Origin of the sequence: Corynebacterium sp. HMSC072G08 (assembly GCF_001809185.1) — a bacterium.
Taxonomy (GTDB): Bacteria; Actinomycetota; Actinomycetes; order Mycobacteriales; family Mycobacteriaceae; genus Corynebacterium; species Corynebacterium phoceense.
In genome coordinates, this window is sequence record NZ_KV796445.1 from 1 (window position 1) to 57671 (window position 57671).

Consider the following 57671-nt stretch of genomic DNA (forward strand, 5'->3'; position numbering starts at 1 on the left):
CGTTTTCTTCCTTGAGCCGAGAGACGAAAGTGGTCATGGCTTTGAAGCTATAAAAACCTGTCAAGGCCTGCAACGATGAGCGTGCAAATCTGTGGATAACTCGGCTTTTGCACAACCCAGTGGGCAACCATGAGCGCCTAGCCTGTGGATTACTCGGCAGAGGCGCGCCGGAAGGCGGCGACGAGGAGCACCGCGAGCGGCAGGAGCAGCCACGCGACGGTGAGAACCCACGGCGCGCGTGGGGCGGGGGCGTTCGTGGCGGCGACGACGCGGCCGTCCTCGACGATGGCGCCGATGCCGAGCCGCTCGAGCTCGGCCGTATCGCGGGCCTCCCACGCGGCGCGAGCGGCGACCCAACGAGGCGAGGGCGCATCGACGACCTGTCCGTCGACGACGAGCTCGCCGGAGGCGACCTGCGCGACCGCCTTGGAATACGGGTCCACGGCAGGTGCACGCGTGCCGTCCTGGGCGGTGACCTCGACGAGGCTGGGACGATCCGCGAAGAAGGTCGCGCGGCCGGAGAGCTCGCCCACGAGGCGGGCGTCGATGGAGGACTCGCGCGGGGCGAGGACGCTCACCGAGGTCGCGGCGTCGGGCATCTGGAGCACGAGACACACGAGCGCCGCGACGATGCCGCGCCGGTCGAGCGCGCCCAGCGCCGCGACGTAGGCCGGAAGCGCGAGGGCCACGAGCTTGCCGGAGTCGCGGAGGATGCCGGCGCCGGGGAAGGCGTCGATGACGCTCGCGAGTACGTCCGGCAGCAGCCAACACGCAATCGCCCCGCCCAGGCCCGCCGCGCCGAGCGCGAGCAGCGGCCACGATACGCGGCGCAGGCCCACGAGGACGCAGGCAAGCACTCCAAACCCGAAGACTGCGAAGCCCGCCTGGCGCGAAGCCGGGAGCGCGTCCGCGTTCCATAGACCGCCGAGCTGCAGCAGGGAGCCCAACGTCCCGGTGCCAGCCTCGGCGCGGGGGGCGAAGGCGGCGACGGAGGAGGGGGCATCGGAAAGCGGGGCGGGGTGGAGGGAGTCGATGAGCCCGGGCACGAGCCACGGGATGCAGACCGCGAGGCCCAGGCCCGCGGTGGCCAGGCGGCGGCCCTTGACCGTGGCGACGCCCGTGGCGAGACCGAGGAGCGCGCCGGTGGGCGTGAGAGAGGCGCCGAAGAGCGCGGCCCACGCGAGATAGGGGCGGCCGCGCAGTCCTGCGGCGGTGAGGAGTACGAGCAGCCACGCGGCGACGGCCAACGACCATTGGCCCTGGAGGAGGCGCTCGACGGTGAAGGGATTGATGACGGCGAGGAACATCGCGGGTGCCGGTGAACTCCGCGCTAGCAGCCATGCGCCCCAGGCGGCGGCCGCGGCGGCGGAGATGACGAGCGCGCGCAGCAGGAATGGTGCAGGCAGGAGCGTGGAGAAGAGGGCGAAGACGCCGTCCTGGGGAGCGGCGCGCGCGGCGAGGTCGCCAGCGCCGAAGTTGGCTGGGGTGAGCCCGAAGGTCTCGGGCACGGCCATGTCGCGCCAGAGGAACTCGGAGCCGGGCAGGAGGAACGGCCAGGTCACCGCGAGCACGAGCGCGGTGCCCCAGAGGACGGGCCAGGCGCGCCTAAACATGGTCGCGGCGGCGCAGGTACGTGAGCCCCGCGGCGGCGAGGAGCACGACAGCGAGCCCCTTGCCCACCCAGCTCACCAAGCCCATGGCCTTGTGGAGGCGAACCGTGGGGCGCGCGAGCTCAAGCGCGGAGTCCTGCGTGGCCTGGTCCCAGTGCAGATCGCCCACGAAGACGGCGCGGCGCTCGGGCGGGATCGAGGTATCGCGCGCCTGCTTGGCGTCCGTGGCCCAGACGAAGGAAAAATTTTCGTCTACGTCGAGGATGGTGCCCGTGGCCGGGTCGACGGTGACGGTGCGATCGACCGAATAGAACGAGTCGAGGACCACGGCGGTGTCCTTCTTCAGACCGAAGTGGGCGAGTTCCTCGTCCGTGTAGAAGTCCTCGGCGCGGCCGCGGCGACGCAGATCGTCCGGGGTGAACGTGGGATCATTTTCGGTCGCGTACTCGGCCGTGCGCGCGAGGATGTCTTGGGCCGGTAGGGCGTCGATGTGCTGGTGGAACTCGTAGACGTCGATTCCGCCGCGCTTGGACTTCCCCGTGTAGTCGATGGGTACGGCCTCTTGCGCGATGAAGTCGAAGTACGGGTAGGAACGCTGCTCCGTGTCGGCGGGGAAGAACGCGGTGAGCCCCTCCATGTCGCCGTTGTCGATGGACGCGTCGAGGTTGAGCTGCCGCACCGCGAAGGACTGGTGGCTCGCGAGACCCGCCTCCGGATAGGCGGATTCGCGGTTGAGCGTGAGCGAGGCGGACAGATGCGCGGATCGGTCTTCCGGCTGGCCCTCGGGCATGCGGTAGAAATCCTTGGTGGCGTCGAGCTGGACCAGCGCATCATCCTCCTCGTTCGGCGAGGTGATGTAGGTGTTGTCCATGCGCACCGTGGTCGCACCGGTTTCCACGAGGACCGCGGCTGGTTCAGTGACGGCGTGGAATTCCACGTCGTCGGCGAGCCGGATGGAGCGTCCCACCACGAGCGAGGGCACGAGCACGCCCGCGAGCAGCGCGAGGATCGCGGCGATAACGAGCCACGGCAAGGGCGAGCGGGCCATAAAGGGACATCCTTTGGTGCTAAGTTGGGCAGACGATGGCCAATACCTTACCGCAGCACGTACCCGCGTTAGACGGCCTGCGCGCGGTCGCGGCGCTGGGCGTGCTCGTCACGCACGTGAGCTTCCAGACCGCCACGGGCTGGGCCTGGGCCGAGCGGCTCGACTACTTCGTGGCGGTCTTCTTCGCGCTGTCTGCCTTCGTGCTGTGGCGCCGCCGCGACGCGCACTCGCCGGCGGGCTATTACCTCGCGCGCTTTCGCCGCGTTATGCCTGCGTATTGGGCTTGCGTAGCCGTGGTGTTCCTCGCGTTGCCCGGCGCGTCCTTCTCCGTGGTGCAGGTCCTGTCCACGCTCACCGCGACCCAGATTTACGTTCCGGACGGTCTGGCCTCCGGCGTGACTCAGCTGTGGTCGCTGTGCGTGGAGTTCGCGTTCTATCTCGTGCTGCCGTGGCTGCCTTCTTTCCGGTCGTTGCGCGCACGCCTGATCGCCCTCGGCTCCGTCGCAGCACTCAGCCTCGGCTGGGCGTGGGTTGCAGCCCCCATTGAGGACTTCACCGGCGTCAACGCGCAGATTTGGCCGCCCGCGTACGCCGCGTGGTTCGCCGTGGGCATGACCGCCGCGGAGCTCGAAGGCCGCGTTCGCGCCCCGCGCCGCGCGTGGCCGTTCTGGGTACTCGCCGCGGGGTGCGTGTGGCTCGGTTCCCGGGAGTGGTTCGGGCCGCAGGGACTGACGCACCCCACGCCCGGCGAGTTCGCGCGCCGCGTCGCAGTGGGCGCCGTCTTCGCCGCGGCCATCGTCGTGCCTTACGCGCTGGGCACGCGCTCACCCGTCCTGGAATCCCCTCTCATGCGTCGGCTCGGCCTGTGGTCGTACGCCATCTTCCTGTGGCACGTCGCCGTGCTGTGGGTCGTCTTTCCGCTCACCGGCTTGCCACTCTTTTCGGGCTATTTCTTCCTCGTGCTTATCGCGACGGCCGCGCTCACCATCCCTATCGCGGCGGCGAGCTACTACTGGGTCGAGGTCCCCGCGTCCGCGTGGCTGGCGGCCAGCGCGCCGAGGCTCGCGCCCGCGAAGGCCGCGAGCAGCCAGAAATCGCCCGCGTAGTGTCCTGAGCCCCAGGGCCCGCGCGCGAGGATGAGGCCCGCGGTGGCCATGAGTCCGGCGCACAGCCAGCTCGGGCGCAGAGTTGTCCACCGCGCCGCCGCGAAGCCGCCGATGCCCCCAGCAAGCCCCGCCGGGCCCGCCGCTGCCAGCGCCACGAGCGCCAGGAGCGGAACGGGAACCCGTGCCGCGTGTGCGAAGTGACCGCGGCGCGGGCGAGCGAGGAGGAGCAGGCAACCCGCCACCGTGAGCAGTGCGAGGCAGCCGCCGCCCAGCAGTGCGAGACGGTAAGCGCGCTCCCCGGCGAACTCCAGCCGGAACTCGCCCGCCGCGCCTGCCGGGATGACGAAGGCCTGGGACGCGGCGTCGACCTCGCGGGGCTCGAGTTCCGTGTCGCCGAGGTAGCCGCGCAGGCCCTGATTGAAGGCGCGCGTGGTGACGAGCAGGCGGTCCGAGTCTGCGGCGGTGATGTCGCGGCCGGTCGCGGCGTACGCGCCTGCGTCCGCCTCGCCGAGGCGGACGACCTTCGCCCGGGTGCGCAGCTCGTGCGTGCCCGCGGCCAGGGGGACGGTCGCGCCGGGCTCGTAGGTCTCGCCGTCGATGTCCACGGGGCGGTCTGCGTCGAGCTTCAGCGACATGTCCCGCGGGGCGGTGAACTCGCGAATGAGGACGCCGGTGTCCACGATGGCGCGCTGGAAGAGGAAGGCGCGCGCCTTCGGCGAGCTATCCGGCACAACGACGGTCCGGGTGATCTCATGCCCCTCGACCTGCGCGTTGGCGAGACCCACACGCTCGTGGAGCTCGACCCGCACCGCGCTCGCGGCCCCGCCGGGAATGCGGACCTCGGTGGGTTCTTCGCCGAGATCGACGTTCACGGAGGCGTCGCCGTTGCGGACCGTTACGGTCGTCTCCGCCGTCGCGGTGAGCGTGAGCGTCGAGCGCGCCGGGAACTCGCCTTCGAGTTCCAGCCAGCCCGTATCTCCAGGTGCGGGCCACCAGGCGGTGGAATCCTCCCCGTCTACCGCCGCGGTCACCGAGTGCGCCGGACGCGCTCCGCCCAGGGCATTCGCGTCCGCGGCAGAGCTCGACGCGCGCACGTGGCCGCCACGTTCCTCTACCGCCACAATCGGGCCCGCCGAGGGATAGTCGCGCTCCACGTTGTGCGAGCGCGTCGGCTCGTCTGCGGGCAGCGGCGCGGAGACCGGCCCGTCGAGCGTGCCGAAGTTTCGGTCCACGAGCAACGGCGTATCTGTGACGACGTCCGCGTCTGCGTCCACCAAGGAGTACGGCCCGCCAGGTAGGAAGGCGAGGGACTCGCCGCCGCCGGCCACGCGTACCGGGTCGGTGGAGCCGAGCAGCATGTCCGGCCGTTCGTTGAGGAGGATGACGTCCACGTCGCCGAAGGAGTGGACCTCGCCCGGGACGTCCTTGAGCGCGCCGTGCTTCTCCACGCCATTGCGGACGACGAGCGCGCCGATGCCCAGGCGCGTGAGCCCCGAGGCGTCGCCCGCCTGGAGCGCGGCCATGACGCCGTCGAGCCCGCGGATGGCCTCGGGCGGCACGAGCGGAATCGCGTCGCGCACGGCCCACGGCACGTCGAGCAGCGGCTGGAGCGGTTCGTCGCGCGTCCAACCCCAGTCCTCGCGCGCGAAAGAACGCTCGGGGAAAAAGAGGGTGCGCGTGCCCTGTGCATGGGCATTGAGGAAGTCCGCCGCGTCCTGCCAGTACTGCGGCACCGCCTCGTACGCCCCGCGCGGCAAGAGCCGGCCCGTGAACGCCGGGCTTGCCGATGCCCCCACCACCAGCGCCACGGCCACCAGCGCCGTCGCGCGTTGCCCAGAGTTGCGCTGGCGGCTTAGCGCCGCCCAGGCAAAGCCGATGCCGAGCGCGAGCGGCAGGCGCACGAGCGGATCGAATTTGTGGACGTTGCGCAGCGCCGCGCCGGAGCCGTCGAGGAAATCGAGGTAGCCCGCGTAGTGGCAGCCGAGGACCGCGACGCCCACAAGGAGCATCGCGGTCCACACACGCGGGGCCTTGGTGAGTCCCGCCAGGCCCACCGCGGCGACGAGCGCCGTGACGAGAACGAAGAAAGGCTCGGTGGCCAGCAACGTGCCGGCGAGGCGTTCATTGTCGACGAAGGGCGACCAGCTCGTGGTGCCCCGCAGGATCTCCGCGAGGTTGAGCCAGCGCGTCGTGACGAACGAAGACTCGATGTAGTCCGTAAACGGCGGCGCGTAGCGGCCCAGGATGAGAAGCGGACCGATCCACCACACGCTCACCAGCGCGCAGCCGGCGAGCCACGGCAGCAGCGCCCGGCGGTGATAGACAAGCGCCACAAGGGCGGCCGGGACGCAGGCCGCGAGCGTCGCCGTCGCGTTGACCGCGCCCATGCAGGCAACCGGCAGCGTCGCCGCGGCCGCCGTGCGCCAGGCGCTCGACCGCGTCCCGTCGGCCCGCGGAAGGAAGGGGAGCACGACCCACGGCGCGAGCATGACCGGCCACGTCTCCGAGGAAATCGCCGTGAGCGTGGTGAGCGTGCGCGGCGAGAGCGCAAACGCCGCGGCTGCGAGGCAGGCCGGCGCCGTGGCGAGGCCTACGCGCCGGGCGAGTGCGAGCGTTCCTGAAAAGCCCACGCCGAGCACGAGGGTCCACCAGGCGCGCTGCGCGACCCAGTCGGGGAGGGCATCGGAAAGCGCGAAGAACGCGCCTTGGGGAAAGAGGTAGCCGTAGGCCTGGTTTTGGAGCTGGCCCAGGGTGAAGGAGTCCGTCCACGCGTGCGCGGCGCCGGCGAGGAAGCCGGCGGGATCGACGGCGAGATCGTGCTTCGTATCGGCCGCGACGCGGCCCCACGGCTGCGTGAAGGCGAGGAGGGCGGCGAAAAGCCACCCGGCCGCATGCGCCGCCCAGGGGCGCGCGAAAAGCTGGGCCAAGCTAGTTGCGGGAGCCGTATTCCGGGCCGCCGAGCAAAGCATCATCCGCAGAGACCGCCGCCGAGGACGGGACGGTGTCTTGTCCGCTGAACTGGGCAATGCCCACGATGGCGACGACGCCGAGCGCGATGCCGACCACCGCGGAGCCCACGGCCGGGCCGAGGGTGCGCTTTGTCATGGAGTCGGATTCAAGTGCCATAAGGCCACATCCTAGCAGCCTGCTCACGCAGGTCCGCCGATTATTCGGCGGTGTCGGTGTAGTTCGCGTCGTTCGGGTCGTCCGGCTCCGGCGGGACAACGAGGACGGGACGGCCCGCGGTGCGCACGAGCTGGTCCGCGGTCGACGCGTTCCACCACGCCTTAAAGCCGGTGAGCGCGCGGGTGCCGGTGACGATGACGTCGACGTCGAGCTCCTCGGCGGCATCGGCAAGCGCCTCCGCGGTGGTGGTGACGACCTCGACGAGGTGCGCGCGGCCCGCCAGGCCGAGCTTCTCCGCGACGGCGACGCCCTTGCGGCACACGGCCATGGCCTCCTCGTAGGCTGGGTCTTCTTCCTGCGCCGCGTCATCGAGCGCATACGTGGACTGGTGCAAGCCCGTGCGGCCCAGGGCGCGGGCTGCCTGGCGCGCGGCGGGCTCCCACGCGGTGAGGATCTCCACGATGCCCGGGCGCAGCAGCTGTGCCGCATACTCGATGGCGCGGTCCGCCCGCTCGGAGCCGTCGTACGCAATCAACATGGTTTGACCTTTCATGGTCCCCCAGCCTAGCGCCCCACGCGCGCCAAGAAGGACCTTATGCATGCGAGATTTTCACTCATACGCCATACTGAGAAAACAATGAAGAAAATTCTCGCGCTCGCCGTCGTCGCGTCCGCGGCGGCGCTCGCAGCCTGCGACCCGCCAGGCGAAAAGCCCTCGCCCGCCTCCCTCGAGTCCGTGAGTGCGGGAGTTCTGGCGAGCCCGTCACCGGCGCCGACGTCCGCGCCTTCTTCTGCCGCCCCGTCCGACCCGGCGCCAGCGGCTCCGGACGTTCCCGCTGCGAACCCGCTCGTCCCACCGGAGCAGCGCCGCGCGGCGGCGGCCTCACTGCTCATGCCTGCCGTGGTCAACTACGACGACGCGCTGGCTAAGCTGCAGGCCGGTGTGGGCGGCATCTTTATCGTGAGCTGGGCTGACCCGGGGCTGCTCACGCAGCCAGGCCGTGACCTGCACGCGCTGCGGGAGGCTGTGGGCCGTGACTTTGAGATCTCCATCGACTTCGAGGGCGGCCGCGTCCAGCGCTTCTCGGAGGTTCTCGGGTCCTACCCGTCGGCGCAGCAGATGGCGCAAGGCACACCCGAACAGGTCGAGGGCACCGCGTTCCAGATTGGCCAGACGCTCGCTGCGTACGGCATCACGCTGGACTTCGCTCCCGTGCTCGACGTGGGCGGCGCGGATCTCGACGTGGTAGGTGACCGTGCGTATTCCACGCACCCCGTGCGCGCCGGCGAGTACGGCGCCGCGTTCGCGCGCGGCCTAGAAAACGCAGGCGTCGATGCCGTGTTTAAGCATTTTCCGGGCCACGGCCGCGCCTCCGGAGACACGCACCTGGGAGCTGCGGTGACGCCGCCGCTGCCGGAGATGGAGGCCTTTGACATCGTGCCGTGGGACGGCGCGCTGCCCGGCGAACCGCGCGCGGATGCGATGGTCGGACACATGGTCGTGCCGGGGCTGGGCAATGGCGTCACGCCGTCGAGTCTCAACCCCGCGGCGTATGAACTGCTGCGCACCCGCGAGCACTTTGGCGGCCGGATTTTCACCGATGACCTCACTGGTATGGCGGCGATTACCAGCCGGTATACCCCAGAGCAGGCCATCGTCACGGCGCTCGCCTCGGGCGCGGATGTGGCACTGTGGTCGACGGCCACGGATATCAACTTCATCATCGACCAGGTGGTCGGTGCGGTGGAGGTCGGTATCATTCCTGAGCAGCGCTTCGCGGATGCCGTCGCACATTCTGCGGCTGGACTCGCCCCGCGCTAACGTTTTCGCGCTTCAAACGATAACCTTAAGTGTTGTGAAGAAAGCAGTAGGAAAGCGCAAGTCTCAAGGGCTCATCATCACCCTCGCGGTGGTGCTGGGGTTTTTGGTGCTCGCCGGGGTCGCATACGCCCTCGATATCGCCCAGAACCAGGGTAAAGTTCCGCGCGCGACGAGCGTGGGCGGCGTCGACATCTCGTCCATGGAGCGCACTGCCGCGGTGGACAAGCTCCAGAAGGAGCTCGGCGGCATCGAGAATCAGGTCGTTACCGTGCGCGCGGGGGAGAAGCACAGCGAACTGCTGCCGTCTGCCTCCGGCCTCGCTATGAACTTCCAGAAAGCCGTGGACGGCATTCCTGACGCCTCGCTCAATCCGTTGACGCGCGTCGCGTCCTTCTTTATGGACCCGCGCGAGCAGCCCGTCGCCGTGGACGTCGATGACGCCGCGCTGAACAAGGAGCTCGAGCGTGTCAAGGGCGAGCTGTCCATCGCTCCCGTCGACGGCGCCTTGGCCATCGAGAACGCAGACTTCAAGGTCACAGACCCCAAGCTCGGCCAGACGGTCGACCCCGCTCAGCTTTCCGATGCCGTCCAAGCCGACTGGCTCGACCCCGCCGGCGTCGAGGTGGAACCGCAGGTCGTCGAACCCGCCATCAATGACCAGGTCATCGAGGACATGCAAAAGGGCGAGGCGAAGACCGCGCTCGATAAGAACCTCGTGGTCAAGGGTGACAAGGACGTCACGGCGACGCTCGACCGTGGCGCCATCGCGCAGTTCGTCTCGATTTCCTCAAAGGACGGAAAGCTCGTTCTCAATATCGACGACGCGAAGGCGCAGGAGCTGCTTGCTGCGCAGCTTGCGGATTCCGAGGTCCCCGGCGAGAACGCCAAAGTGAGCTTCGCCGGCGGCGGCAAGTCCGTCACGCCGTCCCAGGACGGCAACGTCGTCAACTGGGAAGAGACCATGAAAGACTTCGACTCCCGCGTGCGCAGCGACGACAAACGTGAGTGGGAGGCGGCGTACAAGCCGGAGCCGGCCACGTTCACCACGGAAGAAGCCGAGGCCTCGACCTTCGACCAGGTCGTGAGCGAGTTCTCCACCGGCGGCTTCTCTGGCCCCTCGGGCGAGAACATCCGACTCGTCGCGCAGACCGTCAACGGCGCCGTGGTCAACCCGGACGAGACCTTCTCGCTCAACGGCTACACCGGTCCGCGCGGCACGGCGCAGGGGTACGTCGAGTCCGGCATCATCATCAACGGCCACTCAGGCACGGCCGTGGGCGGCGGCATCTCGCAGTTCGCGACGACGCTCTACAACGCGTCCTACTTCGCGGGCATGGAAGACGTCGCGCACACCCCGCACTCCTACTACATCTCGCGCTACCCGGCCGGCCGTGAGGCCACCGTCTACGAGGGCGCCATTGACCTGCAGTTCAAGAACACCTCGGACCACCCGGTGCGCATCGACACCTCCTTCGGTGGCGGCCAGATCACCGTCCGCTTCATGGGTGTGAAGACCGTCAACGTCGAGTCCGTGAACAACGGCCGCTGGGCCACGACTCAGCCCACTAGGATGACCGTCACCGATGACTGCTCGCCGTCCTCCGGCGCGCCGGGCTTTACCACCTCGGATACGCGCGTGATCAAGGACCTCTCCGGCAAGGAAATCTCCCGGGAGACCACCACCACGGTCTATGACCCGCAGCCTATCGTTACCTGCGGTTAAGCCACGACCCGGCCGATGCACACCGCGGTGAAGGACCCCGCGGACGTCGATCAGCTGGCCCAGCACCCAGTGAAGTTTGGTCGCGTCGCCGGCATCTTCGCAGCCCACCGCGGCACGCTGCTTGTGGTGGTAGCGCTCATCATTGCGACTTCTGGGCTGACCGTGGTGCAGCCTTTCTTGGTGCGCCGCACCGTGGACGAGGCCATTCCTGAGCACGACACCACGCTGCTTCTGTGGCTGGTGGGCGGCATGCTGGCCATCACCGTGGTCTCTCAGGCCATCGGCGTTATCCAGTCCTTTTTATCCGCGCGGGTGGGGCACACCATCATGCACGAGCTGCGCACGCAGGTCTTTGCTAACCTGCAGCGCCAGTCGCTGCAGTTCTTTACCAATAACCGCGGCGGCGAAATCCAGTCCCGCTTGACTAACGACATCGCGGCCATGCGCGGCATGGTGACCACCACGGCGACCTCTGTGGCCAGCAATCTCACCATGACGGTGGCCACGCTGGTGGCGATGGTCGCGCTCTCACCCACGCTCTCACTGTTGTCCCCTGGTGGTGCTGCCGCCCGCCGTGTGGCTCACCCGCCGCGCCGCCGTTCTGCGTTGCAGCCTCATGGAGAAAAACAGCCGCGCGCAGGCGACGTTGCAGCAGACCATTTCGGAAAACCTATCCGTGTCCGGCATGCGCCTGGCGGCAACGCTGGGCGCGCAGGAACGCGTCTATGACGGGTTTGAGAAGACCTCGCGCTCCCTGATCCGCCTGGAGCTCGAATCGCAGCTGGCCGGGCTCTGGCGCATGGCGCTGACCCAAATCATCTTCGGCGTGATGCCGGCGCTGATTTACCTGGTGGCTGGCCTGCGCCCGGGGATTACGATTGGCACGCTCATCGCCTTTTCCACCCTGCAGACTCAGATATTCCGCCCCATCACTGACCTGCTCAACGTGGGCGCGCAGTGGGTGGCGTCGATGGCGCTGTTCAGCCGCATCTTCGAGTACCTGGACCTGGAGCCCGAACTCACGGAAGCCACCGAGCCCGCGCAGCTTGCCGACGCCTCCCTCACCCTCCAGCACGTTTCCTACCGCTACCCAGGCACCGACACCGACGCGCTTTCCGACGTCTCCCTCACCATCCCCGCCCACACCACCACCGCCCTGGTTGGGCATACCGGTTCCGGCAAGTCCACGGTGGCCGCGCTTCTGGCGCGCTTGGCCGATCCGACTGAAGGCTCCGTCACCTTGGGCGGTGTCGACCTGCGTGATGTACCGGCGGAGCAGCGCGCTGAGGTCATCGGCGTGGTTTCCCAGGAAACCTACCTGATTCACGGCACGGTGCGGGAGAACCTCCTCTTTGCGCAGCCGGGTGCTAGCGAGGGAGAGATGTGGGCGGCGCTGCATGCCGCGCGCGTGGACGAGGTCATCGCCGCGCTTCCAGAAGGCTTGGACACAGTGGTGGGCTCGCGCGGCTACCGTTTCTCCGGCGGTGAGCAACAGCGCCTCTCGCTGGCCCGCACACTGCTGCGCCGCCCGCGGGTGCTCATCCTGGATGAGGCCACCTCGGCCCTTGACAACGAAACCGAACGCGCCATCCAGGAAACAGTCATTGGCGCGGACGCTACCCGCCTGGTCATTGCGCACCGCCTGTCCACCATCCGCGATGCCGACCAGGTCGTTGTCCTTGACGCCGGCCGCGTGGTCGAGCGCGGCACCCACGCCGAGCTGCTCGCTCGTGGTGGTGCCTACGCGGCGCTGCTTCGTGCTGCGTCCGCGGCTGACGCTTCGTAGAGGGCTGCTCCAGAGAATCTTAACGCTATTAACTTTCAGTCATGTGGCTTGTTGAAAGCTGAGTATCTGAATGGTTTTGGAATACCCCTGGGCCTTCTTGGTGATACTTCCTTTTGTCGGGCTGCTGAAGGCTCTGGATTATCTGCTGATATTGGCAGTATTAATGGTTGTTTTACTGCCGCAGGAGGGTACTCTCCGGAAAACCATTCCTCTGTGTGATGGTCGCTTGCTATGTGACGGGTGTAAAATCGAATAGGTTTACCCCCTCCAAGGGGTAATGAGTTCAATTTCACACAAAACTATATGACTTTTCAAAAACGGTTGTTGACCTGCGAAAAAGGTTTTCATGCTAGCGTGGATGAAGCGGAGCCTTGAGCGATCTGGCTGAATCTCCGGGGGGGAGCTTTGGTCGGGGGCTTTGCCTCAGGTGCTGGGTGTAGGATCTAGTTATGTAATCCACAGGCCATCGTTAGTTAAGGCTAGGGCCTGCGCAGGCGTTTCCACCTGAAAACTGCTCTCGGCAGGCGAAAGAATCTTAGCAACGGGTCAGGTCATGGTGCGTGAACCGTGGGGAATGGATTGCACACAGCTAATGAGACGTGGTATCTCATTTCAGAACTCGTGTAAAGGACCAGTTTCCGTGAACAAGATCTCTCGTACCGCTCGTTCAGTTGCCTTCGCTGCTATCGCCGGACTCGCTTTGGGCGTTTCCGCTCCGGGTGCACTGGCCCAGGAGAACCCTGGCGCTGAGCAGGGGGCCGTGAACAAGGCAAACATCGATTTCACTAAGAAGGGCTCGATCACCCTCTACAAGAAGAAGGGCGCCGAAACCGCTAATCGGGCCACTGGTAAGGAAATGGCGGGCGTCCCGGGTGAGGCACTGTCTGGTGTGACCTACAAGATCACCAAGCTTAATTACGACCTGCAGAACGGTGATTGGGCGACGTTCCCGAAGACCGCTGCCGATGCCAAGGGCCACGAGACCGACACGACTGTTGAGGGGATCACTGGTGACGACGGCAAGGTGGCCTTCGAAAACTTGGACTTGGGTATCTACTTGGTAGAAGAGACGAAGGCTCCGGCCGGCATCGTTGCTGGCGCTCCGTTCATCGTGTCGGTGCCGATGGTCAATGAGGCTTCCGATGCGTGGAACTACGATGTCGTGGCCTACCCAAAGAACACCGAGACCAAGACCGAGAAGACCGTCAAGGACGCCGACAAGCACATCCAGGACGCATACACCTACACCATTAACGCCGACGCTCCGACTTTCGGCACAGATAAGACTCTGAAGAAGTTTGTCTTCTCTGACCAACTGGATGCTCGCTTGGAGTTCGACAAGGTTACTGAAGTTAAGGCCGGCGATGTCGTTCTGACAGAGGGCGACTACACCATCGACGCACCTGCTGCTGGCAACACCAACACTCTTACTGTGACCCTGACTGATCAGGGCTTGGCTAAGGTGGCCTCGGGTGCCAAGATGTCGCTAACCTTCGCCGTCAAGCGCAAGGAGGTCGGCGACACCACTGAATTGAAGAACCAGGGTACGGTCATCTTCAACAACCCGAACACCGACAAGGATGTCGAGAATAAGACTAATGAGGTCGTGACCTACCACGGCAAGCTGAAGGTGGTGAAGAAGGATGGCAAGGAAGCCGGCAAGGTCCTGCAGGGTGCGGAGTTCGAGCTCTACCGATGTGCCTCCGCGCAGGATAAGCTCGAGAACCCGCTGACGGTAAACGGTGTGGACAAGTGGACCACTGGTGAAGACGGCACTATTACCATCGACGGCCTGCATGTCACGGACTTCGCGGACAACGCACAGGTCACTGACGTGAAGAAGTTCTGTCTGAAGGAGACCAAGGCTCCGGCCGGCTATGCGCTGCCGGAGAAAAACATTACTGAGATTGACTTCACTCGCGACAACATCGCGAAGACTGGTGAGCTCAAAGGCGATGACAAAGTCACCCTCGTCTCTGAAATCGAAAATATCAAGCGCGACACCCCGAACCTGCCGATGACCGGTGGTGCCGGTGTGGGCATCCTGGCTGCTATTGGCGCAGCAATTGTTGCTGCTGGTGCTTGGTTCGCTCGTCGTACCGCGCGCAACTAATAGCCGGGCGTAGTTCCGGTGGCGCAGACTGTCCATGATGGTCTGCGCTGCGGGTCGGGTAATCAAAATATGGTGCTCGACCCAGTGAGGGGACTGGGCTAGGTATAGACTTCAGTCCCCTTCATTCTCTTTCGTTGTAATCCCGGTCGCGCTGCGCTAGCGCGTGGGGCATTGTTTTGGGTGGTGCGGGTCGTTGACTACGGTGGTAGGCCAAAATGCAGGTCGACGGCACAGGCGCCGTGGAGGCCTAGTCCTTCCGGCGGTAATCGTTGTCGTTGGGTTGTTAGTGATGCTGTACCCAGTGGTCTCGACCGCATGGAACAATTGGAACGCCTCAAGAGTGGCGCAGGAATATGCGCGACTGGATAAAGAGACACCGGTGCAGGTGCAGGATTCGGTTTGGGATGCTGCACATGCATACAACGAGGAGCATACGTCGGGCCCAATCTTGGATCCGTGGCTGAACCGTATCGGGGTAGACAATCCCGACTATGAGGCTTATTTGAAGCAGTTGGGCGAGAACGAAGCGATGGCTCGCCTCGTGTTTCCAGCAGTAGACGTTGATCTTCCGGTATTTCATGGCACCGCAGATAAGACACTGCAGCGTGGTCTGGGGCATTTGTATGGTTCTGACCTGCCGGTCGGTGGACCAGGAACCCATTCCGTCATTACGGGGCATACGGGTCTGGCAAATTCGACGATGTTTGATCACCTCGACTCTGCCACCGAGGGAGATGTGTTCTATATCCAGGTTGCTGGCCACAAATTGAAGTACGTCGTCGACAGCATTCAAGTGGTTCTGCCGAGTGAAGTTGATGGCCTACGGCCAGTCGCCGATCAGGATTACGTCACGCTGATTACGTGTACCCCATACGGGATCAACACTCATCGCTTGCTGGTGCGTGGCCATCAGGTTCCTATGGAGCCTGGGGAGGAGTCGGTGTTTGAAAACTCCCATGGTCCGGGCTGGCAATGGTGGATGTACGCGCTTTTGGCTGCAGTGATTGTCATTGGTTGCTGGCTGGTGTGGTGGCTGCGACGGCACCAGGCGGCTGTCGGAGCACAAGAAGTTATTAATGAAGAAAGTAGCGTGCGGGAGTAAGGCGATGCAGAGGTTGACAAGTACATGGTCGGCCCAAATGGCTGCCGTCGGAGTGGCGTGTGCAATTGCATTTGCTGGGCCGGGCATGGTTGCTGCGGGAGCGGTACAGGTTGCCGGGCAGCAGACTACTGGTGCGGAGCGCACCGTGGACTCGGATACGGTGACTGTTCGGCTCACGCAGGGCAATCCCGACGACGATGGGCAGGCACCCTCGGGGCAAGTCCAGGGAGTCACGATTCATCTAGCCCGGCTTGCCGGCCTAGATCCAAACAACGCTGACGATGCAGCACGCGTGCAAGACGCGAATCTGGACGAGATTCGTGAATGGCGTAGCGACGTGCACGTGGATCAGGTCACCGATGCCAATGGAGAGGTGACGTTCGATGGTCTAGCGGATGGCTTCTATGTGGTGACATCTTCGGCCCCGGATGATTCCTATCGGGAGATCAACCCGTTTGTGGTGGCGGTTCCGTTCCACACCGTGGTGGATAACCCGAATCCGGTACCAGGAGTAATCGTGGCTAAGACCCACAAACCGGGTGAAACGCCGACGCCAACCACGTCGTCATCTACTCCGAGCGCTCCGCCGTCACGCCCGAATACCCCGCAAACACCTCCGAACTATCCACCGACTAAACCAGGGAAGCCGCCTCACCAACCCGAGACAACGCCGTCGGCTACTCCAAGTGCCGGTAAGACCTCAACCCCAGCAGTGTCGTCGGGCAATGGTGGCTCATTGGCGATGACCGGTGCACAGGTACTCGGTGTCGTTGCCGCAGCGTTGGCGTTGATCGCCACTGGTTTCGTGATGATTGCCTTTAGCCGTAGGAAGAATTCAGAAAGCGAGGGACGCTAATGTCCTGGACAGATTCTCATCTGGTCGAGCCGGTAGCGTATCGCTGGCGCGTCGTAGGGGCGTTTGCTGCGGCGCTGGCCCTAGTTTTTAGCGTCGCTGCACCGGCTGCTCTTCCAGGTTTCGTTGGCGCTGTCGCCGAGGCACAAACCACAGCGTTGCGTGCCGAGCTTGATTCCTCAGACCAGCTGAGCATTCCCGCTGGCGACAGCGCTACATTTGAAGGCCATTTTGTCGATGGCGGAACGGTGGAAGAGCTGGAGTTCACTACCAAGGTTTCGCAGCTTGAATTCGAAGGCGCGGCATTCACGCTGACAATCGCCGGTGAGGAGATCCCCGTTCGCGAAGGCGACAATCTCGTTGTAGATACGACGAGCAATGCAGTGACTTTCCACGTCACCGGACTCAATGCCGATGTACCCGCAGGAGCAGCTTTTTCATTGAACACCCCGGCGGTCGCAGAGGAATCCGAGCTGAGCGGGATATCCGTCGATGCGTCTGGTTTAGTCGAGGAAAACGCTAGTACTTCTGTAAATGAAGACAGCGAAGCTTCGGAAGCGCCCGCGGAGGACGGCGAGTCGTTGGAGGTTTCTGACGTCGACGCGGCCCCAGCACGCCTGATGGCAGCACCGAACATTACTCCGTACGCTGCCGGTGACCACACCATCACAATCCAGAACGATGGATATGTGCTCAAGGGAAACCGCTATATTCCGAACTTCAAAATCCCAGCTACAGAGCTTCCGACAGGCAGAATGACCATCCCGGATGGCACGGTGGTTACTTTAAAGTCCAACGTCAATAGCTACCTTTCGACAGACCCTAACGATCTTACTGTCTATTACACCGGTGCTAATGGCGGCTGGTACGAGGCCAAGGCAACCTATAAGAAGATCAGTGCTAAGGAATACCACGTCACCCTCCCACAGATCGCTATTGGCGGTAACGCCCAGATTCAGTTCAAGGGTGTTCATCGTGGACCGGCTAATACGGTGTTTACGGCCTCTTTTACCGTGCCAGATCCGAAACAGTGTAAAGACGACACAACAGTCGAACGTAGACAACCAAAGCGTGAGCTGACTGCCGAGGAGTATACCGACGGTAGCCCAGTCTATGTCGTAACCAGTGAACCAAAGGATCTTCGCCGAGATACGTCTATCCTGAGCCGGCAAGTAAATCAAGGCCGAGACTTCCGGTCAGTGGGGGAAAAGTCGCCTTGGGTTTACAATGCGCTGGCATTCAATACAAATGATAATTGGCTCTATGCCGTGAGCCAGAAACGTGGCCTGAACGGTGATCCGTGCTACCCTGCCGGAAACCTTCTTCAGATCAATCCCGCCACGGGTGAGGTGCATAATCTTGGTCCGATTCTCGCGCCAGGAAGCAGTGGCACGCCATTTGAGAGCGAAGGCGACCGAGACTTCCTTAACGCAGGCGTGTATACCAGCGAGGGGTTCTTCGTGGGTAACGCTTCGACGTCTGGTACGCGCCATCTCTACAAGATTGATCCTGACAAGCTAACTGCTGACCGCACATTGGGCAACGCGACGTCCTACGCCGAAGACTGGGCCGTGCTCCCCCAAGCCCAGAAATACATGTGGGGTTTCCAGAGTAAGGCAAAAGCGGGCGATAGGCTTATTCTTGAGCGCATCGATACACAGACCGGCGCAATCAAGACTTGGGATCTCACAGGGATCAAAACCCTGGATGGCCGTACGATCTCTAATCCATCGGCCTCTTGGGGCAAGGCGTGGACCTATTCCAACGGTAACCTCGGCTTTGGCTCAGGCAGCAAAGATGCAAACCAGCTGGGCTTCGAGCTAAAGATCACCAACCCCGATTCCGATAAGCCGACATTTGAGCTGGTTAACATTATGGATAACCTGCCGGCTTCTTTCAACACGGACGCCGCCTCCGACCTAGTGCCGCCACCGCCAGAGCTGCAATCAAATATTGCGGTGAAGAAGCAACGCTCGGAGACCAAGGTGGTAAACGGCGAGGTGCGTACTTTCTGGACCATCTCCGTGGAAAACACCACGGATAACACCAGTTCGGGCGGCACATTCTGGGAGTACCTACCAACGGATACTCACTATGGTGTGAACGCTTCCGGTCCCACTGCGAAATTCGAGGGATTTGGAGCAGGATCTACCCAGGTCAACGGTCGTGGGCCAGGACCTGACCAGATTGCGCCGGGAACTGGTATTTATGCAGGCATGATTGTCCCGTCCGGAGCGGACGGTGAGTCTCGATACATGATGGGCTATGTTGGTACTCTTCCAGGGCGCGCGAAGGTAGAGTATGTCGTCTCTGCGCCGGTGCGAACAGACGAATACGGGAACCTTAAGACGGTGTGTAGTCCGAACAAGGTTGCTTTTCAGGCTACAGACGGGGAGTCGAGCCCGGCTGAAGATGACAACGTCGCTACAGAAGCCTGCTTCAGCAAGGTTGCCGTCGACAGCACACCGCAACCTGTTCCTGGTGCAGCGAATGAATACACTGCGAAGTACAACGTCGTAGTTGAGACACCCGACGCGCCTGGGTTCGACACCAACGAAGTGATCTACGGCAAGCTCACGGACACCCCGAAGTTCGTTGGTGCTGCTACAGTTATTGGCGCCTCCGTCGTATTCAAGGACGAGTTCAACAAGACCAGCCAGCCGCGTGCGTACCAAGGTGCCGGCCCCTTTGAGCTCAACAAGAATGGCACTCCGAAGATCATTAAACCCAAGGGTGTTGACGGAAGCACTGGGCAGCACGTCTACGAGGTAACGGTGCGCTTCAAGCTGGATCGTTCGAAACTGGACAGCACCTCCGTCCCAGCCGGTTACCCGAGTCAACCTTCAGGAAACACCCGCTGCTACACCAAGGATGGCCTACATGAGCCAAAGTTTGGTCTCATGAACGAGGCAGAAATGGGCGGCTGGAAGGATACTGACTGTATCCCGCTGGAGACGGAAACGATGGACGTCCTGCTCGAAAAGGCGAGCTATAACCCGGACAACCCGGACGAGATCCAAACAGACGGGTTGCTTGGCGGCGCGCAGTTCACAGTCCACCGCGGTGACGCTGACGGAAACCTTAGGCTGAACGCAGATGGCAGCGTTAACACTGATGTTAACCCCGTGGTGAAGCAATCCACGACCACCACCACGGGCCGTGTGAAGCTCGAAGGCTTGGACGCCCCTGGCGTTTATTACCTCATCGAGACCAAGGCGCCGAACGGCTATAATCTGCTGCCCGCGCCGATCAAGTTCTCGACGGAGTGGGATCAGAATGGCAATGCAGTCATCAAGGTGCTCTCCGGAGGGACCGCGATCACCAGTAATAGGTGCGCTGAGTCTGACACCGCTGCCAACTGTGTGAAGAAGATCGGCGTCCTTCAGGTCGCTGACATCACCAAGGGTGCACTGCCCAAGACCGGTGGTGAGGGCGTAGGCCTGTGGGCGCTCGCGGGCGCCGCGATTGTCGCGGTCGGGTACCTTGCTTTGCGACGTCGCCCGGCGTAGAACCACCACTTGCGGCAACTTTTAGAAAAGGCCCGCTCTTCCAACCAGGGAAGGGCGGGCCTTATTGCATGCGCATTGTCGGTTAGGAGTCTTGCGGGTCGTCGTCAAGCGCGGCGTCCTTGGCGTTGCTGACATATTTGCGCCACCAGTAGATGAGCAGAAGCACGATGATGGCAGCGGCTGCCAGAATGGCCCACATCCACCACTGCCATTGAGCGCCCGAGTTGTTGAATGCGGCCTCGTCTTCCGGTTCCATCGGCACACGGTGGCCTGTGACGAGCAAGCGGTGGGTATTTACGCCGTAGGGAGTGCAGGTAATGAGCGTAACGAGGTCCTGGCCTGGCTCACGGTGGAGCGAGCTGGTGTCTGTTGGCTCGACGACCCGAATATCGTGTACGTCGTATTTGAGCTTCTCGCCGCCGGCGGCGATGTAGAAAGCATCGCCCTTCTTGACCTTGGTGAGGTTGTCCCACAGCGTGGCATTTTGTAGGCCAGTGTGGGCGGAAAGTGCTGCGTGCCGACCCGCGCCATCACCTACGCCGCCGACAGGTAGGTCCGTGCCATAGAGGTGGCCAGCGCCGCGGGAGAGTGCTTTTTCTGAGGTGCCGTGATAAATGGGCAGATCGGAATCGATGGAGGGGATAACAATGCGGCCCATGGCATCGGTCTCCGACAGCACAGACAGGTATTGGCGGTAGCGCTGGTACTCGGGAGAGCTCTCGTCATCGGTGGTGGTCCAAGCGTCTTCCACACTGATGTGGCCCAGCTGGGCGTTGTAGGCCTGTGCCTCCTCCCAGGCGGTGTGCAGTACTTCTGGCGGGGCTTGCTTCTCCAGCTTGGCGTATTCCTCTGCGGCACGCGATTGGTTAAAGTTATTCCACTGCGTGGCCACCACGGGGTAGAGCAAGACACCGAGGCCGACGAGGATCAGAATTAACGCAATGATGGCGTTGCGGTTGACGCCTTTCTTCTTGGGTGCGTCGCTGATTTCCGCTGGTTCGTGCTTGCCCATTGTGTCCTGCCTGTGTGGGGTCTGTTACCGCATGCCCTGGTATTGACGTGGGGGTAGTTTTGAATCTCGGACTAGGGACGATGTAGCTCTGAGAGAAAACGTGTCTGTCTAGTCGCCGATAACGAAGCACAGGGCTTCATACCGATTCAGAGTGGTCTCGTCGATGGCCAAGATTTGATCAACCGCGCGCTGTTCGCGGAGCTCATCGATTGTGCGGGGCGCAAGCTCTCGAAGTACATGCTCACGCTCAGCGCGAAGCTCCGCTGTGGTTTTGGGCGTGAAGATAGGGGCTGTCATGATCCATCCTGGAGGTATGAAATTAGTCCATGAAATGGGGAAATGTGGAGCCGACGACGGGAATCGAACCCGCGCTAGCAGCTTGGGAAGCTGCAGTTCTACCATTAAACTACGTCGGCACTGCTGCTAGAAGTTAGCAACTCAGACAGTCTAGCACCGCCCTCGCCGCGACAGGGAAAGGCACCGCGTAAGATGTAGGACGTGCTTCTTTCAGATCGTGACATCCGTGCCGCCCTAGACTCCGAGTCCCTCGTCATCGAGCCGTACGACCCGGAGATGGTCCAGCCGTCCTCCGTCGACGTGCGCCTAGACAAGTTCTTCCGCGTGTTCAATAACTCGCGCTACACGCACATCGATCCCAAAGAAGAAATGCCGGACCTCACGAGTCTCGTGGAGGTCGAGGACGGCCAGTCCTTCATCCTGCACCCGGGCGAGTTCGTGCTCGGCGCGACGTACGAAAAATTCACGCTGCCGGCGGACCTCGCGGGTCGCCTCGAGGGTAAGTCCTCGCTGGGCCGCTTGGGGCTGCTCACGCACTCCACGGCGGGCTTTATCGACCCGGGGTTCTCGGGCCATATCACGCTCGAGCTGTCGAACACCGCAAACCTGCCCATCGCCCTGTGGCCCGGTATGAAGGTGGGCCAGCTGGCCATCTTCAAGATGTCTTCGCCGGCCGAGAACCCGTACGGCACCGGCAAGCTTGGCTCGAAGTACCAGGGGCAGCGCGGTCCCACGCCGTCGAAGTCTTACCTCAACTTCCGTTAAGTCTTAAGCTGAACGTCGCCCTTTGTTTACCAGCCGCTCGTAGGATTGCCCTTTATGCGAATGACTGTGATCGGAACTGGATATTTGGGTGCCACGCACGCGGCGTGCATGGCGGAGCTGGGCCACGAGGTTCTGGGCGTCGACGTGGACGCGGCCAAGATTGAGGCGCTCCAAGCTGGGAAGGTTCCTTTCTTCGAGCCGGGGCTGCCGGAGGTCCTCGAGCGCAATATTGAGGCCGGTCGACTGTCGTTTACCACGGAGTACACAGAGGCCGCCGAGTTCGCGAAGGTTCACTTCTTGGGCGTGGGCACGCCCCAGCGTCATGGTTCGTACGCAGCGGATATGACCTACGTCAAGGCTGTCATCACGGACCTCGTGCCGAAGCTTACGGGCGAGAATCTCATCCTTGGCAAGTCCACCGTTCCCGTCGGCACCGCCGCGGAATTACAAGACATGGCCAACGAGCTCGCGCCCGCGGGCACCACGGTAGAGATTGCCTGGAACCCAGAGTTTCTGCGCGAGGGTTACGCGGTCAAGGACACCATTACTCCGGATCGCATCGTCCTCGGCGTCCAGGATGGCGGCCGTGCCGAAGAAGTCGCTCGCGAGATCTACGCCCAGCCGCTCGCTGGCGGCACGCCGTTCATCACCACGGACCTGCAGACCGCCGAGCTGGTCAAGGTCTCCGCCAACGCCTTCCTGGCCACCAAGATTTCCTTCATCAACGCCGTGTCTGAAATCTGCGAGATTGCAGGTGCGGACGTGACACAGCTTGCCGATGCCATCGGGTACGACGATCGCATTGGCCGCAAGTTCCTCGGGGCTGGGCTTGGCTTCGGTGGCGGTTGCCTGCCCAAGGATATTCGTGCGTTCATGGCACGTGCGGGTGAGCTCGGCGCGGACCAGGCTCTCACGTTCCTCCGCGAGGTCGACGCCATCAATATGCGCCGCCGCGACCGCGTGGTGGACCTAGCCAAGGCATCTTTCGCCGGCGCGCTGCTCGGCCACCGCGTGACGGTGCTGGGCTGCGCGTTTAAGCCAAATTCGGACGACGTGCGCGACTCGCCGGCGCTGTCCGTGGCCGGTTCGCTCTCGCTGGCAGGCGCGGCCGTGACGGTTTACGACCCGGAGGGCATGGCGAATGCGAAGAAGGTCTTCCCCACGCTCAACTACGCGCCTGATTGCGAGTCCGCGCTGCGCGACGCGGAGCTGGTCATCCTCGCCACGGAGTGGAAGGAATTCAAGGAGCTCGACCCGGCGGCTGCGGGCGAGCTGGTGAGCCGCCGCCACATTATCGACGGCCGCAACGTCCTCGACGTCGAGGCATGGCAGACTGCTGGCTGGACGCTCGACGCGCTCGGCCGCTCGCTTTAGGGCTCCCAGCTTTGGGTTTATGGCGCCTCGGCGTCGAAAATCTCGTGTGAGGCGCCATAAATCCAAAGCTAGCGCGGTGCGGATTCGGAAACGACCTGGAGAGCGCGACGTTCGGGGACCGTGAGTGCTGCGATGATCGTGGCGAGCGGCACGGCGATAGTGAGCGCCGCGGCGCCGATGCCGGAGCGCAGGAGCTCGGTGGACACGAGATCGGAGACGAGGATCTGGCCGGCGGGACGCTTCGCCGCAGTGATGAGGATGAGCAGGGGGAGTGCGGCGCCCGTATAGGTGAGCACGAGGGTGTAGACCATCGAGGCGATGTGGTCGCGGCCGACTTTCATCGCGGAGACGAAGAGGGAACCAGCGCGGGCTTCGGGCTCGGCGGCGGCGAGCTCCGTGACGGTCGACGCTTGGGCGATGGCCGCGTCGTTGAGGCTGCCCAGTGCGCCGATGATGAACCCGGCCATGAGCACGCCGATGACGGAGACGCCGGGCAGGTAGAGGACGAGCTTGAGGTTATCTTCGGAGCTCAGTCCTTGCAGGTGCGTCGTGTCGATCATCGCCCAAGCGAGGAGCGCGGTGACGCCTAGGGCGAGGAGTGAGCCGCCCATCGCGGCCGCGGCCTTCCAGTTCACGCCGTGGACCATGGGCACGGCGATGAGCACGATGATGGAGCAGGCAAGCAGCGTGACCACGATCGGATTGTGACCTTGGAGGAGCGCGGGGAGCAGGAAGAGGAAGACGACCGCGAGCGAATAGGCGAGCCCGAGGAGCGCGCGCAGGCCCTGCCACGCGCCGAAGCCCACGATGATGATCGCGACGATAGCCGCCCAGATCCACAGCTCGCCGCCGCGTTTATAGTCGGCGAAGGAATAGGTAAGCGAGCCGTCGGGATTGGTGGCCTCGGCAAGCAGGACTTCTTGGTCGACCTCAAGCGTTGGGTCGCCGGCCACGCCGTGGAAGACGAGCTGCGTCTGCTTGCCTTCGTTGGTGCCACTCGTGAGATCGAGCAGCGCGCGCGTACAGGACGTGTCCTCCTCGAACGCGGGGCGCAGCGGCGGCTCGTCAAACGCCGTGCCCGTGAGCGGCGAGGCGCACAGGTGATGGTCGACCGTCGTGACGCGCGCCGTAATCTGTGGCTGATTGAGCGCGTAGGTTCGAGTGAACTCGGGGCTGAACATCGGGGTGCCCGAAGGCCACTGCCACGCGAGCCCGATCGCGGTGAGGAGGAAAGCGAAAAGCAGCGCACCGGCCAGGCCGACGCGCCATGGGTTGCGGCCGGTGACCGGTGCGGAATGTCGAGACATGTTCACTATTGTGAACTATCTCCAGCAATAGCGGAAATCGTTACTGTTTGTAGCTCACGAGGAAGTTGCCGAGGCGCTCGATGGCATTCTCGATCTGCGAGGCCCACGGCAGCATGACGATGCGGAAATGATCCGGGTTCGGCCAGTTGAAGCCCGTACCTTGAACCATGAGAATCTTTTCCGCGCGCAGGATGTCGAGCATGAGTTTCGTGTCATCGTGAATGTCGTAGACGTTGGGATCCAAGCGCGGGAACGCGTAGAGCGCGCCCATCGGCTTCACACAGCTGACACCCGGAATCTTGTTGAGACCCTCGTACGTGACGTTGCGCTGCTCGAGCAGGCGGCCGCCCTGGCCGGTGAGCTCGTAGATGGACTGGCGCCCACCGAGCGCGACCTGGATGGCGTGCTGGCCCGGAACGTTGGCACACAGGCGAGTGCCTGCGAGAAGATCGAGGCCCTCGATAAAGCCGTGAGCGTACTTCTTCGGACCCGTGACGACCATCCAGCCAGCGCGGTAACCGGCGACGCGGTAGGCCTTGGACAGGCCGTTGTACGTGATGGTGAGCAGATCCGGGGCGAGCGAGGCGATCGAGATGTGTTTCGCACCGTCGTAGAGGATGCGGTCGTAGATCTCGTCGGCAAGGATGAGCAGGTCGTGCTCGCGCGCGATGTCGACGATGCCCTGGAGGATTTCGCGGGAGTACACCGCGCCCGTCGGGTTATTCGGATTGATGACGACGATGGCCTTGGTCTTCTCCGTCACCTTGGAGCGGATATCCTCGAGCGAGGGGTTCCAGTCGTCTTCTTCGTCGCAGAGGTAGTGCACCGGGGTGCCGCCCGCGAGCGAGGTCGCCGCCGTCCACAGTGGATAGTCCGGCATGGGGATGAGGACCTCGTCGCCATTGTTGAGCAGCGCCTGCGTCGTCATGGAAATGAGCTCGGAGACGCCGTTGCCCACGTAGACATCATTGATGTCGAAGGGCGGGAAATTCTCCAGCTCATAGCGCGTCACAATCGCACGGCGCGCCGGGATAATGCCCTTGGACGTGGAATAACCCTGGGACGTGGGCAGCGCCGCAATCATGTCTCGCATGATGACGTCCGGCGCGTCGAAGCCAAAGATGGCTGGGTTACCGGTGTTGAGCTTCAGAATGGAATGGCCGTCGAGCTCCATGCGCTCGGCCTCGGCGGTCACCGGGCCGCGGATGTCGTATGCGACGCCCTTGAGCTTGTCTGCCTGATCGAAAATGCGAGTCATGCCGCCTAAGTCTATACCCCGACTAGGCTACTTTTCGTTCCACTGATTGAATTTCTTCTTTGCGAAATTCATGGCCTCGCCCGTGAGCTCGCTTGCCTGCTGGCGGCGCTGCGCCCACATCTGGGATTCGATGGCTTTCTGCTCTGCGCGCTGTGCCGCCGTGGCCTGCTGGATTTCCCGCATGCGTTGGCGCTCCATTTGCCGGGCGCTGGGCGTGCTCCAGTTTTCCGGACCCACTTTCGCGACGTAGAGGAGGATCCACAGCACCGGTACCAGTGCTAAGAGGGTGACCACCCCAACGGCCGCCCCCGCACCCGTGCCCGCAACGCCGACGGAGATGGCGGCCACGTTGAGGCCGATCGTGCCGATGAGCGCCGTGGCCAGACGCGGCTTGCGCGCCGCAGCTCGTGCACGCTCTAGATCGCCCTGCGAGTAGACCTTGAGCTCCTGCGTGCCACGCGCCGGGATATCGGCAAAGAGCGGCACGAGATCGCGGCGCGTGGCCGCGCGCATGATGTCATCCGAGCGCTGTTCGAACTCGTCCATGGTGATGCGTCCCTCGCCCACGGCGCGGGCGAGTTGATTCATGGCGTCGGTGCGCTCGGCATCAGAAAGCCGCAGCGAATTATCAAACGGGGAGGCTCCAAAGCTAGTCACGCTGTCTATATTAGGTGTTTGAATCCTTACGGAGCTCGTCCTTGACTGCTTGTTCTCTCTCAGCGTGCTCCGCTTCTTCCCTGGACTCGGCCGTGGAGTCCTCGTCTTCTTTTTGCTTCTCCTCCGCGTTCGGGTCATTGCTGCGCACCAGAGAACTCAGCAGCGGGAAGATCACGACGGTGAGCGCGCCGCCGGCGATGAAGATGGACGCGTGTTCGTCATCCATGATGCCGGAGGCCACCGCCACCGTGGTCACGGCGACGATGATCGGCAGACCCGTCGCGGCATAAAGTGCGACTTGCAGGCGCTCACGCGTGGTTTCGATTTCGGAGCCAGTGTGGTGAACATTCTCGCGCAGGAAGACTGGCAGGCCGCGCGTGAACAGGATGAGCAGCGGGATGCCGATGACCTGGAGCGGTTTGTCTGCGATGACCTTCCAGTCGATGGACATGCCGGAGACCACGAAGAAGACCGGGATGAGCATGGAGTAGCACAGCACGTTGAGACGGTTTTCCAGACCCTTGTGGAACTCGTCCGGCACCACGCGGTTCAGGATAATGCCAGCCGCGAACGCGCCCAGAACGATGTCGAGCTCAAAGACCGCCGTGACCGCCATGAGGATGGCCAGGATAAGCACGATAAGGCGCAGGATGGTTTGGTTCGTCGCGCCCGCACCGGCGATAAACGCCCGCTTCACCCAGGGCGCGAGCTTTCCGATGGCCTGGGGCGCGACCGCCACAAAGACCGCAATGCCCAAGAAGGCCAGGAGGATGAGCGCCGTGAGCCACGTGGCGCGGGTACCCAGCAATAGCGCCATCGCGGTAATCGGTGCGAGCTCACCAACAGCGCCGTGGATCATCACGGAGTCGCCCACGCGCGTGCCGATGAGCTTGTCCTGCTTGAGCATCGGCGTAATCGTGCCCAGCGCCGTCGAGGTCACGGCGATGCCCATGACGATGGCGAGTGGAATCGTATCCACCAGGAAGTACGCGCCCGCGATACACGCGATAATACACATCAGCCACGTCGTAAACGCGGTCTTCGCTTGCTTGGATTTCAGCGTGCCGAGGTCAATCTCGAAGCCGGCGAGGAGGAACAGCGCGCCCACGCCAATTTCCTTGAGCATGCCGATGCCCGGATCCTCGTGCGCCAGATCCAGGATCGACGGGCCGATGATCATGCCGAAAATGATGAGCAGTGCCACCGACGGCAGCCGGTTGCGCAGCATGGCGGCCACAATCGGGGCAAGCAAGGCTACCGCCATGATCCACGCGAAGGAGACCAGGGACGGCGTGTAGTCGGTAGAGCCAGCCGCGAGGACAACAACATCTGCGGCGAGAGTGTGAGTCATGCGATTAGAGTACTTTCCTCCCGCGCCGTGTGCCTACTCTCGGCGCTGCTCCGTGGCCCAACCGTTATCGATTCCCCACACCCCGCCACGAGTGTGCCATCTCACCTGCTGCCAGAGAATTATCAGGAACTGCCAGAAAGCGCGCAGGCGCTCGTACGGCCTGTGCAAGGTGCGCGCCCCATAATGAGTTCATGCGTTTGAGAGGCGCATACCTGAGAGAGATAGCCCCGGGTCCCGGGGGTGGCGACGTGAGACACCGCCAATGGGACACCTCCTAAGAGAGATAGAGTTGCCTCGAGCCCCGGCCTTTCGGTCGGGGCTCGAGGCGTTCTCTTTGCCCGCGTGCGCCTAGGACGCACCGCCGAGCACTGCATTATCGGGTGCGTTAGTGACAAATTTCCCGCGATGTTCGCGCCAATCTCGTCCGCGAGAACGTGCGCATGCGAGGCGCCCATGCCCGGGGCCGCACCAGTGATGAAAACTACTTTGCCGTGAACTCGATTACTCATGCCGCCCACGGGACGCGTGGACGCTGCAGCGTTCCTGTCGAAAATCTCGTTTCAGCTCGAGGCGCGGAGCGCTTTTGGGCAGCAACAAAAAAGTTCCTTGTGAAAATCGCTCAAATTTTTCGATCTGAGAAGCGATTTTCGCAAGGAACTGAACTAGCTGGACTTAGCGCATGTTGAGGAACCAGTACGCGCCGCCGCCCAGAGCGGCCAGGACAGCGACAATCGCAGCAATGATGCCGCCGATGAGCCCGCCGTCCTTGCTCGAACCCTTATCCGTAGCAGCACCCGGCGTCGCCACAGTCTTCGTGACCGTGACCGGTGCTGCGACCTTCGTGACAGTCGCGGTTTCAGTGACCGTCGTCGGAGTGGCCACAGTCGTCGGGACAGCGACGGTCTTCGTGGTGGTTGCGGTTGTAGTCTCGGTGGCTGTAGCAGGCTCGCGGCTGATGACCGTGGTGGTGACCGGTGCGGGTTTCACGGTGACGGTCGTCGTAGCGGTAACAGTCGGAAGCTCCGGCGTCGGGTCTGCGGGGATCGGCTCGCCGTCCTTGACAAGAGTGGGAATGGGAGCGAGAGTCCTAATTCCCGAAACGGTGTCTCGAGTTCCGTCGGTGTAGATGATTGTTGCGGTGAAAGGCACGCTGAATTCAGCAGGGTAAATGGGCTCTGGGTTGATTGAGGCTTTTGCAAAACTTGGAAGGAAGCTATTTCCTGCGAGGTTGATTGGGTACGGACTTTCTCCGAATTCAACATTTACACGTGAAATGTAGTCGTTGCTTGGGAGACCATCCAGAAGGATGACTCCCGATTCTGCGGAGCCAACCTCAGCCGGGAAGGGGTTGAAAGGTTGCGGGTCGTAGGCTTCGGCGAAAGTGAGGGGCGCAGCGGTTGCGGCCTGGGGGACGACCACGAGCGCGCCGGAGAGCGCGAGGGCCGAGAGAAGAGTTCCAATCTTGCGCACGGGCAAAGACTCCTTGAGTTAAGAGTGGCGGACGTGGGAGCAATGAAAGAGGAACAAATTTTCGGGATGGCGCATTCGGGGGTTGAAACATTAAAAACCCCTGATTTACTGCTAAGAACCAGGAGATCAGGGGCGGCAGCACGAGTCTCGGGGAGGAGGTTAGTCCTCCGCGAACTGGGCCTGGTTGAGACGCCAGTACGCGCCGTGGGCCTCCAGCAGTGAAGCGTGGGTGCCTTGCTCCACGATGTCGCCGTCTTCCATGACGAGGATGAGGTCCGCGTCACGGATGGTGGACAGGCGGTGGGCGATGACGAAGGACGTGCGGTCGGCGCGCAGGGCGTTCATGGCGTCCTGGACGAGGACCTCGGTGCGGGTGTCGACGGAGGAGGTGGCTTCGTCGAGGATGAGCAGCGCCGGTTGGGCGAGGAAAGCGCGCGCGATGGTGATGAGCTGGCGCTCGCCAGCGGAGACGGAACCGCCGTCCTGGTCGATGACCGTGTCGTAGCCGTCGGGGAGGGAGTGCACGAAGCGGTCGACGTACGTGGCCTTCGCGGCGGCGATGACCTCCTCGTCCGTGGCGTCGAGGCGGCCGTAGCGGATGTTATCCATGATGGTGCCCTTAAAGAGCACGGCATCCTGGAGCACCATGCCCACCTGGGAGCGCAGCTCAGCGCGCGAGAGTGAAGCCGTGGAGACACCGTCGAGGCGAATCTCACCCGAGTCGATCTCGTAGAAACGCATGAGCAGGTTGACCAGCGTGGTCTTACCGGCACCGGTGGGGCCGACGATGGCGGCGGTCTGGCCGGGCTCGACGCGCAGGGACAGGTCCTTAATCAAGGGTTTCTCCGGATCGTAGGAGAACGCCACATGATCGAACTCCACGAGGCCGTGGGCGCGGCCGGGGTGGGAGGAGGGGGCATCGGGAAGCTGTTCCTCGGCGTCGAGGAACTCGAAGACGCGCTCGGCGGAGGCGACGCCGGACTGGACCTGCTGGGCCATGCCGCCCAGCTGGCCGAGCGGCTGGTTGAACTCGCGGGAGTACTGGATAAACGCCTGGGCATCGCCCAATGTCATCTGGCCGTGGGCCACGCGCAGGCCGCCGAGGACGGCGATGGCGACGTAGGACAGGTACGAGATGAACTGCATGATCGGCATCATGATGCCGGAGAGGAACTGGGCGAGGGACGCGGAGCGGAAGAGCTCCTCGTTGCGCTCGTCGAACTCGGCGGTCATGGCCTTGGTGCGACCGAAGACCTGGGCAAGCTCGTGGCCGGAGAAGGCCTCCTCGACCTGGCCATTGAGCAGGCCCGTGGACTTCCATTGCGTCTTGAATTGCTTCTGGGAGCGGGTGCCGATGACGCCGATGACGATGCCGGTGAGCGGCAGCGAGAGCAGCGCGATGAGTGCGAGGCGCCAGGAGACGTTGAACATCATGACGGTAATGCCCACCACGAGCAGGACGTTGTAGAACATCTGGCTGATCGCCTGTTGGAGGGCCTGCTGCACGTTATCCACGTCGTTGGTAGTGCGCGAGAGGAGGTCGCCGCGCTGGTTGGTGTCGAAGTAGTTCAGCGGCAGGCGGTTGACCTTGGCCTCGACCTGCTGGCGTAAGTCGTAGACCACACCCATGACCAGATTGTTGAGCCATAAGCCCTGCCAGAGCTGGAAGAGCGAGGACACCACGTACATGAGGATGACGAGGATGATGATCTGGCCCAGGCGCGTGAAGTCGATTCCGCTGCCAGGGTGGAGCTCCATGCCCGACGCCATGTCCGCGAACTGGTCCTGGCCAGCAGCGCGCAGGCCCGCGACGGCTTCTTCCTTGGTGGTGCCGGCGGGCAGCATGCGCGAGACGACGCCGGAGAAAATGACGTCCGTGGCCTTACCCATGATCTTCGGGGCGACGACGGCGAGGACAACGCAGACCACGTTGAAGAGGCCGATGACCGCGAGCGCCGCCTTGTGCCCGCCGAGCAGGCCAATGAGGCGCTTGGCCGAGGGCCAGAAGTTCTTCGCGGTGCGCGGGGCGGAGCCGGACCAATCGTCGCCAGCGGTGGCGGCTTCGAGCTCGTGGAGCTCCTGCTCGGAGAGTTCTTGAGTCTTTTTAGCCATGGTTTATGCCTCCACCGTCGCTTGGGATTCGACGATCTCGCGGTACGTCGGGGATGTCTCGAGCAGCTGCGCATGGGTGCCCTTGGCCACCACGCGGCCGGCCTCCATGACAAGAATCTGGTCCGCGTTCTCGATGGAGCTCACGCGCTGCGCGACGATGATGGTCGTGGCGTCGGCGGTATAGGAGCGCATGGCCTCGCGGACTTTCGCGTCCGTGATGACGTCGAGCGCGGAGAAAGAGTCATCGAAGAGATAGACCTTCGGTTTTGCGACGAGCATGCGCGCGATGGACAGGCGCTGGCGCTGGCCACCGGAGACGTTCGTGCCGCCCTGCGCGATGGGCATGTCGAGGTCCGTCACGAAGTTCGCCTGCGCGACTTTAAGGGCGTCCCACAGCTCCTCGTCCGTCGCGTCGGGTGCGCCGGTGCGTAGGTTGGAGGCCACGGTGCCGCTAAACAGGTAGGGTTTTTGCGGGACGAGGGCCACGCGCTTGACGATGCCCTCTCGCGCCAGGTCGCTCGTTGCCACACCGTCGATCCGGACCTGGCCCTGCGTGGGCAGGTAGAGACGCGGAATGAGGGAGAGCAGCGTGGTCTTGCCTGAGCCGGTCGCGCCGATAATGGCGGTGGTCTGGCCGGGGTGGGCGGTAAAGGAGACGTTCTCGAGGACGGGGGCATCGGCGCCGGCGTAGGAGAATGTCACGTTATCGAATTCGACCTCGCCGGTCTCGTGTGCGGGCTCGATGGGGTGCTCGGGCTCGACGATGGACGGGGCGCGGTTGAGGACCTCGGTGATGCGCTTGGCGCAGATGATGGCGCGGGGGAGCATCATGGCCATAAACGTGCCCATCATGACGGCGGCGAGGATCTGCATGAGGTACTGGAGGAAAGCCGTGAGCGAGCCGACCGCGACGAGTCCGTCGTCGACGCGGTGGCCGCCGAACCAGAGCACGGCGCCGGTCGCGACGTTGAGGATCACCGTGATGATGGGGAACATCGTGACGAACAGGTTGCCGATCTTGAGCGAAAGCTGCGTGATGTCCTCGTTGGCCTCGGTAAAGCGCTCGGTCTCGTGGGCCTCGCGGACGAAGGCGCGGACGACGCGGATGCCGGTGATCTGCTCGCGCAGCGTGCCGTTGATGGCGTCAAGCTTGTCCTGCATGACGCGGAAGAGCGGCATGAGCTTGGCGATGAGCGCGGAAATGACGCCGAGGAGCACTGCGACGGAGACCCACACGAGCCAGGAGAGGCCAGCGTCTTCACGCATGGCCATGATGATGCCGCCAATGGCCATAATCGGCGCGGCCACCATGAAGTTCAGGGTCATCATGAACGTCATCTGGACTTGCTGGACGTCGTTCGTGCCGCGCGTGATGAGCGTCGGCGTGCCAAAGTGACCCATGTCCTCGGCGGAGTAGCGCGCGACGCGGCGGAAGACCATCGCGCGGATATCGCGGCCGAGGCCCATGGCGGAACGCGCGCCGAACCACACGGCGATGACGGCGGCGATGACCTGGACGAACGCGACGGCGAGCATGACGCGGCCCGTGGTCCAGATATAGGGGACGTCGCCCTGGGCGACGCCTTGGTCGATGATGTCCGCGTTGAGCGACGGCAGGTAGAGCGTCGCTGCGGTTGAGATGGCCTGCAGCGCGAGTACCGCCAGGATTTGCCAGGTGTACGGCTTCGCGTAGCGACCGATGAGTTTGATCAGTTCCACAAGGAACCAACTTTAGCAATCTTCGGTGTTAAAGCTTTAACTGCGAACTGGGGGTTCGCTTGCAGCGTCGCTTATGTGCGCGAACTACGCCATGGCGAGCTCGGTGGCGCGCACGCCGGCATGGCGAGCGCTGGACTGGATGGCTTCCCAGTCCGTGGGCTCTGCGCCGTCGAGGGGGACGCACAGTCCCTCCCACGTGGTGACGGGAATGCCGCGGGCCTTGAGCTCTAGGATGATGAGCTCGCGCTGGCCGGTCGCCGCGAGGCGATGGAGCTCGGCGTGGGTGATATCCCCCTCTCCTGGGCGGGCGCCGACTTTCACGTTGCCGATGAGCCGCAGGCGCGGGGTGGCTGCGGGGCCGCAGGGATTGAGGGCATCGGAAGCATAGCGCTGGAGTAGACCGAGCGGTGCAGGAGAGGAAGAGATGAGGTCGACACACATGCCCGCAGCGATGAGGTGTTCTGCTGCGGACAGCGAGGATGGGCCCTCGCCGACGATGATGACGCGCTGGTGGTCGTGCATGCGTGTCGTCCTTTCTGTATCCCTAGACTGGCTTGTCTATAAATATAGACCGAGCCGTACACCTTGCGCAATTAACATTCATGACATCAGGCAAGCTCACGCCCCGTAATGTCCGGTTCGGGCTGCAGCAGACTGCGTGGTTCTTTAGAGTGTTCGGCATGACAGAACCGATTAATCTCCTGGACGCGGGAAAGACGTTCCGCGACCCGGCCATGAGCCCCGAGGGCACGCGCGATACCGCGCCGCTCGACCCCGAGGTGGCCGCCACTAACCGTGCGCTCGTCGAGGACTGGGCCGACAAGCTCCATGACGCGACGGCAGAAGAGATCATCGAGTGGGCCGCCGAGCACGCGCCGGGCCGCCTCGCCGTGACGATGTCCATGGAGAACACTGTTCTGGCCGAGCTCGCGCACCGCGCGCACCTCGACGCGGACCTTCTCTTTATTGATACGGGGTTCCACTTCCCGGAGACTCTCGAGACCGCCGACCGCGTCGCGGAGCGCTACCCGGACCTCCCGCTCGTGCGCGTCCTCCCGCTGTTGAGCCCCGAGGAGCAGGACGAGGTCTACGGCCCCCGCCTCTATGCCCGCGACGTCGCCGCGTATAACCGCATGCGTAAGGTCGAGCCGCTCAACATGGCGATGGACCCCTACGTCGGTTGGGTCACCGGCCTGCGCCGCGCCGACTCTGAGCACCGCGCCACCGCGCCGGCGCTGAGCCTCGACCAACACGGCCGCCTGAAGATCTCGCCGATTATTACGTGGGACCTCGAGGATACGGACGCGTACATCAAGGACCACGACCTCATCATCCATCCGCTTACGCTGCAGGGTTACCGGTCCATTGGCTGCGCCCCGCTGACCTTCCCCGTCGCAGAAGGCGAGGACGCGCGCTCGGGCCGCGTTTTTGCGGATGGCAAGACCGAGTGCGGATTGCACGAGTAAGGAGCTGACCCCCATGACTACGACTATTTCTAAAGCGCCGGCAGGCGCGCTGTCGCCGCACCTCAAGGACCTGGAGAACGAATCCCTCCACATCCTGCGTGAGGTCGCCGGCCAGTTCGACAAGGTGGGCCTGCTGTTTTCCGGCGGCAAGGACTCCGTGGTCGTCTTCGAGCTTGCCTGCCGCGCCTTCGCTCCGGCCACCGTGCCCTTCGAGCTCCTCCACGTCGACACCGGCCACAACTTCCCGGAGGTCATCGAGTTCCGTGACCGCCTCGTCGCCGAAACTGGTGCCCGCCTCCACGTCGCAAAGGTCCAGGACTGGATCGACCGCGGTGACCTGCAGGAGCGCCCCGATGGCACGCGTAACCCGCTCCAGTCCGTACCGCTTGTCGAAACCATCGCCGAGCGCCAGTACGACGCCGTCCTGGGCGGCGCCCGCCGCGACGAGGAGCGCGCCCGCGCCAAGGAGCGTATCTTCTCCATCCGCGACTCCTTCGGCGGCTGGGATCCGCGCCGCCAGCGCCCCGAGCTCTGGGACCTCTACAACGGCGGCAAGATGGCCGGTGAGAACGTCCGCGTCTTCCCCATCTCCAACTGGACGGAGTCCGATATCTGGGAGTACATCGGCGCCCGCAACCTGCAGCTGCCGTCCATTTACTACTCCCACCAGCGCGAGCTGTTTAACCGGGGCGGCATGTGGCTGTGCCCCGGTGAGTGGGGCGGCCCCAAGGAGGGTGAGGAGCTCGTGACCAAGACCGTGCGCTACCGCACCGTGGGCGACATGTCCTGCACCGGTGCCGTCGAGTCCACCGCGTCCACCCCGGACGAGATCCTCGCTGAGATTTCCATCTCCACCCTGTCCGAGCGCGGCGCCACCCGCGCCGATGACAAACTCTCCGAGTCCGCCATGGAGGACCGCAAGAAGGAAGGCTACTTCTGATGACTACCGCTATTGATACCGCAACGCCGCAGGTAGCCGCCCTCAAAGAGCGTGAGACCCTGCGCCTGTGCACTGCCGGTTCCGTGGACGACGGCAAGTCCACCTTCGTGGGCCGCCTGCTCTACGACACGAAGTCCGTACTCGCCGACCAGGTCGAATCCATGGAACGCTCCTCTGCGGACCGCGGCTTCGACGGCATGGATCTTTCCCTCCTCGTCGATGGCTTGCGCGCCGAGCGTGAGCAGGGCATTACCATCGATGTCGCCTATCGCTACTTCGCAACGGATAAGCGCACGTTCATCCTCGCGGACACCCCGGGCCACGTGCAGTACACCCGCAACACCGTGACCGGCATGTCTACCTCCCAGGTCGTCGTCCTGCTTATCGATGCCCGCTATGGCGTCGTCGAGCAGACCCGCCGCCACCTCAACGTCGCCGCACTCCTGGGCGTGCGCCACGTCATCCTCGCAGTGAACAAGATCGACTTGGTCGACTATGACGAGGCGACCTTCCGCGCCATCGAGGAGGACTTCCACTCCATCGCCAATCGCCTGGGCATCACCGACTCCACTGTCGTGCCCATCTCCGCGCTCAAGGGCGATAGCGTTGTCGAGCCGTCCACCAACATGCACTGGTACACCGGCCCCACGGTGCTGGAGGTCCTTGAGTCCATCCCCGTCACCGGTGGCCGCGCGGAAGAGCTCGCCTTCCGTTTCCCCATCCAGTACGTCATCCGCGAGCACGCCTCGGACTACCGCGGCTACGCGGGCCGTGTGAAGGCCGGCTCCATCGCCGTGGGCGATGAGGTCACCGCCCCGCACGGCCGCACCACGACCGTGACCAACATCGACATCACCGATGGGCCTGCCGATGCCGCCCGCGCCGGCGACTCCATCGTCCTCCGGCTTGCCGATGAGATCGACCTCGCCCGCGGCGATCTCCTCGCCGCCGGCCCCCGCCCCGAGCCCGTCCGCGAGTTTGTGGCCACCGCCGTCGTGCTCACCGAGAAAGACCTCACCCCGGGCCAGATGCTCAAGCTGCGCTACGGCGCGGCCCAGGTCAAGGCCCGTATCACGAGCGTCGACCGCATCCTCGACCTCGATGGCGTCGCCGACACTGACAACCCGGAGAAGGCCACCCTCAACGACATCGCGCACATCACGCTGCAGACCGCCCAGGAACTGCCCGTGGAGGACTACGCCGCTCGTGGCGCCGTGGGCAACTTCCTGCTCATCGACCAGTCCAGCGGCAACACCCTGGCCGCTGGCTTCGTGGGGCAGCGCCTGCGCTAGATAGCGCCTTGTGCATTAGCCCTGAATTCGGCCGGGCATCGCAGAAATCCTGTGGTGTCCAGCCGAATTTCTGTGGTTTTCGGGGTGACATTTTTTGTAACCTCTGGGCGGCTACGAGGGCGTTCGCATGCTCGTTCTAGGCTCAAGTCCACGGCGCCCGAGTTCATGTCAGGGGTGCTTCATAAGGTGGACACCATAGCGCGCAATCCCGAGCGCTATGACCGATGTCGACCCTCGTACAAGAAAAGGAACCAACCTCATGTCCGCCCCCTATTCCCACAAACCCGGCACGCTGACCCCTAATCCGGCTGCCATCGCTGCCTCCGCGCGCCCGGTTGCTGCATCGCTCGTCGTCTATGGTGCCCTCGTTACCGTGGACTCGGTCCGCTACGCGGTCGTGTCGACCGGTTGCAATGGCCGCGCCAAGGACCTCTTCGTCCGCGTCCTGACGCCGGCCAAGGAGCGCGGCTTCGGCGACTACCCCGAGGACTGCCGCATGCAGGTCGCTCGTGCCGAGGCCATGGACCTCGCCGGCGTCATGGCCGAGGCCTTCCACCGCCTGTGGTCGCAGCATGCCGCTCCTGCAGAGGACGGCACCACGGCCGTGTACGTCTCCTCGCCGGAGGTCTGCCAGGTGCTCACCGCCTACCCGGAGGAATACCCTGGCATGGTCGTGCGCACCGTTGTCTCCGGCGCTGCGATGCAGTCCACGTGGCAGGCCTGCCGCACCTGGCACTCCGCTGCCGTGACCTCTCTGCAGGACGAGTACGAAGCCAAGCGTGCCCGCGAAGAGGAAGCCAAGGCTGCTGCCGAATACGCGGCTCTTGCTCACGTTGTCGTTGGCACGGACGCCTCCCGCAACACGTACGGCTCTACCGCTGGCTGGGCAGCCGCGTCCTCGACCGGCGACCTTTTTATTGGTAGCCTGCGCGCTCAATCCATCGCGCCCGCTGAAGCCACTGCCATAGCCTCGGCGGTGCAGGGCTACGGCCACCGTGGATTCCGCGTCATCGACGTGCTCACGGACAGCATGACGTGCTATCGCCTCTTCAACCAGCCGGAGGAGTACCCGGGCCTTCTGCATCACGTTGGCATGAAGAAGTGTGCGCAGATTGTCCAGGAATGGCGCGACGCCGGCGTCGTGGTCAACGTCCACTGGGTGCGCGGCCACCACGGCCACCTGCTCAACGAGTTCGCGGACCGCGCTGCGGTCTACGCGCGTCGCGACCGCGAGTGGCGCCTTCACGGCGGCCGCAACACTGCCGTCTGGGACCGCATCCGCGACGAGTTCACCGAGGCCCTGGCACACGCGGACATCGAGGACCTCATCGGCATGGAGTCCAACGAGGACTTCCACGCCGCCCCCGCCCTCGCCTAATTAAGGCGGGGGAGCCCCACGGCTCAGCCGCACCCCAAGAATGCCAAAGCCGACGCATCCACTGCGTCGGCTTCTGTGCATGCCTACTCGTTAGATGAGACCGAACTGCGAGGCGAGGCCACCCAGCGCGCCCAGCAGGCTGATGACGGCAGTGATGATGCCGATGATCGAGCCGGCATCCAGCGACGAACCCGCATCAGGGCTGTTCGAGCCAGGAACAAGGTCCGACGGATTCGGAATGATGGTGCCCGGAACAGACGGCGTGGGATCCGACTGGGACGGCACGACCGGCGTCACTCCTGCGTTGGTCAGCAACGCGGCATCGACGGACAGTGGTCCGATGACGTTCATCGGTTTGTCGGAGAAGAATCCCGTCGCCGAGACGCCCGAAATGACACCGATGATCTCGCCGTTGTTGTTGACTACCGGTCCGCCTGAATCGCCGTGCTCCCAGGAGGAACCATCGCTGGTCTCACCCATGAGCGGGGAGAGCAACTGACCATCGAAACTCATGGAGGTATTCGAGGACACGGGAATCGTGACAACGCCGCGCGAGACGCGTAGCGTGTTGTTCTCGTTGCCACCCATTCCATAGGCAGCGAACGTGGACTTCGCGCGGGCAGGAACCACGGAAGTGCGAGCGATATCCCCAGTCTAGGTTCGGCCCAGCTTGAGCACGGCGAGGTCGGACTTGTTACTTGCAGTGAAGCCAGTAACGGGGATGACGGTGCCATCCGGCGCCGTCACCGAGGTCGGATCGGCCTGGGTTGTGCAGTGGCGAGCGGTCAGGATGACGGTCGGCGAAATGGCTGCGCCGGTGCATACAAACGTGCCACCTGCGACGTCGGCGGTTACGCGCGCGGCGGTGTTCGAGAGGGCATCGGAAGCAATCGGCGCATTTTCAATAGCCGACGCCGGCGCCGCCATGAGGGAGGTGGTGGCAGCCAGAGCGACAGCAGCAGAGGCGAGGCGAGAGGCGAGAGACATGAAGCAACCTCGAGATTGAGTGATAGAGCGGGCGAAAGGAACAGGATTTCCTTTCTTAATTTAATAATTGTTTGTGAATTTCATAGTGTTTCACCAGGTGACATAAATCATGCACATATACGTGGCATGCAGGCTTTTGGGGGACCCGCGGTCAATCCAAACGGAGAAAGACGTGGAAGTAGTGCCCTGCGTCCTCAGCCTTTGTCGAGCCTTGAGCTTAAAAATTCGGTCTATGCACGTGGACTTCGCGCCGGGGCACTTCCGGCCGGGAAGTCTGGGCTGTCTCGCCCACCGCGCGCCGTATTCCACCGAGGCGGGCATGACCGCGACGTACGCCGAGCTTGCCGATGCCCTCTCGCTCACCTTTGCTCCCCGTCCCTCCGCCGCAGTCGAGGTCATGATCGTTCCCGCAGCTCAGAAAATCGGCAATCCCCATTATTTTGGTGCGCCAGAAGCTCTCGCGCAGGAAGATTGAACGTTCTAACACCCTGACTTTGAACGTTTCAACACTCTTTAATTGAACGTTTTAACACCCTGTGATTGAACGATTTAACACCCAGGATCCGAACGGTTCGGCGTTCCACTTGCCTGTGATGGCGCGAAATTTAGGACTTCGACTGGAGGTAGCCCAGGAATTCCTCGGTGAGGGGCTGCTCGAGAGTGAGGTGCATGGTCACCACGGGCTGGCCGGTTTGGGGCATGGTGGTCTGCTCGGGCTGACTGGGGTGAACGAGACCGAGATAGTAGAAGTCACGTCCCTCGGTGTCGTCGCGGCGCACGAAGAGGTGAATGGGCAGTTCGTCAGCGAGGATGTCGCGGACCTCGCCGCTGCGGAGCGTGCGGTTGGAGCGCGTAAACCACTTCATGGTGCCGGTGTCGAGAAACTTATCCTCGTAGGCGATGGAAGCGTCGACGTCTTCGGCCTTGTGATAGTTGACGAAAATGGGAATAGTCGCGGAGTACTTGTCGACCTTGTAGCCGTTGAGCGTGCCCTCCTGGTTGGACTCGAGACGCAGTAGTCGCGAGACGTCCTTGCGCGAGTACTTGTTGCCCACCTTGAGCTCGCCGCCGGTAAAGCCGCGCTCCCGGGAGAGGAAGAGCCCGGTCTCGATGACGTCGTCGACGTGAGTGCGGAACTCGAGATTGCCGCGGTAGGTCTCGGCAAAAGTGGGTTCGAGACGATAGATACCGTCGGCAAGAGCGACGACGCCCTCCAACTTGTAGGCCCCCTCCGTGAAGAACTCGAGGGAAAGAACGCGCTCGACCACGCTGAGATCAGCGGGGGAGTGCGCGGCGTGGTGGGCTTCGAGGATGTGTGTGAACTCGGCGACGGAGCAGGGGCCGTGTGCGAGCAAGCGTTGGAGGAGCAGGAGCTCTTGCGGGGCTTTGCCATGGAGCAGCTCGCGGGAGAGGAACTTGAGGAATTCTGACGCGCGGGGCGAGGGGGCATCGGCAAGCTTGGCCTTGACGAGCAAATCCCAATAATGATCCGTGCGGCGCGTGGCGAGGACGTAGGGGTCCGCGGTGTCGAAGCGGGCGAAGTCGATGAGCCGCGGCACGCGGCCGAGACGCGACTGGAGGGCGGCGATGTCTTTCTTGAACTCGGCGACGCCGTCAATGCGCGCTACGGCGAGCGAGGCGAAGATGCGCTGGCGGGCGACCTTCGTGAAGTTGACGCTGGAGACGCCGGAGATGGTGTTGTCCTCGCCGGCGTCGATGATCTTCTTGCGGATGGAGTCCTTGTTGCGGCTGTTGTCGCCAAAGAGGGCGACGGGAATGAGGTAGTTATTCGTGTAATTACCGATGAAGTCGATGACGCGCAGGTGGTCTTTGCCGGCAGCCTTGCGCAGGCCGCGGCCGAGCTGCTGGGTGAAGATGATGGACGACTGCGTGTTGCGCATCATGACGACTTGGTTGACCGAGGGGATATCCACGCCCTCGTTAAAGATATCGACGGTCAGGATGTAGTCGAGCTCGCCCGCGTTGAGCCGACGGAGCGCGGCGTCGCGAACCTCGGGACTGTCGTTGCCGGAAAGAGCGACGGTTGTGAGTGGACGGCCGTTGATTTTTGATTGGTTGAGCCCATTGCTGAGCTCCACCGCTTCTTCGATGCGGGAGCAAAAGATGAGGCCACGGACATTTTCGGCATGCCCGTAGGTCTCGAGCGTGCGTAGAATGTGGGCGAGCCGTTCGTGGGAGACGAGGCGGGACAGTTGCGTCGTATTCTCGATGAGTTCGCCGTCCTCGGTCTCATAATCGGTGACGCCGTAATAGTGGAACGGCGCCAACATGTCGTTATCGAGTGCGGCTTGGAGGCGAATCTCGTACGGCACGTTGTAGTCGAAGAGCTCAAAGATGTTGCCGCCGTCGGTGCGCTCGGGCGTCGCGGTGAGTCCGAGGAGGAAACCCGGCCGGAAGTAGTCGATGAGTGTGCGGTAGCTGGCCGCGGCGCCGCGGTGGACTTCGTCGACAACGATGACGTCGAAGGCATCGGGAGCGAACTGGCGATAGGCATCCCGGCTGTTGAGGGACTGCACGGAGGCGAACACATAGCGCGCGTCGGCGTCGTTATGGCCGCCGACGAGCAGGCCGTAGTCGTTGTCGGCACCGCCCAGCACGCGCTGGAATTCGGAGCGGGACTTGGAGAGAATCTCGCCTCGGTGAGCAATGAAAAGCACGCGGCGCGGGTCCATCTCCTTGACCGCAAGTGCGGCGAGGATGGTCTTGCCCGTGCCCGTCGCGGAGATGATGAGCGCCTTCTTCTCGCCAGCCTGCCGCAGCTTTCCGATGCCGTCGAGCGCCTCGCGTTGCATGGCGTTGGCGACGATGTGGCCAGCGTTCGGCGCCGCATCGGGCACGATGAGCACGCGGTTGCGCCGCGTCTGCTCGTAGCGTGCAATCCACTCTTCGGTGAGCAGCGTCCCCCGCGTGCGCTGAAGACGAACGGCATCCTCAAGCTGAAGCGCGATATCGCCGTCATAGCTCGTCGAGAACTTCAGGTTCCACTCGCGATTGTGAATGAGCGCATGAGGAGTGAGGTTGGCGCTGCCCACGATAGTGGTGACCTCGCCGGGGTCGTGGAAGACGTAACCCTTGGGATGGAAGCCGCCGTGCTCATCGTCGTGGACGTAGGCGGTGATGCCCTCGAGCCCCAGCAGCTCGCGGAACATGGTCGGCTCGTTGAAGTCGAGGTAGTTCGACGTGATGATCTCGCCGCGACCGCCGCGCGCCACGAACTCGAGAAGGTCCTCTTTGAGGAGCGCCAGCGCGCTCGCCGAGATAAACGCAACGGAGAAGGTAAACGATTCAGCGCGGCGCAGCTCATCGCGGATCGCGCGGTGCATGGTGTCCGGTTTTTCATTGCTGATGAGCCGCGGGTTGAGGATCTTCTCGGCGGGTGTGTGGCGATCGACAAATCCGAAGCGGACGTCGTCGAGGAGAGTGCGGTTATCCATGGCGTGCTGGTCTGTAGGTGTTTCCAGGGCCGTTCGGCTTAAGGCTGCTGCATGCGGGCCAGAACGAGCTCGACGGCCTCGACGTCAGCTGGCGCCCACTCGACGGACAACAGATCTTCCGGCGCGAACCAGCGGATCTCAGCGTGCTCGGTGAGCTTCGGTTCGCCCTCTTGCAGTCGGCACAGGAACGATGCAAGAACGACGATGCCGAAGCCGTATTCGTGCTCCGTGGTGACGAGGTGATCGCCAACCTGGGCGTCGATGAGGAGTTCCTCTTTGAGCTCGCGGTGCAGTGCCTGTTCCGGTGTCTCGCCCGGCTCGATCTTTCCACCGGGGAACTCCCAGAAACCCGCCAAAGACATCTGCTCGCCGCGCCGGGCTCCAAGAACCTTGCCGTCTCGGACCAAGACGGCGGCGGTGACTTCGATGCGCTTCTTCACGTTGTTCCTCCAGGCGTTCACACAGGACTACTTCTCCACAATGTACCGGACCTTTTGTCCTTAAATGCGCGCGTGGCCTGCGTAGATGACTCAAGGTTTTAGGGCAGTTGCATCGGCGCCGGCAGAGGCCATTTTGCTGTGGTGTCCATTCGGCTCGTGCCTCCCCCGTTCGAAGGGGTGGGAAGGTTGTAGTGAAGAGGCGTTAAATTTGGGAGTAGTACGCGGAAAGTTCTGCGGACAGGGGAGCGAAATTCGTATGATTTTGGAATGTCGAGTCCTCTCATCGTTACGGCCAAGTTTGAGAATGGCCTTTATCGGTGCCCGGTATGTGGGCGTTCAGTACAGTACTTCCCGAATTCAAAGTCTTTGCAGACGCATTTTCAGTTGAACGACAGTAAAACACTGTGTTCCAGTCGCAGGAAGGTGGTGCTCCTTGCACGACCTCAAACAATGAAAACGATTGATAAAGCAGGGCGCGTAGTCGGTCAATCGAATCCAAAGGGAGGAAAAGCAACTTCCCGATCGAACAAGCGTCGTAAAAACCACCCGCGGGTATCTAAACAGGACATTGCATCAGGACGCGTACCTGCGGCTGCGCTGCCATATTTGTTGGATGTCTCAGATGCAGGCAAAACAGATAACTCTGGCTCGATACATCACGGTTCGTCGACGACATCGAAGCGTAAGAAGCGTCAGAACCGTTCGAAGAGCTACGAACGGGCTTACGCCCCGCGAAGGCGCAAGAGCTGGCGTGAAGAGTATCCAATTTTTGCAGAAGACTCATGGGGTAATGACTATCTTGGCCCTGAGGGTGGAGAAACCTCAGTACGCGCGTCACGCGGCGGGCGTTTCGAAGGTAGCAGGAGTAAGCACTAATACAAGCTAATCCAGTTACCAGTATGACTGTGCTACGTGGTGACGACGGTTTCGGAATACGAACCGCGGTAAGCTCTCAGAGCATGAGCGCCATTGAAGAATTAGATAATCACTCCGCAACTATTCTGTTCGTCGCCGCTGTAGACAAAGAAGCCGCGGCCTTGCCGGAGGGCACTCCGCTGTTGGTGACGGGTATTGGCACGCTTCCGGCGGCGATGGCGCTGACGGAGTATCTCACGGTGACGCGCGAGGAGGGCACGCTGCCGCGCCGGGTGGTCAATATTGGCACGGTCGGCGCGCTGCGCGACGGGCTGGATGGCGTCTACGAGATTGACCGCGTGACCAAGCACGACTTCAAGCTGGAAATCCTCACCGATATTGACCGCTACCTGCTGCCCAAGGTCATCGAGATTCCCGTTTCCGGCAACCATCCGGTCCAGGGGTTGGCGACGGGTGACATGTTCGTTTCAGATACGCACACCCGTGAGCGTCTGGCGCAGGACTCGGGTCTATGCGACATGGAGGGTTACGCCATCGCGGCGGTCTGTCAGCGCTTCGGCGTGCCGGTGACGCTGCTCAAGCAGGTCTCGGATCCAGCTAATGAGTCGAGCGTGGGCAAGTGGGATGACGCTCTACCGCGCGCGGCGCACGAGCTGCATGAGGCATGCGTGAAGTCGGGATTCATCGCAGCCCACTAGTGGTCATTGGCGCCCAGGCGTCTTCCCCAGTAGCCCGCCGCAGGTCAATGCCGAAGTTGTGCCTGATATCGCGCACGGCGTTGGCGATCCACCGATAATCAGAGGCGGTGGAGGGGATAGTGTTCAGCTTGCCGGGATGCGCGGGGTGTATCACCTTGGTGTGCTTTCGGCCTGGGGTGATGATGAAGCCGCGGTCTTCGAGTAGGTCGATGAAATCCTTGCGCGCCGTGGGAAGCGGGAGCGTTACAGGCTTGGCGCGGTGGCGCAGGGGGCGCGTCGGCTGACGGCGCGTACCGGACGTGCGAGGGGCAGGACGGTGCTGGTTCGCCTTCTTTTTGTAGGTATCTTTCTTCGGTGCGAAGGCGACGAGGACACCGTCGGCGGGGTCGACGACGAGGAAGTGCGCAGCCGTGCGGAAACAGAGACGTCCGTTGTGTCCAGGGAACGAATCCGCGGTGGTCAACATGGCGTTGATGGCGGGCAGCGTGAACCCAGCCTGCGTGTATGCCGCGTGAGCGGCGGGGCTCGCGCTGGTGACGGTGACACGGGAGGGAGACGCTGTGGTGGTTAACGCCGTGGCGATGGCTTGCTTGGCGTCATCGAGATTGAGCTCGCGCGGGCCTGTGTTGTGGGGACTGCGGGCGCGGGGTGCGGCGAGTGGGACGGCGCGGCTGCAGCGGTAGCGACGCTGGGCGGCGTTCCACGTGAAAGGCGCGGCGATCACGAGGGGGACGCTGAGACGAATGATGGTAAGCGGTTTCATAGCGAGGCTCCTTGAGCGTGGTGCGGTAATCGAGTGACCACAGCATGCCAGGGGGTGTCGACATGAATGCCTCCTCAAGAGATTCATGGAGGTCAAACTGCTTTTTGGCGTTCGTGCTGTCTGTGGGCGAGGAATGAATGCGAGCGGCGTAAAACGCTGAAACCTCCCGCGCCGACAAGTGGAGCGGGAGGTTGGGCAGTGGGCTGTTTAGCTGGCGCTCGGCGCCATCGCGAGGTAGAGCTCACGCACCTTGGCGCGCGGGGAGTCGGGCGCGAGGCGCTCGATGTCGCGGGCGGCGTCCATGTCGGGGCTGGAGTCGGTGGCGTTGTCGTCGGCAGCCTGCTCGGAAGCGACGGAATCTTCGGCCTTGGTGGCGTCCTTCTTCTTCGATTTCTTATCGGGCTTGGGCGCGCCGGTGACGATCTCAGCTGAAGCGGGATCGACCTCGCCGGAGCGGATGGAGGTCACGAGCGCGTTGTAGCGGAAGATGACGCCGATGGTCGCGGCGACGGGCACAGCAAGGAACGCGCCGATGATGCCAGCGAGGGCGGAGCCCACCGTCACGGAGAGCAGGATGATGGCCGCATGCAGGCCCATGGCCTTGGACTGCAGCAGCGGCTGGAGGACGTTGCCCTCAATCTGCTGGACGGCGACGACGATAATGAGCGCGATAATCGCGCTGGTGAAGCCCTGCGAAACGAGCGCGATGGCGACGGCGAGGATGCCAGCGGTCACGGCACCGATAACAGGGATGAAGCTGGCGAAGAACGTGACGACGCCGATGACGAAGGCCAGCGGCACGCCCATGATCCATAGGCCGGCGCCAATGAGGACGGCGTCGACGAAGGCGACGGTGGCCTGGGCCTGGATGAAGCCGGAGAGCGTCTTCCAGATGCGGTTGGACAGCTCCGTGATGTGCCAGCCAGTGGAGTGGCCCACGTACTTGCGCAGCCAGGGCAGGAACTTCTCGCCTTCCTTGATGAAGAAGAAGGTGAGGAAGAGCATGATGACGAGGTTGACCACGATGGAGCTCACCGTGGACACGCCAGAGAGCACGCCGCCAGCGATGTTGGAGGCCTGGTTCTTAATGAGGTTCGTGACGTCATCGACCACGGACTGGATCTGTGCCTGGTCGACGTTGAAGGGCAGTTGGTCCGTCATGTCAACGAGTTTGTTAATGCCCTCCTCGGCCTGCGAGAAGAGCTGGCCGCTCTGTTCCTTGACGGTCGGTGCCATGGCGACGAAGATGCCACCGACGATGACGAAGAAGCCCACCAGCGTTGTCGCCGCGGCGAGCGCACCCGGGAAGCGCCACTTCGTACGCATAAAGGCGGTGACGGGGTAGAGCACCGTGGAGACCAGAATTGCGAGGATAACGGGAAGGAGGCCTGCCCACACGAACTTGAGCACGTAGCCGATGAGCGCGATGGCCGCGACGATGACAATGAATCGCCACGAGAACGACGCCATCGACTTGAAGTCGTGGTGGATGACGGCGGTCTTGCGGTCGTGCGCAAGGGCATCGGGCACATCGGCGCCAATGCCTTCGGCGTCGGAAGCGACGAGTGGCTGCGCAATCTTTGCCTGGCTACCCGTGGCTGCCTGCGGCACGGCGGTGCCGTGTGCCTGTGTGGAGGTATTTTCTTGGGATTTGTCAGAACTCACCCGTCCCATATTGCCACAAATGCCCCAACCTCCTGCAGAAAGGGCAGAAAGTTGGGGCAGGACAGCGTGCGTCTATGGCACGCCGCAGGCGCGCTTAACGCGCGATGCCAGCGACCGAGCGGATGATACCGAAGCGGTGCATGGTCACCGAAACTGCCTGCTCCAGGAGGTAGGGCAGGAGCTCCCGGCGGCCATCGGCAAGCACCGGCTGGTCGAGGATGACCGAATTGGACTCCACCGCGGCCGTGCGGGCATCGTCCGCGACGGCGCCGAGGGCACGCACGCGTGCAGACGGCGTGTGGGCCAGCTCGCGGGCGAAGTCCTCGTCCGATTGTGCAGCGACCGTGACGCCCAGCTTGCCGATGCCCCGTTCCGCCAGCTCAGCCGCAATCTCCGGCGTCGCGGAGAAACGCGGCTCCACGTTGCCGAAGTGGACTCCGTCGAACTCGGCTCGGAGGAGGGCGCCGGCGAGGGCATGGCGGACGACGTCACGCAACGCGTAGCCGGAGCCGATGCGGATGCGCAGCGGCTCGAGCACTGGGCGGTAGCGGAAGATATTGGCTTCGGAGACGAGACCTGCGCGGTCGTGTTCGCGGCCGAATTCCTCCTGCCACGCGAGCTGGTCGAGTTCGGCGGCACGCCACAGCCAGGCGATGTCCTCCTCACTGAGGGCATCGGGAAGCTGGGCGAGCAGGGCCTTGACCGGGGCCTGAATGTCGACGTCGTGGACGCGGAGCTCGCCGTCGGACCACGTGCCCATCTGCGGGACGTAGTTGGGGCCGCCGGCCTTGGCACCCGGACCCATGACGGACTTCTTCCAACCGCCGAAGGACTGGCGCTGGACGATGGCGCCGGTAATCCCGCGGTTGACGTAGGCGTTGCCCACCTCGACGTGGTCCATCCAGTACTCGATCTCCTTGTCGTCGAGCGAGTGGATGCCGCCGGTGAGCCCGTAACCAGTGGCGTTCTGCCACGCGATGGCCTGCTCGAGGGTGTCTGCATGCATGATGCCGAGCACTGGACCGAAGCACTCGTTCAGGTGGTACCAGGAACCTGGCTGCACGTTATCGCGAATGCCCGGGGACCACAGGGTGCCCTCCTCGTTGAGCTTTTCTGGCTTGAGCAGCCACGTCTCGCCCGGCTCCAGCTGGGTGAGGCCGCGCAGGAGCTTCTCACCGGGAGCTTCGGCGAGACCGTTCATCGTCGTGGTGATGTCGTGGCCGGGGCCGACCTTAAGGGTCTTGGCGGCATCGATAAGCTGCGTGCGCAGGCGCTGCGAGGTGCCTGCGGCGCCGACGAAGATGACGAGGGAGGCGGCGGAGCACTTCTGACCGGAGTGGCCGAACGCCGAGTTGTAGAGATCCGCGATGGCCAGGTCCGGGTCCGCGGCCGGGGTGATGATGAGCGCATTCTTGCCGGAGGTCTCCGCCATGAGGTTCATCTCCGGGCGCCAGGAGCGGAAAAGCGCGCCGGTGTCCGAGGCGCCGGTGAGGATGACGGCGTCGACGTCCTCGTGGGAGATGAGTGCCTTGCCGGCCTCGCCTTCGTCGGTGAGGACAAGCTGGACCAGGCTGGTATCGAGGCCGTGCTCGCGCAGGCCTTCGTGGATGGCGCTGACCGCGACCTTGGCGCAGTGGACGACCTGCGGCGCCGGCTTGATGATGACGGCCGAGCCCGCTGCGAGCGCGGAGAGTATGCCGCCCACCGGAATGGCCACCGGGAAGTTCCACGGCGGGGTGACGACGGTGACCTGGTTCGGGGTAAAGATCGAGCGGGCATCGTCAAGCAAGCGTGCGGACTGCGCGTAGTAGGTGGCGAAGTCGATGGCCTCGGAGACCTCCGGGTCCGTCTGCGTCACCGTCTTGTTAGCCTCCCACGCGGCGACGGAGATGAAGTCCCCGCGGTGGTCCGCCAGTTTGTCCGCGATGGTGTCGAGGACCTCCGCGCGCTCGTGGCCGGTCTTCGCACCCCACTCGGGCGCCAGCGCCTTGGCCGTCGCGATGGCGGCGACAGCCTGCTGGGGATCGGTGACCTCTTCGATGCCGTGCTCGCCTGGGTTGGTGGTGAGCGCTTCCTGTGCCCACTGGCGGTTGGCATGCAGGGCCGGATCCGTGTCCGGCTCGTTGGTAAAACGGCCGGTGCGTGGGGCCTGGCGTCCTTGTTTGTTCGTCGATTCATCGACGCGATCTTGGGTGCGCTTCGGGCCAGCAAAAGTCTCCCAGCGCTCGGCGACGGCGGTCCGGAAATGCTGCTCCTGATCGGCGAGGGCCTGCTTCTGGTCCGGCGCGAAGAGCGCGTAGAGGAAGTTCTGGGACGCGGAGTTTTCCTCGAGGCGGCGCACGAGGTAGGACACGGCGACGTCGAAGTCCTCGGCGTGGACGACCGGGGTGTAGAGAATCTGGCGGCCCTCGAAGCGGGTGCGGACCGCTTCTTGCTGTGCCGGGGACATGCCTTGGAGCATCTCCGAGTCGAGCATGCGCAGCACGCCGCGCTTGGTGGCGAGCTCGTAGGCCATGCCCGCGGTGAACAGGTTGTGCGTGGCGATGCCGATGCGCACGGCGTCCGCGAACTGCGGGCGCACGATGTAGTCAAGCAGGCGGTAGTAGTTCGCGTCGACCTGCGCCTTGTCCTCGTAGGTGGCGACCTTCCAACCGTGGATCTCGCTCTGGACGTGCTCCATGGAGAGGTTCGCGCCCTTGACGATGCGGATCTTGATGGGCGCTCCGCCCTTGGCGACGCGCTCAACACCGAACTCCGCGAGCTCCTCCAGGGCCTCGAACGTATCCGGCAGGTAGGCCTGGAGCACGATGCCGGCCTCGAGGTTGTGGAACTCCGGCTCGCTGAGCAGCTCCTTGAAGAGGCGAATGGTGAGGTGGAGGTCGTGGTATTCCTCCATGTCCAGGTTGATAAAGACGTGCGGGCTGCGTGCCACCGCGGCTTCGTAGAGCGGACGCAGACGCTCCTTCAAGCGCTCAACCGAGCCATCGATATCCCAAGGATTGAGCTGCGCCACCATCGAAGACGCCTTGACGGAGACGTACGTGACCTTGGGGTTTTGGATGAGTGCCAGGGTGCGCGCTGCGCGCGAGCGGGCCTCGTCCTCGCCGAGGACGGCTTCGCCGAGTAAGTTGAGGTTCAAGTGCTCGCCGGACGCCGCGGCCTTGTCGAGCATCTTGTCCAGCGCGTCCGACTCCGCGTCGAGGACCAGGTGGCCCACCATCTGACGCATGCGCAGGCGCGCGAGCGGCATGACGAGGCTCGGGAGGATCGGACCGAAGAAGCCACCCAGGCCCACGAGCGTGCCGTTGATAAGACCCAGGAAGCGCGCGTCATAGCGGCTAGTGACGTCCTTGAGGGCGTCGGCGGCCACGGCGTTGTCCTCCGGGCGCATGACGCGGTCGACGAAGTCCATGGTGAAGTTCACGCCATCGGAATCCCGCAGCAGGCTGGCGAGCTGCTCGGTTCCCTTGTCTTGCTCGTCCGCGCTGGCGTTGAGGAATTCGTGGGCGCGGGTGACGGCGGCCTCGACGACGGCGTCGACATCATCGGATTCCGGCAGGCGGGTGTAGGCAGGGGAAGAAGAATTCTGGCTGGTCATAGTGACAGTACCTCTCAGTCATGCTCACCGTGGCCGAACCCTCGAAAGCACGACACACGGTGCTCAGACACGTCCCTGCCTCTGGCTCGCGGCTGGTGTGCCGTGGCCCGGGGCGAGTCGGGTCCGAAGAAGAAAATATGTGGTGGTGCACTTGAGGGGGCCTCACGGGTGCGTGCGCCCTTGTAGGTACGAGGTGCCGGGGCCTGAAGCCGGGCTTTAACCGGGTCCTTATGCCTGGGGTTTCAACGTGGGCTTTATGCCGGGCACCGCGCGAGCTGTCATGTGACGCTCCTCTAACCTGGGTGCGTTCCGTGATCTATCTCGCTTGATGGGAAAAAATAGCGGGCGCTGTGAGCCCAGTCAACCCATTCCTGCGCGCGGGGGTAACCGGGGTATGGTGGCTCCGCCACAAATCTTTCTTCCGTCTACCTGCGGTTTCGAAGAAATTTTAAAGAAAGTTGAGTCATATGGGAACAACTTTGGAAGTCATGCCGTTGTGTAGGTTGAGTGACGGGCGCTCAAGGTTCTACCTTCGAGTCGCGGACTTCTGTTAGAGTGGCGCAAGGACTCCAGCGAAGTTGAGTCACGCCGGGTCAACCCTTAAGGCTTAAGGGGCAGCCCGAAACGATGAATACACAACAAACCTGTAGAAGGAGAACATCATTATGGGACGCGCAGTAGGTATTGACCTCGGCACCACGAACTCGGTCGTTTCCGTTCTGGAAGGCGGCGAGCCGACTGTTATCGCTAACTCTGAAGGTGCTCGCACCACCCCGTCCGTCGTCGCATTCGCGAAGAACGGCGGCGAAATCCTCGTTGGCCAGTCTGCCAAGAACCAGGCTGTGACCAACGTTGACCGCACCATCCGCTCCGTCAAGCGCCACATCGGCACCGACTGGACTGTGGATATCGACGGCAAGAAGTACACCCCGCAGGAGATTTCCGCTCGTACGCTCATGAAGTTGAAGCGCGACGCGGAGGCGTACCTCGGTGAGGACGTCACGGACGCCGTCATTACCGTCCCGGCGTACTTCGAGGACTCCCAGCGCCAGGCCACCAAGGAAGCCGGCCAGATTGCGGGCCTCAACGTCCTGCGTATCGTCAACGAGCCGACCGCCGCTGCTCTGGCCTACGGCCTGGAGAAGGGCGAGCAGGAGCAGACCATTCTGGTCTTCGACCTTGGTGGCGGTACCTTCGACGTCTCCCTGCTGGAGATTGGTGACGGCGTTGTTGAGGTTATGGCTACCGCCGGTGACAACCAGCTCGGTGGTGACGACTGGGATCAGCGCATCGTCGACTGGCTGGTGGAGAAATTCAAGAACGCCAACGGCATTGACCTGACCAAGGACAAGATGGCCCTGCAGCGTCTGCGCGAGGCCGCGGAGAAGGCCAAGATTGAGCTGTCTTCCTCCCAGTCCGCCACCATCAACCTGCCGTACATCACGGTCGACTCGGACAAGAACCCGCTCTTCCTCGACGAGACCCTGTCCCGCACCGAGTTCCAGAAGATCACCCAGGACCTGCTCGACCGCACTAAGGCGCCGTTCAACCAGGTCATCAAGGACGCTGGCCTGTCCCTGTCGGACATCAACCACGTCGTCCTCGTGGGTGGTTCCACCCGTATGCCGGCCGTCTCTGAGCTGGTCAAGGAGATGACTGGCCGCGAGCCGAACAAGGGCGTGAACCCGGACGAGGTCGTTGCCGTCGGCGCTGCCCTGCAGGCTGGCGTTCTGCGCGGCGAGGTCAAGGACGTGCTGCTCCTCGACGTCACCCCGCTGTCCCTCGGTATCGAGACCAAGGGTGGCGTGATGACCAAGCTCATCGAGCGCAACACCACCATCCCGACTAAGAAGTCCGAGACCTTCACCACGGCTGAGGACAACCAGCCGTCGGTCCAGATCCAGGTCTTCCAGGGCGAGCGCGAGATGGCTTCGGCCAACAAGCTGCTGGGCTCCTTCGAGCTGGGCGGCATCGCCCCGGCCCCGCGCGGTGTGCCGCAGATTGAGGTCACCTTCGACATCGACGCCAACGGCATCGTCTCCGTGTCCGCGAAGGACAAGGGCACTGGCAAGGAAAACACCATCAAGATCCAGGATGGTTCCGGCCTCTCCCAGGAGGAGATCGACCGCATGATTAAGGATGCCGAGCAGCACGCTGAGGAGGACAAGAAGCGCCGCGAGGAGCAGGAGGTCCGCAACCAGGCTGAGGGTGCTTCCTACCAGACTCGCAAGTTCCTTGACGAGAACGCAGACAAGGTTTCTGAGGACGTCAAGACCAAGGTCACCGAGGCTGCCGACGCCGTCGACGAGGCCCTCAAGGGCGAGGACATCGAGGCCATCAAGTCCGCCGTGGAGAAGCTCAACACCGAGTCCCAGGAGATGGGTAAGCAGATCTACGAGGCTCAGGCTGCCGAGGCCGCCGCTGCCGACGCTGGCGCGTCGGCAGGAGCTGACGAAGACCCCAACGTCGTCGACGCTGAGGTTGTCGACGAGGACACCGAAGGTAAGGACAACAAGTAATGGCTGACCACAACGGAATGCCGGACAACCCCGGCGACCCGGAGCACACCGACCCCGAGGCTACCTCGGCCGACCGCGCCGAGTCCGCTGCCGAGGAGGCTCGCGCCGCCCAGGCTAGCGGTTCCGCTGAGGAGCTTGACCCCACGCTCGAGTCCGACCTCGAAGAGGCCCTCGCCGACGTCGAGGCTGACCTCGACGCCACCGAGGACGGCGCAGAGGCTGAGGCCGCGGCTGCCGATGCCGCCTCCGACGCCGAGGCTTCTGCTGAGCCGACGGTCGAGGAGCAGCTCGCCGAGCGCACCGAGGACCTGCAGCGTCTCAACGCGGAGTACACCAACTACCGCCGCCGCACGGAGCGCGAGCGCTCCCAGGTCATTGAGACCGCTAAGGCGCAGGTGCTGGGGCAGTTCCTGCCCATCCTCGATGACCTTGCGCTGGCTCGCCAGCACGGCGACTTGGAGGATGGCCCGCTCAAGTCCATCTCAGACAAGCTCGTGGGCGTGCTCACCGCTCAGAAGGTGGAAGCTTTCGGCGTGGAGGGCGACGCATTCGACCCGGAGATTCACGAGGCAGTCCAGGATCTCTCCTCCGGTTCCGAGCAGGTCATCGGGACCGTCCTGCGCCAGGGCTACCGGGTGGGCGAGAAGCTCATCCGCACCGCCATGGTGATTATCGCGGACCCGGCCGAGTCGGCTGAGTCAGCGACTGACGCGGAGTAGAACGCTGGGGCGCCGGGGCCACACCAATGGTTATCCGGCGCCCGCGGTGTATCCGCACCTTTTAGATTTTTAGTTAGAGCTTTAGAACACACGTTGACAATGACACCACGCCGGTGTGAGCCGGCGACCAACACGAAAGGAGGAGATGCCCAGTGAGCGTGAAACCTGAATGGGCAGAGAAAGATTATTACGCGGATCTGGGGGTCTCCTCATCCGCAACCCCGGAGGAGATCAAGCGCGCCTACCGCAAGCTGGCCCGCGAGAACCACCCGGACGCTAATCCCGATAATCCGGAGGCGCTCGAACGCTTCAAGGCCGTCGCCGAGGCCCACGAGGTCCTCGCTGATGCCGCGACCCGCAAGGAATACGACGACTTCAAGGCTATGGTCGCACGCGGCGGCGGCTTTGGGACGGGAGGCGCCGGCTTTCCCGGCGGGTTTCGCACGGCGCCGGGGCAAGGCTTCGAAGCGGACTTCGACCTCTCGGACATCTTCGGACACGCTGGAGGAGCGCCTCGCGGCGGTGGTCTTGGGGATATCTTCGGTGGCGTTTTCAACCGCGGCGGTGGTGCTGGCCGAACAGCTCGCCCGTCGCGGGGGGCGGACGTCGAAACGCACGTCACCCTTGAATTCCGAGAAGCGGCGAAAGGGACGACGCTTCCGCTCCAACTAACGGGCGACGCGCCGTGTACCACGTGCCATGGCTCTGGCTCCCGCTCCGGCAAGAAGCAGAAGTGCTCACGCTGTGACGGCACCGGGTTTACCTCGGAGCAGCGCGGCACCTTCGGGTTTTCCCAGCCGTGCACCGACTGCGGCGGCACCGGCCAGAAGATCACGGATCCTTGCCCGGACTGCAACGGCAGCGGAACGGTGCGCCGCACCCGCTCGATCACCGTGCGCATCCCCGCCGGCGTCATCGACGGTCAAAAGGTGCGCCTAGCCGGCCAAGGCGAGGCAGGCCCCAACGGCACTCCCGCGGGCGACCTCTTTGTGAGCGTGTCCGTGAAGCCGGACAAGGTCTTCACTCGTGACGGCGACGACCTGCACATCACGGTCCCCGTGTCCTTTGCGGAGCTGGCCCTCGGTGACACCATCACGGTGCCCACGCTCGACCAGCCGGTGCGCGTGAAGATTGCCGCCGGTACTCCGGATGGCCGCACGCTGCGCGTGCGTGGCCGTGGCATCACGCGCCGTTCCGGTACACCGGGTGACCTCATGGTGACGGTCCAGGTCAAGGTCCCTTCGACGCTCGATGCCGCAGCCACCTCGGCTCTGCGCACCTACGCACAGGCTGAGCGCGACTCCGGCTTTAACCCGCGCGCCGACTGGGCGGGCAACAAGTAAGGCGGGTGAGCAGTGATGGCTAATTCCACCGACGGTCCGCGCGAGGCACCGAAGAAGATGTACGTTATCTCCGTCGCTGCGGAGCTTTCCGGAATGCATGCGCAGACCCTGCGCACGTACGACCGGATGGGTCTGGTGTCCCCGGCCCGCACGCGCGGCGGCGGACGCCGCTACTCTGACCGAGACATCGAGCTGCTGCGCCACATCCAGGAGCTGTCCCAGGAGCAAGGCGTCAACCTCGCCGGCATTAAGTCGATTATCGAGCTCACCGAGGAACGCGACCAGCTTCTCGCCGAGCGCGACGCGCTTCTTGAGGAAGTCCGCGAGCTGCGTGCCCGCTCCTCGTCTGCGTCGACGGGCCGCGAGCTCGTCCACGTTCCGCGGTCGACCTCCGTGGTCATGTGGACCCCGCGCCGCAAGCGCGGCCGCTAGTGTCGCACGCCAGCTCGCTGCACCCGAGGGTTCTCCCTGTTGGCTCAACAGGAGGGCACTCGGGTGCTTGTGGTTTCATCGTCTATTTTGAGTGGGATGTCGTAGGCGGGCCGGTGTGGTGCTAGTGGTCTGTGGTGAGTAGTTGCGTCGACATTTCTCCGTAGCGGGCTGGGGTTGCGATGCCTGCGGCAAGAAGGGGATGCGTGGCAAGGATTGGCTCGACGCGGTTGGCGAGCCAATCATGCTGGAGACCGGTCTTGGTGGCGACCTGGTCAAGCGCTACGAAGATCTTGTAGATCGAGTGATCACTGAACTGACGGTGGTTTCGTTTGACTCGTCGTACGATGTTAGGCAGGAGTCCTGGACGGTCGAGGACCGCATGGTTCCACAGCTTCGCACAGTGGGCGTTGCGGTTGCGCAAGTAGACGAATGACCGGACTTGGCTTGGCAGCGTAGTTGGAGAAACGTTCATCGACGCTGCCATGTCGTGCAGCACTCCCGACTTGCTTGAAGCTTCAATAAGCCTGGATAGACTGCCAAACGAGAAGGCCTCAACCGCTACCCAGATGGGCATGCGCGCATAGGCATCGATGCTGTAAGCGTTGCCCGTTTTGAGCTCATCACGGTAGTGAGACACAAAGGTCTCTTTGCTGCGATCTAGATTCGCCAGCGCATGTTCTTCGACACGTTCGTCATTAGGACCGGGCGATTGCGTGAACCCGTCGCCACGGGCGAACGTTCCGATCGCTCCGACACGCTGTGCGTAATAGTAGGCGAACCGGGTTCTCAGAAGAACCTCGATCGGGTGGAGAACTTCGTCGCATACTGCAACCAAGTCTTGCTCGGCTTCGTAGAGCCTCTGAATATCTTCAAAGGAGGAACCGTCGAGGAAGCGATTGTTGCCTGTCATTGGGTCAACTTGCCAATAACGGAAATATCCCGAAAGACGGTAGTAGTTTACACGAGATAGGAATTTGGCTGCTGATGCGGTGTCGGCGACGTTCAAACCGCGTTCTTGAAGCAGTGTGATTTGTTCGTCGTAACTGAGCCAGTGTTTGACCATGAGCTTCCTAGAAGGTGAAAGGCCCCGGTCATTTGTGCATTGTCCCTTGCGGGATTAGAGGCCTGACCGGGGATCTATCGTTTCCTACGGTAAGTCAACCGTGGTTGTTTTGTCAACCTTACGTGTTGAAGTCGGTGTCTCCACATGAGAGTTCCGGCCCACTTTTAACAGGGGTTGAGTCGAGCTGAATGGTTGCCCCCAAATCTGGGCAGTCTCATACTGGTCTCCAGCGGCAGGAATCGTGTCAAGGCCGACACAACGATCCTCCAGGTGGCTCGTCCGGATTCGCAGGTGCTCAAGGGGAGTGGGCACTTCGACGGGTCGCGAACTCGTCCACGTTCCGCGGTCGACCTCTGTGGTCATGTGGACCCCGCGCCGCAAGCGCAGCCACTAGCGCAGTACGCCACGTCAGCACACTCGAGCGCCCTTTCTGTTGAGCCAACAGGAGGGGCGCTCGGGTGTTTTTGATTCCTGCCAGCCGATTGGAATACCCCCGTTGAGTTGGGGTTGGATGTCGTGTGAACAGCGTGAATATTCATGGGTGGGGGATCCTTGCAAAGTTTCGCAAAGTAGTAGTGCCGGAGTTGTGGCGGTAGTTAAGTCATTTCAGTTACTGTTGGGTAACTCAATCCGATATGGCGTAGCTCACTACAGAAAAGAATTGTGGCGACGCCTCCGCTTCGAAAGGACACCACCATGACCCGCTACGCAGATCCCGGCACTGAAGGCTCCATCGTCACCTACCGCGACCGCTACGACAACTACATCGGTGGCGAGTGGGTTGCCCCGGCCGACGGTGAGTACATGGACAACATCACGCCGATCACCGGTGAGGTCTTCTGCCAGGTTGCGCGTGGCAAGGAAGCAGACATCAACCTCGCCATCGATGCGGCAGAGAAGGCCTTTGAGACCTGGGG

General features: G+C 63.2%; 40 protein-coding genes, 1 tRNA gene and 2 pseudogenes (1 of these 43 running past the window's edge). 21 read left to right on the top strand and 22 right to left on the bottom strand.

Going from position 1 to position 57671, the window contains the following annotated elements:
* Positions 1-149: 149 nt before the first annotated feature.
* Positions 150-1613: an MmpA family trehalose lipid delivery protein gene (locus HMPREF2559_RS08990; protein WP_066488675.1), complete on the bottom strand. Its 1464-nt coding sequence runs from the start codon at positions 1611-1613 to the stop codon at positions 150-152.
* A complete protein-coding gene (locus HMPREF2559_RS08995; RefSeq protein WP_070540410.1) occupies positions 1606-2658 on the bottom strand; it encodes a porin PorA family protein in 1053 nt (350 codons plus the stop codon). The genes HMPREF2559_RS08990 and HMPREF2559_RS08995 overlap by 8 nt, the downstream gene beginning before the upstream one ends.
* A 35-nt stretch (positions 2659-2693) precedes the next feature.
* Between HMPREF2559_RS08995 and HMPREF2559_RS09000 the strand changes: the two genes are divergently transcribed.
* Entirely contained in the window at positions 2694-3764 is a 1071-nt protein-coding gene (locus tag HMPREF2559_RS09000) for an acyltransferase family protein (RefSeq protein WP_066488679.1), read from the top strand.
* Here the strand turns inward: HMPREF2559_RS09000 and HMPREF2559_RS09005 are convergent.
* From HMPREF2559_RS09005 to HMPREF2559_RS09015, 3 genes are read right to left on the bottom strand one after another with little or no spacing between them, the layout of a single operon-like run.
* Positions 3668-6733, bottom strand: a complete 3066-nt coding sequence (locus tag HMPREF2559_RS09005; protein ID WP_082750311.1) for an alpha-(1->3)-arabinofuranosyltransferase domain-containing protein — start codon at positions 6731-6733, stop codon at positions 3668-3670. The genes HMPREF2559_RS09000 and HMPREF2559_RS09005 overlap by 97 nt on opposite strands.
* Positions 6693-6890: a DUF2613 domain-containing protein gene (locus HMPREF2559_RS09010; RefSeq protein ID WP_066488687.1), complete on the bottom strand. Its 198-nt coding sequence runs from the start codon at positions 6888-6890 to the stop codon at positions 6693-6695. The genes HMPREF2559_RS09005 and HMPREF2559_RS09010 overlap by 41 nt, the downstream gene beginning before the upstream one ends.
* A 40-nt stretch (positions 6891-6930) precedes the next feature.
* Positions 6931-7428 (bottom strand): universal stress protein, encoded by a 498-nt coding sequence (locus tag HMPREF2559_RS09015; protein WP_231732342.1) that lies wholly within the window; start codon positions 7426-7428, stop codon positions 6931-6933.
* A gap of 99 nt (positions 7429-7527) precedes the next feature.
* Here HMPREF2559_RS09015 and HMPREF2559_RS09020 point away from each other — a divergent pair, with 99 nt between their 5' ends.
* The 7 genes and pseudogenes from HMPREF2559_RS09020 (at position 7528) to HMPREF2559_RS09045 (ending at position 19798) form a co-directional block, all read left to right on the top strand.
* Positions 7528-8712, top strand: a complete 1185-nt coding sequence (locus HMPREF2559_RS09020) for a glycoside hydrolase family 3 N-terminal domain-containing protein (RefSeq protein ID WP_066488703.1) — start codon at positions 7528-7530, stop codon at positions 8710-8712.
* 34 nt (positions 8713-8746) lie between these two features.
* Positions 8747-10435, top strand: coding sequence for a VanW family protein (locus tag HMPREF2559_RS09025; protein WP_197429514.1), 1689 nt, complete (start codon positions 8747-8749; stop codon positions 10433-10435).
* A 15-nt stretch (positions 10436-10450) separates the two neighbouring features.
* Positions 10451-12221 (top strand): annotated as a pseudogene (locus tag HMPREF2559_RS09030) (ABC transporter ATP-binding protein).
* A 640-nt stretch (positions 12222-12861) separates the two neighbouring features.
* Positions 12862-14334 (top strand): SpaH/EbpB family LPXTG-anchored major pilin, encoded by a 1473-nt coding sequence (locus tag HMPREF2559_RS09035; RefSeq protein WP_066488713.1) that lies wholly within the window; start codon positions 12862-12864, stop codon positions 14332-14334.
* 193 nt (positions 14335-14527) lie between these two features.
* Complete coding sequence (locus HMPREF2559_RS09040) at positions 14528-15436, top strand: class C sortase (protein ID WP_231725062.1); 909 nt, start codon at positions 14528-14530, stop codon at positions 15434-15436.
* Between the two features lie 37 nt (positions 15437-15473).
* Positions 15474-16292, top strand: a complete 819-nt coding sequence (locus HMPREF2559_RS12490) for an isopeptide-forming domain-containing protein (protein WP_230383976.1) — start codon at positions 15474-15476, stop codon at positions 16290-16292.
* Entirely contained in the window at positions 16292-19798 is a 3507-nt protein-coding gene (locus HMPREF2559_RS09045) for a DUF6923 family protein (protein ID WP_068801288.1), read from the top strand. Before HMPREF2559_RS12490 ends, HMPREF2559_RS09045 begins: the two co-directional genes overlap by 1 nt.
* Before the next feature lie 82 nt (positions 19799-19880).
* Here the strand turns inward: HMPREF2559_RS09045 and HMPREF2559_RS09050 are convergent, their stop codons facing one another.
* Both HMPREF2559_RS09050 and HMPREF2559_RS09060 read right to left on the bottom strand, forming a co-directional pair.
* Complete coding sequence (locus HMPREF2559_RS09050; RefSeq protein ID WP_066512036.1) at positions 19881-20810, bottom strand: class C sortase; 930 nt, start codon at positions 20808-20810, stop codon at positions 19881-19883.
* A gap of 342 nt (positions 20811-21152) precedes the next feature.
* Positions 21153-21226, bottom strand: a tRNA-Gly gene (locus HMPREF2559_RS09060).
* Between the two features lie 82 nt (positions 21227-21308).
* Between HMPREF2559_RS09060 and dcd the strand changes: the two genes are divergently transcribed.
* Positions 21309-21872, top strand: a complete 564-nt coding sequence (dcd, locus tag HMPREF2559_RS09065; RefSeq protein WP_066488725.1) for a dCTP deaminase — start codon at positions 21309-21311, stop codon at positions 21870-21872.
* A 54-nt stretch (positions 21873-21926) separates the two neighbouring features.
* Complete coding sequence (locus HMPREF2559_RS09070; RefSeq protein WP_066488734.1) at positions 21927-23246, top strand: UDP-glucose dehydrogenase family protein; 1320 nt, start codon at positions 21927-21929, stop codon at positions 23244-23246.
* Between the two features lie 68 nt (positions 23247-23314).
* On the opposite strand, the gene HMPREF2559_RS09075 is transcribed toward HMPREF2559_RS09070, so the two are convergent.
* From HMPREF2559_RS09075 to HMPREF2559_RS09110, 8 genes are all read right to left on the bottom strand, one after another.
* Positions 23315-24553 carry a YibE/F family protein gene (locus tag HMPREF2559_RS09075; RefSeq protein WP_066488953.1) on the bottom strand — a complete coding sequence of 413 codons (1239 nt, stop codon included), beginning with the start codon at positions 24551-24553 and terminating at the stop codon, positions 23315-23317.
* 40 nt (positions 24554-24593) lie between these two features.
* Positions 24594-25811, bottom strand: a complete 1218-nt coding sequence (locus tag HMPREF2559_RS09080; protein ID WP_066488740.1) for a pyridoxal phosphate-dependent aminotransferase — start codon at positions 25809-25811, stop codon at positions 24594-24596.
* Between the two features lie 27 nt (positions 25812-25838).
* Positions 25839-26468: a DUF1707 SHOCT-like domain-containing protein gene (locus HMPREF2559_RS09085; protein ID WP_255356861.1), complete on the bottom strand. Its 630-nt coding sequence runs from the start codon at positions 26466-26468 to the stop codon at positions 25839-25841.
* A 10-nt stretch (positions 26469-26478) separates the two neighbouring features.
* Positions 26479-27819: a cation:proton antiporter gene (locus HMPREF2559_RS09090; protein ID WP_066488748.1), complete on the bottom strand. Its 1341-nt coding sequence runs from the start codon at positions 27817-27819 to the stop codon at positions 26479-26481.
* A gap of 672 nt (positions 27820-28491) precedes the next feature.
* On the bottom strand, positions 28492-29289 hold the full coding sequence (locus tag HMPREF2559_RS09095; RefSeq protein WP_066488753.1) for a hypothetical protein: 798 nt from the start codon (positions 29287-29289) through the stop codon (positions 28492-28494).
* A gap of 159 nt (positions 29290-29448) precedes the next feature.
* Positions 29449-31401, bottom strand: a complete 1953-nt coding sequence (locus tag HMPREF2559_RS09100) for an ABC transporter ATP-binding protein (protein ID WP_070540412.1) — start codon at positions 31399-31401, stop codon at positions 29449-29451.
* Positions 31402-31404: 3 nt separating this feature from the next.
* Positions 31405-33120: an ABC transporter ATP-binding protein gene (locus HMPREF2559_RS09105; RefSeq protein WP_066512019.1), complete on the bottom strand. Its 1716-nt coding sequence runs from the start codon at positions 33118-33120 to the stop codon at positions 31405-31407.
* 84 nt (positions 33121-33204) lie between these two features.
* Positions 33205-33642, bottom strand: a complete 438-nt coding sequence (locus tag HMPREF2559_RS09110) for a methylenetetrahydrofolate--tRNA-(uracil-5-)-methyltransferase (protein ID WP_066488762.1) — start codon at positions 33640-33642, stop codon at positions 33205-33207.
* Positions 33643-33800: 158 nt separating this feature from the next.
* On the opposite strand from HMPREF2559_RS09110, the gene HMPREF2559_RS09115 reads away from it, so the two are divergent.
* The 4 genes from HMPREF2559_RS09115 (at position 33801) to HMPREF2559_RS09130 (ending at position 38196) form a co-directional block, all read left to right on the top strand.
* Positions 33801-34586, top strand: coding sequence for a phosphoadenylyl-sulfate reductase (locus tag HMPREF2559_RS09115; RefSeq protein ID WP_066488766.1), 786 nt, complete (start codon positions 33801-33803; stop codon positions 34584-34586).
* Between the two features lie 13 nt (positions 34587-34599).
* Positions 34600-35526 carry a sulfate adenylyltransferase subunit CysD gene (gene cysD, locus HMPREF2559_RS09120; protein ID WP_070540416.1) on the top strand — a complete coding sequence of 309 codons (927 nt, stop codon included), beginning with the start codon at positions 34600-34602 and terminating at the stop codon, positions 35524-35526.
* Positions 35526-36818 carry a sulfate adenylyltransferase subunit 1 gene (locus HMPREF2559_RS09125; protein ID WP_070540420.1) on the top strand — a complete coding sequence of 431 codons (1293 nt, stop codon included), beginning with the start codon at positions 35526-35528 and terminating at the stop codon, positions 36816-36818. The genes cysD and HMPREF2559_RS09125 overlap by 1 nt, the downstream gene beginning before the upstream one ends.
* Positions 36819-37077: 259 nt before the next feature.
* The gene (locus HMPREF2559_RS09130; RefSeq protein WP_066488785.1) at positions 37078-38196 is read left to right on the top strand and encodes an RNase H family protein; all 1119 of its coding nucleotides are present in this window, start codon (positions 37078-37080) and stop codon (positions 38194-38196) included.
* A 90-nt stretch (positions 38197-38286) separates the two neighbouring features.
* Here the strand turns inward: HMPREF2559_RS09130 and HMPREF2559_RS13295 are convergent.
* Positions 38287-39183: pseudogene (locus tag HMPREF2559_RS13295) on the bottom strand (trypsin-like serine protease).
* A gap of 232 nt (positions 39184-39415) precedes the next feature.
* On the opposite strand from HMPREF2559_RS13295, the gene HMPREF2559_RS09145 reads away from it, so the two are divergent.
* Complete coding sequence (locus tag HMPREF2559_RS09145) at positions 39416-39658, top strand: hypothetical protein (protein WP_070540423.1); 243 nt, start codon at positions 39416-39418, stop codon at positions 39656-39658.
* Positions 39659-39788: 130 nt separating this feature from the next.
* On the opposite strand, the gene HMPREF2559_RS09150 is transcribed toward HMPREF2559_RS09145, so the two are convergent.
* Entirely contained in the window at positions 39789-42638 is a 2850-nt protein-coding gene (locus HMPREF2559_RS09150; RefSeq protein WP_068801279.1) for a DEAD/DEAH box helicase, read from the bottom strand.
* Between the two features lie 38 nt (positions 42639-42676).
* Positions 42677-43078, bottom strand: coding sequence for a (deoxy)nucleoside triphosphate pyrophosphohydrolase (locus HMPREF2559_RS09155; RefSeq protein WP_068801278.1), 402 nt, complete (start codon positions 43076-43078; stop codon positions 42677-42679).
* A 959-nt stretch (positions 43079-44037) separates the two neighbouring features.
* Between HMPREF2559_RS09155 and HMPREF2559_RS09160 the strand changes: the two genes are divergently transcribed.
* The gene (locus tag HMPREF2559_RS09160) at positions 44038-44652 is read left to right on the top strand and encodes a nucleosidase (RefSeq protein ID WP_070540426.1); all 615 of its coding nucleotides are present in this window, start codon (positions 44038-44040) and stop codon (positions 44650-44652) included.
* On the opposite strand, the gene HMPREF2559_RS09165 is transcribed toward HMPREF2559_RS09160, so the two are convergent.
* The 3 genes from HMPREF2559_RS09165 to HMPREF2559_RS09175 form a co-directional block, all read right to left on the bottom strand.
* Positions 44636-45415 carry a hypothetical protein gene (locus HMPREF2559_RS09165; protein ID WP_068801276.1) on the bottom strand — a complete coding sequence of 260 codons (780 nt, stop codon included), beginning with the start codon at positions 45413-45415 and terminating at the stop codon, positions 44636-44638. The genes HMPREF2559_RS09160 and HMPREF2559_RS09165 overlap by 17 nt on opposite strands.
* Before the next feature lie 207 nt (positions 45416-45622).
* Positions 45623-47089 carry an AI-2E family transporter gene (locus tag HMPREF2559_RS09170; protein ID WP_070540429.1) on the bottom strand — a complete coding sequence of 489 codons (1467 nt, stop codon included), beginning with the start codon at positions 47087-47089 and terminating at the stop codon, positions 45623-45625.
* A gap of 85 nt (positions 47090-47174) precedes the next feature.
* Positions 47175-50678 (bottom strand): bifunctional proline dehydrogenase/L-glutamate gamma-semialdehyde dehydrogenase, encoded by a 3504-nt coding sequence (locus HMPREF2559_RS09175; protein WP_070540437.1) that lies wholly within the window; start codon positions 50676-50678, stop codon positions 47175-47177.
* A gap of 665 nt (positions 50679-51343) precedes the next feature.
* Between HMPREF2559_RS09175 and dnaK the strand changes: the two genes are divergently transcribed.
* From dnaK to HMPREF2559_RS09195, 4 genes are all read left to right on the top strand, one after another.
* Complete coding sequence (gene dnaK / locus HMPREF2559_RS09180) at positions 51344-53197, top strand: molecular chaperone DnaK (RefSeq protein WP_066488835.1); 1854 nt, start codon at positions 51344-51346, stop codon at positions 53195-53197.
* The gene (gene grpE, locus HMPREF2559_RS09185) at positions 53197-53916 is read left to right on the top strand and encodes a nucleotide exchange factor GrpE (protein WP_066511996.1); all 720 of its coding nucleotides are present in this window, start codon (positions 53197-53199) and stop codon (positions 53914-53916) included. Before dnaK ends, grpE begins: the two co-directional genes overlap by 1 nt.
* Positions 53917-54068: 152 nt before the next feature.
* The gene (dnaJ, locus tag HMPREF2559_RS09190) at positions 54069-55259 is read left to right on the top strand and encodes a molecular chaperone DnaJ (protein WP_066488847.1); all 1191 of its coding nucleotides are present in this window, start codon (positions 54069-54071) and stop codon (positions 55257-55259) included.
* 15 nt (positions 55260-55274) lie between these two features.
* Entirely contained in the window at positions 55275-55691 is a 417-nt protein-coding gene (locus HMPREF2559_RS09195; protein ID WP_066488858.1) for a heat shock protein transcriptional repressor HspR, read from the top strand.
* Positions 55692-55812: 121 nt separating this feature from the next.
* Here the strand turns inward: HMPREF2559_RS09195 and HMPREF2559_RS09200 are convergent, their stop codons facing one another.
* Positions 55813-56754 (bottom strand): Abi family protein, encoded by a 942-nt coding sequence (locus HMPREF2559_RS09200; protein WP_070540440.1) that lies wholly within the window; start codon positions 56752-56754, stop codon positions 55813-55815.
* Between the two features lie 696 nt (positions 56755-57450).
* Here HMPREF2559_RS09200 and HMPREF2559_RS09205 point away from each other — a divergent pair.
* On the top strand, positions 57451-57671 hold the 5' portion of the coding sequence (locus HMPREF2559_RS09205; protein ID WP_068801273.1) for an acetaldehyde dehydrogenase ExaC. Its footprint extends 1300 nt past the window's final position; 221 of the gene's 1521 nt are visible here — the first part of the coding sequence; the start codon lies at positions 57451-57453; its stop codon lies off the right edge, out of view.

Bases quoted from the DNA above. Each gene is read 5' to 3' on its own strand.
- HMPREF2559_RS09050 (WP_066512036.1), bottom strand. From the start codon at position 20,810: ATGGGCAAGCACGAACCAGCGGAAATCAGCGACGCACCCAAGAAGAAA.
- HMPREF2559_RS09090 (WP_066488748.1), bottom strand. From the start codon at position 27,819: ATGACTCACACTCTCGCCGCAGATGTTGTTGTCCTCGCGGCTGGCTCT.
- grpE (WP_066511996.1), top strand. From the start codon at position 53,197: ATGGCTGACCACAACGGAATGCCGGACAACCCCGGCGACCCGGAGCAC.
- HMPREF2559_RS09115 (WP_066488766.1), top strand. From the start codon at position 33,801: ATGACAGAACCGATTAATCTCCTGGACGCGGGAAAGACGTTCCGCGAC.
- HMPREF2559_RS09200 (WP_070540440.1), bottom strand. From the start codon at position 56,754: ATGGTCAAACACTGGCTCAGTTACGACGAACAAATCACACTGCTTCAA.
- HMPREF2559_RS09160 (WP_070540426.1), top strand. From the start codon at position 44,038: ATGAGCGCCATTGAAGAATTAGATAATCACTCCGCAACTATTCTGTTC.
- HMPREF2559_RS09170 (WP_070540429.1), bottom strand. From the start codon at position 47,089: ATGGGACGGGTGAGTTCTGACAAATCCCAAGAAAATACCTCCACACAG.
- HMPREF2559_RS09005 (WP_082750311.1), bottom strand. From the start codon at position 6,733: ATGCTTTGCTCGGCGGCCCGGAATACGGCTCCCGCAACTAGCTTGGCC.
- cysD (WP_070540416.1), top strand. From the start codon at position 34,600: ATGACTACGACTATTTCTAAAGCGCCGGCAGGCGCGCTGTCGCCGCAC.
- HMPREF2559_RS09000 (WP_066488679.1), top strand. From the start codon at position 2,694: ATGGCCAATACCTTACCGCAGCACGTACCCGCGTTAGACGGCCTGCGC.
- HMPREF2559_RS09110 (WP_066488762.1), bottom strand. From the start codon at position 33,642: ATGCACGACCACCAGCGCGTCATCATCGTCGGCGAGGGCCCATCCTCG.
- HMPREF2559_RS09045 (WP_068801288.1), top strand. From the start codon at position 16,292: ATGTCCTGGACAGATTCTCATCTGGTCGAGCCGGTAGCGTATCGCTGG.
- HMPREF2559_RS09150 (WP_068801279.1), bottom strand. From the start codon at position 42,638: ATGGATAACCGCACTCTCCTCGACGACGTCCGCTTCGGATTTGTCGAT.
- HMPREF2559_RS09015 (WP_231732342.1), bottom strand. From the start codon at position 7,428: ATGTTGATTGCGTACGACGGCTCCGAGCGGGCGGACCGCGCCATCGAG.
- HMPREF2559_RS08995 (WP_070540410.1), bottom strand. From the start codon at position 2,658: ATGGCCCGCTCGCCCTTGCCGTGGCTCGTTATCGCCGCGATCCTCGCG.
- HMPREF2559_RS09080 (WP_066488740.1), bottom strand. From the start codon at position 25,811: ATGACTCGCATTTTCGATCAGGCAGACAAGCTCAAGGGCGTCGCATAC.
- HMPREF2559_RS09195 (WP_066488858.1), top strand. From the start codon at position 55,275: ATGGCTAATTCCACCGACGGTCCGCGCGAGGCACCGAAGAAGATGTAC.
- dnaK (WP_066488835.1), top strand. From the start codon at position 51,344: ATGGGACGCGCAGTAGGTATTGACCTCGGCACCACGAACTCGGTCGTT.
- HMPREF2559_RS12490 (WP_230383976.1), top strand. From the start codon at position 15,474: ATGGCTGCCGTCGGAGTGGCGTGTGCAATTGCATTTGCTGGGCCGGGC.
- HMPREF2559_RS09125 (WP_070540420.1), top strand. From the start codon at position 35,526: ATGACTACCGCTATTGATACCGCAACGCCGCAGGTAGCCGCCCTCAAA.
- HMPREF2559_RS08990 (WP_066488675.1), bottom strand. From the start codon at position 1,613: ATGTTTAGGCGCGCCTGGCCCGTCCTCTGGGGCACCGCGCTCGTGCTC.
- HMPREF2559_RS09070 (WP_066488734.1), top strand. From the start codon at position 21,927: ATGCGAATGACTGTGATCGGAACTGGATATTTGGGTGCCACGCACGCG.
- HMPREF2559_RS09075 (WP_066488953.1), bottom strand. From the start codon at position 24,553: ATGTCTCGACATTCCGCACCGGTCACCGGCCGCAACCCATGGCGCGTC.
- HMPREF2559_RS09165 (WP_068801276.1), bottom strand. From the start codon at position 45,415: ATGAAACCGCTTACCATCATTCGTCTCAGCGTCCCCCTCGTGATCGCC.
- HMPREF2559_RS09020 (WP_066488703.1), top strand. From the start codon at position 7,528: ATGAAGAAAATTCTCGCGCTCGCCGTCGTCGCGTCCGCGGCGGCGCTC.
- HMPREF2559_RS09100 (WP_070540412.1), bottom strand. From the start codon at position 31,401: ATGGCTAAAAAGACTCAAGAACTCTCCGAGCAGGAGCTCCACGAGCTC.
- HMPREF2559_RS09130 (WP_066488785.1), top strand. From the start codon at position 37,078: ATGTCCGCCCCCTATTCCCACAAACCCGGCACGCTGACCCCTAATCCG.
- HMPREF2559_RS09010 (WP_066488687.1), bottom strand. From the start codon at position 6,890: ATGGCACTTGAATCCGACTCCATGACAAAGCGCACCCTCGGCCCGGCC.
- HMPREF2559_RS09145 (WP_070540423.1), top strand. From the start codon at position 39,416: ATGCACGTGGACTTCGCGCCGGGGCACTTCCGGCCGGGAAGTCTGGGC.
- HMPREF2559_RS09175 (WP_070540437.1), bottom strand. From the start codon at position 50,678: ATGACCAGCCAGAATTCTTCTTCCCCTGCCTACACCCGCCTGCCGGAA.